Here is a 56,440-nt window from a genome sequence, read left to right as displayed (position 1 = left end):
AAAAGGCAGGTCTTCTTCCAGGGGCTTTGGTATCGAGACCGCGTCGTACGCACGTCCGAGGGCTGGCGCATAAGTGAACTTGTCGAGGAAGGCTATTGGAATCACAATTTGCCGGAGGGGTTCGCGTTCTGACGCCTGTTACGCGCTGTGCTGGATCCGCCCCGGACGCCGTTTTCAGACGTGGCAGCTACTGGCGCAACACCGTGTTCTTGGTGCCTTCTTCGACCTGGTCGATGACCAGCAGCTTGACCGGATCGGCGCCGACATTGGTCGCCTGATGCCACTGCCCGATCATCTCGATGATGAAATCACCTGTTTGATAGGTGTTGCTCTTGCCGGTCTCGACATTGGTGACCTGAAGCGTGCCGGCCTCGACATATGCATAGCGCGGAAACGGATGCTTGTGGACCGGCAAGGTCGCGCCCGGCGCGATCTGATAGGCCGAGACCAGGACCTGTACGTTCTTCTGCGGCAGCGTGATCGGCTGGCCGGACGCGGTCTCGGTGCGAGAGGCAAGCGGGGTCACGACAACCGGCGTGCCGCTGGCATCGAGCGCCTGGGCGTTGTTTGCAAACAGTGCAGCCGCGAGCAGCAGCGTCGATACCAAGATTTTTCGCATGATTCCCCCCGAGCTGCGCCAGCATTGCGCAGCAAGCTTTGAGGCACAAGCTTGTCTGTTCAGGAGCGCCTTATCCCGCTCTTCTGAACATGCCCGGCGTCATGCCATGCATGGCCCGGAATGTACGGGAAAAATGGCTCTGGTCGGCGAAACCCGCCGTAATAGCGGCGTCGGCGAGGCCAAATCCCTGTTCGATCAGCGCGCTCGCCCGGCGCAATCGCCGGTCGCGGATATAGGCCGCCGGCGTCAGGCCAATTACCTTGTTGAAGTCGCGGATGACCTGGAACCGGGTCACGCCAGCCGCGCCGGCAAGCCGCTTGAGGTCGACCTGCGAGCCAAGCTCGCTTTCGACAAGATCGCGGTAGAGGGAAAATCTTCGCTGCGATCCGGAGCTTTCGATCTCTTCGGCCTGTCCGCTCGAGTCGCCATGCCGAACGATCAGCCGTCGCAGCGCCACGAGCAGGGACGTCTCGGCCGTCATTGTGTCCGGGGATGTCGAGCCCTGGTGTGCTGCCATCAATGCTGCGGCGAGACTGCTGTCTTCGATAGTCGCGCGCGAAAATACTGGAGCGCCGTCGCGGCCGAGTTCGCGGGTAAGCGCGGTCATCATCGGCACCGAAGGATAAAACGTCCGGTAGGCCCAGCCTTCATCCGCCCCGCGTTCGCCGTCATGCCACTCCTCGGGATTGACGACGGCAATGGTGCCTGCCGGAGCGAGAACGCTTTTGCGGCCGATGCGAATGCGCTCGCAGCCAGAGGTGATCAGGGCGATCACATAGGTCGGGTGCGTGTGCAAGTCATAGCGGTGCCGGGTGAAGCGCGCCTCGAACAGGCCCAGGTCGGGGAAGCACGGATGGCGCCAGTATTTCCCGGTCTCTGCCGCTTCGTTTGTCCTTGCCATGGTCAATCCGGTTCAAGACGCCTCTCGCCGGGCCTTCTATGGCAGGCAAACCAAGCCGCTTTTTGTCGGCGGAAAGGAGGCATCATGTTGCATAATGACCCCGTCGCCGCGCTGACACCAGAGGTTATAGGCTGGCGGCACCATATCCATGCCAATCCGGAACTCGCATTCAATGAATACGAAACGGCGCGTTTCGTTGCAGAGAAGCTGCGCTCCTTCGGCGTCGACGAGGTGCATGAAGGGATCGGCGGCACCGGCGCTGGAACGTGCGCTATCGGCCTTCGCGCCGAGCTCGACGCGCTTCCGGTGCTGGAGAAAACCGGCCTGTCCTATGCTTCGAGGCAAGAGGGCGTGATGCACGCCTGCGGCCATGACGGCCACGCCGCCATGCTGCTCGGCGCCGCCAAACTGCTCAGTCAATCGCGCGCCTTCGACGGAGCCGTCACTTTCATCTTTCAGCCGGCCGAGGAAAACGAGGGCGGCAGCATGCGCATGATCGAGGACGGCCTGTTCAAGCGCTTTCCGGTCGAAGCGGTCTATGCGGTTCACAACTGGCCGGGCATCAGGCTGGGGACGATCGCCGCCCGCGTCGGGCCGCAAATGGCGGCCGTCGATAATTTCGAACTGACCTTTGAGGGTCTTGGCGCTCATGCCGCCATGCCGCAGCTCGGGGATGACCCGATCCTGGCCGCGGGCGCCTTCGTGCAAGCCGTCCAGCGCATCGTCAGCCGCTCGGTCGACCCTCAGAGCGCGCTTGTCGTCAGCATCACGCAGATTCATGGCGGCAATGTCGGCAATATCGTGCCGGGCAAGGTCTGGCTGCAAGGCACCTGCCGCTTCTTCGAGCACGGCCTTTCCGACCATTGCGAGAGGCTGATCGGCGAGATCGCACAAGGTATTGCCGCCGCGCATTCGCTCAAGGCCAGGCTCGACTACAGGAAGGGCTATCCGCCGCTGATCAATACGGCCGATGCGACGGCCCGCGCCGTCGAGGCCGCCGCCTCCGTCGTCGGCCGGGAGAATGTCTTGACCGAGTTCAGCCCCAGTCTCGGCTGCGAGGATTTCGCTTTCATGATCCGCGCCGCCGGCGGCTGCTATGCGTGGATCGGCGCCGGCGAGGTCGGCCCGGGCGAAGGCCTGCACGGCGACCGCTACGTTTTCAACGACGAGATCGTGCCGACGGTGATGCGCTATTACGTCAACCTCGTCGAGCAGACGCTTCCGCGGGCCGATCCTTCCACAGCAGTTTTTCCGGCGTGATCGGCAACTCCCGGATCCGCTTGCCTGTGGCGTCGAAGACGGCGTTGGCAACAGCAGCGGCAACGCCGGTGGCGCCGAGTTCGCCGATGCCTTTGCCGCCGATCGGGCTGGCATGCTCGTCCACCTCATCGACGAAGTGGATTATGATGTCGCCGGGAATGTCGGCGTTGACCGGAATGGCGACTCCGGAAAGGTTCTTCGACAGGAACCGGCCAAGCACCGGTTCGTGCCTGCTCTGCTCCATTGCCGCCATGCCCCAGCCCCAGATGATGCCGCCCGTCATCTGGCTGCGTGCGGTGCGGGGATTGACGATGCGGCCGGCGCTGTAGCTGCCCACGGCGCGACGAAGCCTGAGCAGGCCGAGCCCCGGATCGACGCCGACCTCCATGAAAATCGCGCCGAAAGTGCGCATCGCGAGGCCTTTGCCATGCTGCGCCGGATCGAACGAGCCGGAGCCGGTGATCTCGCCGATGTCGGTATGGCTCATCACGTCGGCGATCGTCTGACCGCCGGCAGCGCCTCTGCGGCGAATCTTGCCGTCCTGCATCTCGACCTCGTCCGGCAGCAGATTGGCAAGACGGGCAAGCTGCGAACGCGCATCTTCGGCAGCGGCAAGCACCGCCGCGCCCACCCCCATGGTCGATGACGAGCCATAGGTCGGTCCCGCCTCCGGCAGCTGTGTATCGCCCATTTCCATCTCAATCCTCTCCATCGGCAGGCCCAGCACGTCGGCCGCGATCTGCGGAAAGATGGTGAGTGTTCCGGTCCCTATGTCCTGGGTGCCGGTGCGGATGAGCACCGTGCCATCTCGGTGCAACCTGACCTCGGCTGCAGGCGTCGGGTTGCGGAAACAGCCCATGCTGCAGGTCGCCATGCCGTAGCCGATCAGCCAATCGCCGTCGCGTTGCGGCTTGCGCGGGCGCTCGCGCCAGCCGAACAGGCGGGCGCCTTCCTCATAAGCCTCGCGCAGCTTCTTCGACGACCAGGGCTGGCCGGTGGCCGGATCCGTGTCCGCATGGTTGACCAGACGCAGATCGAGCGGATCGATGCCGAGGCGGTGGGCGAGCTCGTCCATCGCGCTTTCGAGCGCCCAGGTGCCCGGACCCTCGACCGGCGCGCGCAGCGGCGTCGGCATGGCGACGTTTGCGCGCTCCACGCGCTGGCTGAGACGCATGGCCGGCGTGGCGTAGAGACCCTTCGAGGCTTCGGTGGCGAACTCGACGAAATCGTCGGTCACGGTGGTCAGGTTGACCACGTCCTGTTGCACGGCGGTCAGCTTGCCCGACCTGTCCGCCGCCAGCACGATCTTCTGTGCCATGCGCGGCTGATAACCGAGGCACGAATAGGCATTGGCTCGGCTTAGCGCCAGCCTGACCGGGCGCTCCATGATGCGCGCGGCGGCGGCGGCCAGCACCTGATGCGGCCAGATCCAGCCCTTGCCGCCGAAGCCGCCGCCGGTATGGCGGGAAATCACGCGGACCTTCTCGGCCGGGACATTCATGCGGGCGGCAACCACCTGGCGGACACCGTAGACGTGCTGCGTGGCGTCGTGCAGCGTCAGCTCTCCGTCATTCCATTCGGCGAGCGTCGCCGAGGGCTCCATGGCGTTGTGATGGCGCGACGGCTGCAAATAGACGGCTTCGACCGTGGCGGCGGCATCAGCAAGCCCGCGGTCGACCTCGCCCTTCGTAAACGTCGGCTCCAGGAACAGGAAGCCGCTCTCCCTCGGCACGACAGCAGCCTTGTCGATGGCGGTCCACTCGGGGGGTGCCGGCAACTCCGGCTCGGCGAACGCGTAGCGCAACGCGACGCGGCGAGCGCCGGCCTCCGCCGCCTCCAGCGTCTCGCCCAGCACAATGGCAAGCGGCTGGCCCTCGTGACGTATTTCGTCGCCCTGCATGGGCATGAAGCTCTGCGCCGCGGGCGGGCCTTCGGCTTGCTGCATCTGCGTATCGGGCCCGGCCCTTGGCGATACGAACCGGCCGAATTTGGGCATGTCCTCATGCGTGAGCACACGCACGACGCCGTTCTCGGCGAGCGCGTCGTCGACCATGATCGACGTCACGCGGCCGGCCGGAACGGGCGCGGTCACGAGTACCGCATAGAGCAGGTCGGGGGCGAAATAGTCGGCCGCATAGCGGGCGCGGCCGGTGACCTTGACGCCGCCGTCAGGGCGGGCAACAGGCTGGCTGATCATCATGACGGCATCCTCGCTGCTCTTTCGATCGCCCGCAAAGCGGCGGTCTTGGCCAGTTCGATCTTGTAGGCGTTCTGCGACAAGGGACGCGCTTCGGCGAAGGATTGCTCGATAGCGGTGCTCAACGCCTCGCGATCGCCGATTTCGGCACCGGCGAGCTGCTGGTCGGCGGCGCTCAGCCGCCACGGCCGCAGCGCGACGGACCCCAGCGCCAGGGCCGCCCGACGGATGGTTTGGCCGTCCATCTCCAGCACAGCGGCGGCAGAGACGATGGCGTACTCGTAGGATTCGCGCTCGCGCACCTTGAGGTAAGCCGATCGCGGCGCCGGCGCCGGCAGCTCGATTGCCGTGATCAGTTCGCCTTGCTGCAACACATTGTCTGCCTCGGGCCGCGTGTCGGGAAGCAGGTGGAATTCCGCTGCCGGAATGCGCCGGCCGCCGCTGCGGTGCGCGGTGACGATGACCGCATCAAGTGCTGCCAGCGCCACCGCCGGGTCGGATGGCTGGGTGGCGACGCAATCCTCGGTCCAGCCGAATATCGCGTGATTGTCGTTGATGCCATGCAATGCCGAGCAGCCGGAGCCGAGCTGACGCTTGTTGCATGGCAACTGCTCTTCGGCACGGAAATAGGCACAGCGCGTCTTCTGCAGAAGATTGCCGCCTATCGTTGCTAGGTTTCTCAGCTGCGGCGATGCGGCGTTGAGGATCGCCTGGCTCAACACCGGATAATCGCGCATCACCAGCGCATGCTGCGCGACATCGTTGAGATGCGTCAGCGCGCCGATCGTCAAGCCGCCGCCGGGCAGTGCCTCGATCTGATCCAGCCCGTCGAGGCGGGAGATATCGATGATCCGCGCCGGCCCGGCAATTCCAAGGCGCAGCCAGTTGAGCAATTCGGTGCCGCCGGCGAGAAAGGCGCTGTCGGGCGCGGCACCGGCTGCGATCGTGTCGCCCAGGCTGTCGGCGCGCGCATAGACGAATGGGGTCATTGGATCGCCCTCCCGGCCGCTGAGCGCACCGCCTCGACGATTTGCGGATAGGCCGAGCAGCGGCACAGATTACCGCTCATCCATTCGCGGATCTCGGCATCGGAGCCGGTATGTCCCTCCTCGATCAGTGCCGCCGCCGACATCACCTGTCCGGGCGTGCAGAATCCGCACTGGAACCCATCATGATCGATGAACGCCTGCTGCACGGGATGAAGCGCATCGCCGTTTGCCAAGCCTTCGATCGTCGTGACCTCGCGTCCCTCGCAGGACACGGCAAGTATCATGCAGGCATTCACACGCCGTTCGTCGAGATGCACGGTGCAGGCGCCGCACTCGCCGAAATTGCATCCCTTTTTCGTTCCGGTCAGATGAAGCCGCTCGCGCAGCAGGTCGAGCAGCGTGACGCGGGGATCGAGATCGGAAAGGCTGTGATCCTCTCCGTTCACCCGCAACCGCAATAGGTGCCGATCGTGGAAGTCCATTGGGGGTTACCTCGAAGCACATGCCGTACTCGTCGCAGGGACTCGTCCAGCAAGCAGCCACCCACCTGTCGAGGCGAAATAGGGCGGTCGATTCCGGTGAAAAGGCGCTGCCGGTCAGGGAAGGCTAAAAAACGCGCATTTGAGATTTGCGGCGGAGCGGAAAGGCCCTGCATAACTGTGGTTCACGGCCGTCCCAACATGAGCCGAATGCAGACGGTCCCCTTTAGGGACGATTACCATGAGCTGAAGTCACCTGGTGAGGTCTAAGACTATCTTTCCGGGAGCGTGGCCGGTGCGATTGCGCTCGATCGCGGATGCCAGATCGTCGAAGCCGATCACTTCTGCAATCGTCGACCGCAGCGGGCCGCCAGCGATCTCTTGAGCGATTGTGGCTAGGCGCGCGGTGTCAGGTTTGACTGACAACCAGATGCCACGACGGCCTGCCGGGGCGCGCGAAACCACATCAGTTGCAGCGATGCTGGCCAGGACGCCGCCAGGCGATAGGACCGACCAAGATTTGTCTAAGACCTGGCCCCCGACAAGATCGACGATAAGGTCAATGTCGCTCGCAAGAAGCTCGAAGTTCTGCTTCTGGTAATCGATTACTTCGTCAGCGCCCAAGGCTTGGACATGGGCCACGCTCTTGGTTGAGGCTGTAGCATAGACGGTCGCTCCAGCCGTCTTGGCGAACTGGACAGCGAAGTTGCCCACCCCACCAGCCGCGCCGTGGATCAACACCCGCCGCCCCCGAAGGTCGAAATCGGCGACCTGAAGGACTTGCCATGCCGTCATCGCTGCCACCGGTACTGCCGCCGCGTCAATGTCTGACAGGACTGCAGGCGTCTTGACGAGTTTTTCGGCATTTATCAGCAAATGGTCAGCATAAGCGCCCAGGCCACCCAGCGCGGCCATGACCCGGTCTCCGACCCTCACGCCTTCGACGTTGGAGCCGGTCCGCAGCACGACCCCCGCCATTTCGATGCCAAGCGTCGCGGGCAAAGATAACTTGAACTTGTCGCGGACGTAGCCTTCACGGATTTTCCAGTCGATTCCGTTTACTCCGGCAGCCTTGACCTGGACGAGCACTTGGTCGGGACCAGGCTCGGGGGCGGATAACCAATCGACCTTCAAGCTCTCTGTGCCGCCATATGCTTGAAGACGTAGGGCCCGGCCGGAGCCAAGCGGTTCAGCCCGGCCCTGGGGCGCTTTGGAAGTCATTGTGTTGGTTCATCAGGCTTCTCCTTCCTGTTGGACGATATAGTTTGAAGCCTCTCAAGAAGAACTTCGAATTATGCAGTCCACCTCGGGTGAGAAATGTTATTAGACTGCTGGCGCTTGGGAATTTACTTGCTTGCGCTTTACGCGCTCAAAGCAGGATAGTCGGTGTAGCCCAGGGCGGTGCCACCATAGAAAGTGGCTTGGACTGCCGCATTCAGCGCCGCATTGGTCTTCAACCGTTCCACAAAGTCCGGATTGGCCAGGACCATCTGGCCGTAGGACTCCTGATCGGCCAGCCCCGAAGCTACGTCGGCGCCGATCTGGTCACGCGGACGACTTGGCCGATTGAGGATCAGCGATTGGTGCCAGAGCTTGCGGATATCGGCCAGCAGCGCCTCGTCGCCCTGGTGCATGATGTGCACGTAAGCGAGCCCGAGCTTGTCGAGTTCGGTGACCAGATAGCGGTAGAGGTCCCGCCCTTCGGCGCCTTCGTCGATCCCCCATATCGTCGTCCCGGGTGACAGGCGGATCGCGGTGCGGTCCGCGCCAATCTCCTCGGCGATCGCCGTGGCGACTTCGATGGCGAAGCGCGCTCGGTTCTCGATCGACCCGCCATATTCGTCCGTGCGCGTGTTGGCGCTGGGCGCGAAGAACTGCTGGACCAGGTAGGCGTTCGCGCCGTGAATCTCTATGCCGTCGGCGCCGGCCTCGACCGCCGAGCGGGCCGCATGGCGGAAATCGGCGACCGTCTGGCGCACCTCTTCGGTCGTAAGCGCGCGCGGCGTGGGAATATCCTGCATCCCGGTCATGGTGAACATACCCGCCGCCGGCGCGATCGCGGAGGGCGCGACCCCCTGGCGGTGATGCAGCGTATTGTCGGGATGCGACATGCGCCCGGCGTGCATCAGCTGGATGAAGATGCGGCCGCCCTTGTCGTGCACGGCGGAAGTGATCTTCCGCCAGCCGGCGACATGGGCGGGCGTGTAGATGCCCGGGGTGGTGAGATAGCCCTGGCCGTCATCCGAGGGCTGGGTGCCTTCGGTGACGATCAGGCCGACGCCGGCGCGCTGGGAATAATATTCGGTGGCCAGTTCGCCCGGCGTACCGTCGAAGCCGGCGCGGCTGCGGGTCATCGGGGCCATGACGAGGCGGTTAGGCAGAGTGTAGCGGCCGACGCGGACAGGGGTGAATAAGGGACTCATTGGGATCTCCATTTGCTGGAGCGCTTGTCCACTATTCCAATGTCGGGATAAATCCGGCAAAAGTGAAAATCAATGTTCCAAATATGGAGCAATAGCGTGAGCCACTTGAACGACATGGCGCTGTTCGTGGAAGTGGCGAGAGCGAGGAGCTTCCGGAAGGCGGCTGAGGCTCTGGGCATGCCCAACTCGACTCTGTCGCGACGTATCAGCGCGCTGGAGAAGGCGATCGGCCTGAGGCTTCTGCATCGAACGACGCGCAAGATCGAGCTCACCGAGGCCGGCCAGCTCTATTACGAACGAAGCAAGCGCATCGTCGACGAGGCACGGCTCGCACACGAGCAGCTCGCCGCGATGCTGGAGCAGCCGAGCGGTGTCCTGCGGGTCTCGCTCCCGGTCGACTTCGCCACGCTTTACCTGACGCCGATCATCGTCGATTTCGCGCGGCACTATCCCGGCATCACCTTCGAGTTCGACCTGACCCCGCGCCGCGTCGATTTGGTGGCCGAGCCGTTCGATGTAGCGATCCGCATCGGCGAGCTGGAAGACTCCAGCCTGATCGCTCGCCTGATCGGGCGCCACGCGCGCCACCTCTATGCGTCTCCTGGCTACATCGAAGCGTCCGACGAGCCGGCGACACCGGCGGATCTGGCGGAGCATGAATGCATCTGCATGCCGAAGATCTGGACCCTGCATCAGGGGATGAACAAGGTCGAAGTCGAGGTTGGAGGCCGCTTCACAGTCAACAGCGTCGGGATGATCCGCGCCCTGGCGGTCAACCACCAGGGCATCGCCCTGCTTGCCGAGAAGATCGTCGCCGAAGATTTGGCCTCGGGCAGGCTCCGGCGTGTCCTGCCCGAATGGCAGGGATCGTCGGTCAGCATTCACGCCGTCACCGAAACTCGCCTCATTCCAGCCAAGACCCAGCGCTTCATCGAATTCCTGTCCGCCAGGCTGGTGGAAACTTGACCCAGATCGTTACGCGGAGAAAAGTCGGACGGCGGCGTGCAAAATCGCGACTTGGCGTAGAAAAGACGTTGGCTCGCCGGAGTCGATGAAGCTGAGAAATACGAATTTGCCATACCCCTACACCAGAATGCACCAGAGTCGCCAAAAATGCGCAAACGTGACCGGACGGCGCAGAAGCCCTACGCCTCGCCGGCGGGCCGACACCGACGCTCAGGGAGCGGGCCATCGCTCTACCGCGAGGGCGGGGCGAGGTGCGCACGGCTGAACTCACGGCCATCGGCATCCCCGATGCTATCTATCCAGGATGTGCGACGAGCGACTGCTCGTGAAGGTGGGTTCGGCATCACAAGGCTTCCCTGTGAGGTGAGATGGCGAGGGCCGGCAAACGGATCGATTCCGACCCTCACCGAAATGCTCGCCATCCCGGCCCGAATCAGCCTTCGCTCGGCACAGGCGTCTTGAGGAGTTGTTGCTCCCACAGGAAGGCGATGCCGCTGCCGCCGAAGTGCTGGATGAGAATCTCGGTCAGCTCTTCGACATGCTCGGTGCGCGCCCAGTCGCGCTGCCACTCGCCAGCGAGCGCCATCACGGTCATCATGTTTGCGCCAGCCGCGATCATCCGCTGGATGGCGATCTGGTGGGACTCGGTCGAAACGCCGCCCGACGCATCGGTGATCACGGACACGTCCCAGCCTTCGCCGAGGGCTTGGATGACAGGCATCGCGACGCAGACTTCGGTCCAAAGGCCTGCGATAATCAGTTGTTTGCGGCCGGTCGCCTTGACCACGTCCACCACCTTCTCGTCCTGCCAGGTGTTCACCCAAGTCCGGTCGATCACTTCCTGCCCCGGGAAGACGTCAGTGATCTGCTTGAAGAGGATGCCGCCACGACCCGCGATCACGCTGGTGAGAATGGTCGGAACATTGAAGGCTTTTGCTAGCTTCGCCAGCGCGGTCGCGTTGTTGACCACAGCTTGCGGATCGTGGCTGTTCAGGTTCGCGAGTTGGTAAGGCTGGTGGTCGATCAGAACGAGTACCGAGTCTTCAGGACGAAGAAGCGAATCAAGGCCGTTGCGAGGGGTCATCAAGACTTCCTTTCTCTGCCGCCATGGACGGCAATCTTTCTCTGCCGCTATGGACGGCAATGGGTTCACGGGAGACATGCGCCAGCGGGCGACGTTGCCTGGACGCAATTTGCCGTTCCTTTTGGTGATGCAGTAGTGCCATAATCAGGCAAGCTGTGTCGCGAAATGAGGAACGCTGAATTGGACATCGAAGATCTACAGACATTCGTCGCAGTGGCCGATGCAGGGGGCGTATCGGCCGCCGCGCGCCGGCTCGGCGTCTCCAAGTCAATCGTCAGTCGGCGGCTCTTTCGGGTTGAAGCGGAACTTGGCGTCCAGCTTCTTGCACGAACGACCCGCGGCGCCGCGCTCACCGAAGCGGGAATCGCGTTCAGAGACCATGCGGCCCGGGCCAGCGCAGAGATCGATACGGCTCGGGAAACGATCCTCCCCACCGGTGAGCTGCGCGGCCGCCTGAGGGTTGCCATGCCGCTTACTTTCGGCGCGACCCACTTCGCCCCCGTGCTCGCGGAAATGGCGCGTCTGCACCCGAAGCTTCACATCCATACTTCCTACAGCGATCGCTTCGTCGATCTCATCGCAGAAGGTTTCGATTGCGCGATCCGGGGCGCCTACCTTCAAGACTCCAACCTGATCGCGAAGCGCGTCGGGCCGATCCATGGAAAGCTTGTCGCAAGCCCGGGTTATATCGAGGTGCACGGGTCACCCGAGACTCTGGACGAACTCGTCACCCATCAGGCCCTCATGCAGGGAACGGAAGCCTGGCAGTTCATAAATGGCAGCAAGATTGTTACGGTCCAGCCGCAGGGCAGGTTCAAGGCCGATAGCGCCACGGCGCTTGCCGGCGCGGCGGCGGCAGGTCTCGGCATCGCCTGGCTCCCCGATTGCATCACACATGAATATGTGGCCTCGGGCGCGCTGGTCCCGATCATGACACGCTATCCGGTACCCCCGGGGGCCGCGTATGTCGTACGCCCGCCGGGTCAGCATCCTACGCGGAAAGTCCGGGTGCTCATCGAAATGCTAACTGAGTATTTCAAACGGAACCCGGAACTTTGGGGTCTCGACAGCTAGGACACGAACGGTGCGAAGCCTCCCCACCGGCAGGAGGCACGGGGTAAATTCTCTAGGCAACGCCGCAGGCGCGACGTCCACGCGGATCATGTTCAACCGAGTAGGCGTTGAGATCTTGCCTGTGCAGATCTGGCGCGAGGCCTCTCCGCTTTGTCCCAGCGACGCCTCGCGCGCGCAGGCTCAAAGCTATGCAATCCGCCGTCCACGAACACCTCGCGCCCGTCTGTAAGCTGCTGTCGTTGAGGCAGCGACGGCAAGTAATAACGGGCGGCAACGTTCGGACGCCGCCGCGGCGAACTGAACGGCGCACTCGGGCGCGAAGCCGCCGGTCATCAGTATTTCCGCGCGGTAGCCGCCGAATAGGCGTGGGCGGGCGAGCCTGCTATTCTACGCCTGATTTCATCGGTCCTCCATGCTCTGACACTCTGGAAGCAGGACTACGAGATCGGCGCGTAGGGAGAAATTGCACGCTGGCGCGCAATATCGCGCTATGGCGTAGAAGAGGCGGTGGCTCCCCGGGCCGGATTCGAACCAGCGACCAACCGGTTAACAGCCGGTTGCTCTACCACTGAGCTACCGGGGAACAGAGGCTCTCATGTGAGTGGGGCAGCCTATAGCAAACCCGTTTCGGCTTTGCAAAGAAGCATTTCGCATTTTTTCGGTGCTTTTTGGCGCAGGGCTTGCTGGCAATGGCCGGCGAGCGCCCTCATATGAGCTATCTCTCGCCTGTCACGGAACAGAAAAGGCCGTTGCGGCTTTCTCCGGCTGACGGTGCTACTGATGCAAACGGATCGACATTTCACATGACGGCAATGAGCGACGAACAGCCACCGGCCCGGAAAATCTCGGTCTTCGGCCGCCAGTTCACCATGCCGCGCTCGCGCGGCCTCAGGATTGCGATCGGCGTTGTGCTGATCATCGGCGGCATTCTCGGCTTCCTGCCGATCCTGGGTTTCTGGATGGTACCGATCGGATTGCTGGTGCTCTCCTATGAATTCGCGTTGGTGCGCCGTCACCGGCGCCGCTTCGTCGTCTGGTGGGAGCGACGGCGGCGGCCGGATTGAGGTTGCCCTGCTGACAGGCCGGAAACAGGCAATTGTTTGAGAGCGGCGTGGCCAGTCTAAGCATCACCGAGGTTGGTCGAAGCAGCTCTCCAGGCGTTCGCAAAGCTCCTTGAGAACGGCGGTAGCCGATGCCAGCCGCGCCCGGTCGCGCGGCGGCAGGCTGTTTGCGCCTTCTATGCTAAGGCGGTCGATGGCATAGCGCACAAGCTCTGCAGACTGCGACAATCCGCGCGATGTGCCCTCCTTCGTAGCTGCTCGACGCATAGCGGAGCCTCCTCTTTGCCCAACGTGGCCGCCGGTTTCGGGTTCCCGTCGCCCAGAATCATGCTTAACGATAAGCTAATATGTTATTGCTAAGATGGGTATTGCGTTGATAAGGCAGGGCATGGAATGTCGAGGATACGTTGGGAATGCATGGTGGCCGCTTGACGGCATTTTCGCCGCAACCTATTGGAGCCGGGTGGAACGCCGGGAGCAATGAGGCCTCGTGGCGGAGTGGTTACGCAGAGGACTGCAAATCCTTGCACCCCGGTTCGATTCCGGGCGAGGCCTCCAATGCCCGAGCTCCCGCGCGTCAGCGCCAGGGGGCTTCAGTTCCGGTCGAAACAGCCGCGGCCTTTGCGCGGCAAGCGGATGGTTGGAACATGAGCGCTGATTTTGCCGAACGCCGGGTGAAGATGGTCGACGGCCAGATCCGCACCACCGACGTGACCAGCGCACCGCTGCTCGAGGCGATGCTTGTCGTGCCGCGCGAGGCCTTTGTCGGCGCCGGCCAGCGTGACCTTGCCTATATCGACGAGGACATCCGCATCGCCGATACGGCCGATGGCCCGCGCTATCTGATGGAGCCGTCGCCATTGGCCAAGCTGATGCAACTGGCCGATATCGGCCCAAGCGATTCGGCACTCGATGTCGGCTGCGGCACCGGCTATGCGGCGGCGATCCTGTCGCGGCTGGCAAGGTCCGTGGTGGCGCTGGAAAGCGATCCGGCGCTGGCCGAGACCGCCACTTCGACGCTTGCGGCGCTGGGTTGCGGCAATGTCACCGTGGTCCACGGGCCGCTGCCGCAAGGCCATGCCGCCAAGGCACCTTACGACGTCATCCTGATCGGCGGCAGCGTCGGGGAGGTGTCGGCGGCGCTGTTCGACCAGCTTGCCGAAGGCGGCCGACTCGTCGCCGTGGAGGGGCAGGGCAATTCGGGCGTAGCCCGGCTTTTTTTTAAGACTGGAGGGGTTGTAACGGGAAGACGCGCATTTAATGCGGCAATTAAGCCACTACCGGGATTCGAACGCATTCCCGCCTTCGAATTCTGAGTGATTTTGCCTTGCAGCGAAGGCGCTGTCATGATCGCTTGCGTTTGAACAATCGTTGCTGATCTGCATAACCGGGCGTTTCTGGGGGCTTTCAGCGGGGGAACGATAAAAAACGCGGCGCCGGCTGATCAGAAGGAGAAGCCAGCGTGGCGCAGTTCCCGTGCAAAACGAATGAGGGAATATAACGTGCCGTCTGTACGCAAGTTGCTTTTTACCGCTGTCCTCGTTTCGGCGACAGCGCTGTCTCCAATGGCCGCCTCGGCCGAAACCATTCTCGGGGCCCTTTCAAAGGCCTACCAAAACAATTCCTCGCTCAATTCTTCACGCGCCGGCGTTCGGGTCACCGACGAGGGCGTTGCCATCGCCAAGTCGGGCTGGCGCCCGACCATCACCGGTTCCGCGAGCATCGATTATACCGCCAGCCACAGCAACCGGTTGCACCGAAACATCTCGTTGACCACCGGCAACTTCGGCGTCGAGATCGACCAGACGCTGTTTGACGGTTTTCAGACCAGGAACAATGTGGCGGCCGCCGAATCGCGGGTCCGCGCTTCGTTCGAAAGCCTGCGCAACGCCGAAGAAAACACTCTTTTCAACGCGGCAAGCGCCTATATGGACGTTATCCGCGACCGCCAGGTCGCCGTGCTGACCGAACAGAATCTGCAATTCCTGACCGAGCAGGCGCGTGCGGCGCGTTCGCGCTTCGAGGTCGGCGAAGGTACGCGCACCGACGTCGCGCAAGCCGACGCCCAGCGTGCCTCCGCGGTGGCGCAGTTGAGCGCCGCCCGCGCGACGGCGCTGGCAAGCGCCGCGACCTATCGCCAGATCGTCGGCGACGAGCCGGGCAGGCTCAGGCCGGCTTCGCCGGTGTCGAAGCTGTTGCCGTCGAGCCTCGATGCGGCGATCGCGATCGCATCGGCCGAGCATCCGGCCATCCTCGCCACCGCGCATCTGGTCGACGCGGCGGGGTTTTCGGTGAAGTCGGCAGAGGGCGCGTTGCTGCCGCAACTATCGGCGTCGGCGGGTGTTTCGAGCGCCTTTCGCGGCACCGCGCCCGGCTCGCTCTCCTCGACACAGGATGGCGTAACCAATTCGGCGAACATCGGCGCGACATTGACGATACCGATCTATTCCGGCGGCCGGACCTCGGCATTGGTTCGCCAATCAAAGGAATCACTTAGCCAGGCCCGTATCGAGGTCGATGTCAGCCGCGACACCGTGCGCCAAGCGGTGACCTCGGCATGGTCGCAATACACCGCCGCGCAGCAAAGCGTCACGGCCAACCGGCAGGTGGTCGCCGCCGCGCAGCTTGCCCTGAACGGCGTTATCGAAGAGCGCAATGTCGGCCAGCGCACCACGCTCGACGTGCTCAACGCGCAGGCGACCCTCATCACCGCCAAGATCAATCTTGTCAGCGCCGAACGTGACGTGGTGGTGGCGAGCTATGCCATCCTCTCGGCGGTTGGCCATTTGTCGGCAGACCGCCTTGCGCTCAACGTGACGAAGTACAGGCCCGAAGAGCATTACAACGCCGTCAAGGACAAGTGGATCGGCCTGCGCACGCCGGACGGCCGCTGATCGCCAAGCCGTGTTTTCAGCCCGCGCTCGAACGACGCGCGGGCTTTCAACTTCCGACCCTAATCTGTTGAAATCCGAGATGTCGCCAGATTGGGGATTCTCGCAAGCCGTTCCGTCGGTTACGCTGTTGCCATGATTCGAATCCGGCATTGCCGGACAGGAAATCTGAGAACGAGTCACAAGGGCGGCGGATGTGACGATGGCGACGGCAAGCAGCGTACAGCGCGAACCTTCCATGGAAGAAATACTGGCTTCCATCAGAAGGATCATCGAGGACAGCGATACCGGCCGCAAGCAGCCGGGCGACGCGGACGAGCTGCGCCAGGATCTGCAACCGGCGCCGGCAGCAGCGGAGGGGGATGCGTTCCGCTCCGAACTGCGCGGCGGACTGGAGATCGCCAAGCCGGCCACGCGCGCCGAGGTGCAGCCAGCGGCCGCGCCGGTCATTGAGCGCCAGGAAACGCCGCTGCGTCCCGGCCCGATACAAGCAGCGGTGACGCTGGCTGAGGTGAACGCCGCTCCCGAACCGCCCGCAAAGCCGGATCGGCCTGCGACAGCCAAGGCTGCCGAGACGACCGACACCATCATCGCCGATTGGCGGCGCGAGATCGCCGCGGTCGGCGACGCGATGGCCAAGCCGGAGCGCGCCGAGCCACTCCGGACGCCGGACGCCGAGCCGAAAGCCGAGGTTTTCGAGAACGAGGCGACTGCTGGACCTGTGCCGGAGCCTTCGGAAATTGGGCCGGAGCTTTCGGAAAGCGGCCCGGAATCTTCGAAAATCGGCCCGGAATCGTCGAAAATCGGATTGGCGCGTCCGGCGGCCAGCGAGGCGCCGCCCGCACGTCCGGCAATCCTTTCGGAGCATACGGGCCGGCAGGTTGCCGCCGCCTTCGGCGAGCTTTCCGACGCGTTTGCCAGCCGCAGCAAGAAGACTTTCGACGAGATGGCCGAGGAGATGCTGCGGCCCATGCTGCAGGACTGGCTGGACAACAACCTTCCGACGCTGGTCGAGCGGCTGGTGCGCGAGGAAATCGAGCGCGTCGCGCGCGGCGCGCAGTAGCAGCTTTCCGGCTTGCGGGCCTAGTTGCGCACAGCCGATGTCCTGAAACGGCCGAATTGCATTAAGCGTCCGCGCGAGGGCGAGTTGCGCGCCACGCATTTCGCCGGAGCAGCCCGCCTGCTATCGTCGATCGATGAACCGCAAACAGACCTACAGCTATCGATTGCGATCTTGGGTGCCCATGCTTACCGACGAGGAGTATCGAGAGATCGTCGGAGACCCTGCGGCGCTTTACTTTCAAACCAAGAGATTCATTTCCAAGAATGGCTTCTGGAAGGAAATGAAACATCCGGCTGCCGATCGCTATCGCGAACGCACCGGGGTCACGCTTGGCCACACGTACTGGCTTCTGCACGTCCGCCGTTCCGACTATGGTCCCGATTGCCCGGCCTGCGGAAAACCATACCGCACGCCAAGGGCGAAATTCTGTGCCGAATGCGGGCATGGGCTTGCCGCCAAGTAAAGAACTCATCAGGGCAGCTAGGTGGAACAAACCCGCCGCCCTTGCGGTTGACTTGGCAACAACCTTCCGATTTACACCGGACCACAAATTCCGGACAGCGCGGACCGTTTTCCCATGCTCGAAAAGACCTACGACGCCAAAGCCGTCGAGCCGAAGATTGCCAGGATCTGGGAAGAGGCCGACGCCTTTCGGGCCGGTGCCGGGGCCGAGGAGGGGGCTGAAGCCTTCACCATCGTCATCCCGCCGCCGAATGTCACCGGCTCGCTGCATATGGGTCATGCGCTCAACAACACGCTGCAGGACATTCTGGTGCGCTTCGAGCGCATGCGCGGCAAGAACGTGCTGTGGCAGCCGGGGATGGACCATGCCGGCATCGCCACGCAGATGGTGGTCGAGCGCCAGCTGATGCAAAATCAGATCCACCGCCGCGACCTGACGCGCGATGAGTTCATCGACAAGGTGTGGGAATGGAAGGCAGAATCCGGCGGCGCCATCCTCAACCAGCTGAAGCGGCTCGGGGCCTCGGCCGACTGGAGCCGGGAGCGCTTCACCATGGACGAGGGCCTGTCCAAGGCCGTGCTCGAAGTGTTCGTGACGCTCTACAAGGAAGGGCTGATCTACAAGGACAAGCGCCTTGTGAACTGGGACCCAAAGCTGTTGACCGCCATCTCGGATCTCGAGGTCGAGCAGCAGGAAGTCAACGGCAACCTCTGGCACTTCCGCTATCCAGTCGAAGGCATGACCTTCGATCCGGAAAATCCGAAGACCTTCATCACCGTTGCGACGACCCGCCCGGAGACGATGCTGGGTGATACGGCTGTCGCCGTCCACCCCGACGACGAACGTTTCCGGCATCTCGTCGGCAAGAACCTCATCCTGCCGATCGTCGGCCGCAGGATTCCGGTGGTGGCGGACGAGTATTCCGATCCCGAAAAAGGCAGTGGTGCGGTCAAGATCACGCCGGCGCATGACTTCAACGACTTCGAGGTCGGCAAGCGCCACCGGCTGCCGGCGGTCAACATCCTCACCGTCAATGCGGCGGTGAGCCTCAAGGACAATGAGGACTTTCTCGCCGGACTGGAAGTGACGCCGGAGCGCCAGGCCGTATGGGACAGCCTCGACGGCCTCGACCGTTTCGACGCGCGCAAGAAGATCGTCGAGTTGATGCAGGCGGGCGGCTTTCTCGAAAAGGTCGAGCCGCATCGCCACACGGTGCCGCACGGCGACCGCGGCGGCGTGCCGATCGAGCCGTTTCTGACCGACCAGTGGTATGTCAATGCGGCGGAACTGGCCAAGCCTGCGATCGCCTCGGTGCGCGAGGGCCGTACCAATTTCGTGCCCAAAAACTGGGAAAAGACCTATTTCGACTGGATGGAAAACATCCAGCCCTGGTGCATTTCGCGCCAGCTCTGGTGGGGTCACCAGATCCCTGCCTGGTACGGGCCGGACGGGCATGTCTTTGTCGAAAAGACCGAGGAAGAGGCGCTCGGTGCCGCCGTCGAATATTATCTGGCGCTGGAAGGGCCGTGGAAGGCCTGGGTCGAGGACAAGCTTGAGAATTTCCAGCCTGGCGAGATCCTGACCCGCGACGAGGACGTGCTCGACACATGGTTCTCGTCGGCGCTGTGGCCGTTCTCGACGCTTGGCTGGCCGGACCAGACGCGGGAGCTGAAGACCTATTACCCGACCGACGTGCTGGTGACCGGTTTCGACATCATCTTCTTCTGGGTCGCCCGCATGATGATGATGGGCCTGCATTTCATGGATCAGGAGCCGTTTCATACCGTCTATGTCCATGCTCTGGTTCGCGACAAGAACGGGCAGAAGATGTCGAAGTCGAAAGGCAACGTCATCGATCCGCTCGAGCTCATCGACGAATACGGCGCCGATGCGCTGCGCTTCACCTTGACTGTGATGGCAGCGCAAGGGCGCGACGTTAAGCTCGATCCGGCCCGCATTGCCGGTTATCGCAATTTCGGCACCAAGCTGTGGAACGCGACGCGCTTCGCCGAGATGAACGAAGTGGCGCGCGACGACGATTTCTGGCTGCAGGACGCCAAGCTGGCGGTCAACCGCTGGATCTTGACGGAGCTGACGCGAGCCGCGCGGGACATAACGGACGGTATCACCTCATACCGTTTCAACGAGGCGGCGGGTGCCGCCTACCGGTTCGTCTGGAACCAGTTCTGCGACTGGTACCTGGAACTGCTGAAGCCGGTGTTCATGGGCACCGACGAGGCCGCCAAGGCCGAGAGCAGGGCATGCGTCGCCTTCGTACTCGACGAGATCTATAAGCTGCTGCATCCGATGATGCCGTTCATGACCGAGGAACTGTGGGCCGAAACCGCCGGCGAGGGCAGGCAACGGCAATCGCTGCTTTGTCATGCGGCATGGCCGTCGCCCGACTTCGAGGACGAGGCGGCCGCCGCCGACATCAACTGGCTGGTCGACCTTGTCTCCGGCATCCGCTCGGTGCGTTCGGAGATGAACGTGCCGCCGGCGGCTATCGCACCGCTCGTGGTGATCGGCGCCAACGACGCGACACACGAAAGGCTCGAGCGTCAGGGCTCGGCTATCAAGCGTCTGGCGCGGGTCGGCGACATCTCGCTCGCCGAGGCGCCACCGAGGGGATCCGCCCAGATCGTGGTCAACGAGGCGACGATCTGCCTGCCGCTCGGCAGCCTGATCGACCTTGCCGCCGAGGCAGCGCGCCTGCACAAGGAGCTTGCGAAGGTGACCGAGGAAATAGCGCGGCTCTACAAGAAGCTGTCCAACGAGAAATTCGTCGCCAACGCGCCGGAAGAGGTGGTGGAGGCCGAGCGTGAAAAACTCGCCGAATATCGCGAGGCGCAAGAGAAGCTTTCGGTGGCATTGGCGCGGGTGCGCGATGCCGGTTGATCGAACAGATTGGGCCGGCTGATCAAACAAATTGGGCCTGTTGGCCGCAATAGATTCGCCGGTCACGAATCTGCCTTCCAGACAGGCCGCCTGCCACGAAAACGGGCATTCCGCAGCGTAAATCTTGAGGCAAACTGAATGTTTTTGCCCCATTGTTGCCGTAATGTAACAATGGCTGACTGGGCACGCAAAATGCCCTGTTTTGTAGTGATTTAGGGGTTTTTCCCGAGTTTTCTCGTCGATCTGTATTGTGGCGGCCATTTTCCCGCCTCGGTAAGAAGGCCGACACCTTGTCGGAAATGCGTTCAGCCAAGGTGTACATGTACGCACGGCGAATTCGTTGTTGCGCCGTTAACCTGAATTGGTTCTAGCTTGATGCAAGGATATTTCGGGGAGGAGATTCATGTGTTATTCGCGTCTGAAAGTGCTGCTGGGCGCGGGGGCTTTTTCGCTGGCTTTGGCTGGGACGGTGCAAGCCGGGGGCTTTGACCGGGGCGGCGTCAACATCGACCAGCTGTTCGACGCGGCGCCATATTCGTTCGACGCAGGCGTCACCTATGTTTCGCCACAGCGCAAACTCAAGAATGTGCAGCGTCTCGATGGCTCGGGTTTGTCGACATCGGCGGTGGACGTTGGTGGCCATTATGCGGTGCCGCATGTCGGCATCAAAGCCAACATCTTTGAGCCCGTAGACTGTCTTGCCACCTATACGAGACCGTATGGTGCGGACGCGAATTTCGGCATGAACAACGCCTATTCGCCGACAGCGGTCAAATACGCCGTCGACACAGACGATTTCGGTCTCACCTGCGCCTATAAGGTGAACGTCGGCAAGGGCGCCATACGATTCATCGGCGGTGTCTCCTACCAGCAGGTAGACGCGTTTCTGTCCCGTCAGACACTGCTCGCCTTCGGCAATACCGGCCTCGGCGTCTTCAAGCTATCCGACGAGGCATGGGGTTGGCGTGCGGGCGCAGCCTATGAGATCCCCGAGATCGCCCTGCGCGCCAGCCTGATGTACTCGTCAAGCTACAAATATGACGGGCTGTCGGGAACCGTCGACACGACCGGCTTCAGGGGCGCCTTTCCGGCGGATCTGATTCCTGGCTCTACCGGCGTGTACCCAGTCTCGGCGTCGGCTGAGATACCTCAGGCTCTGGAATTCAAGCTGCAGAGCGGCATAGCTCCTGGCTGGCTGGCCTTTGGTTCCATCCGCTGGCAGGAGTGGAGCAAGCTAGGCGTCATTGCCATCAATGGCGTGCGCAGTCCGGTAACCGGTTTGCCCTCGCCCGTTTCATTTGACCTGCTTTATCGCGACGGCTGGACGGTCACGGGCGGTATCGGGCACAAGTTCACTGATCAATTGTCGGGCGTGGTTTCGCTGACCTGGGATCGCGGCACCTCGACGACCTCCGGCTATCAGTCGGATACCTGGGCCGTTGCCAGCGGCGTCTCCTATTCGCCGAACGACCAGGTCGAGGTCAGGCTCGGCGGTTCGATCGGTGTGCTGACGAGCGGGTCATCGACTTTCAGCGGTGTCGGCGACGTGGCAAATGCCGTTACCTATACCTACGGCAACGACCTGCTTCTCGCTGGTTCGGCTTCCGTCAAGATCAAGTTCTAACTATTAAATTTTAAACGACAAAACGGCCGGGCACTGCCCGGCCGTCGGTTGGATGCATGGCGTCCGGCATTCGGCTGGCGCAACAATTGTCCCCATGATGTTCGCTTCTGTAATTGTGACGTTTTGGCAACAGTTTCTGAACAACCCTCGCGTCGCCCGGCCGCCCGGGAACATTGCCTATTTCCCGCCATAAACCCGGCGCACCTCGAACCTGTCTCGGGACATGCGCCAAAAGGCTAGGCGAAGAGGCAGGCCGCACCGCCCGCGGCAAGGACGAGTATGGACGCCAGAGCGATCTCCAAGGCCAAGCTGCCGAGCCGCCACGTGACCGTTGGTCCCGAGCGGGCGCCGCATCGCTCCTACCTCTATGCGATGGGGCTGTCGGCGGCCGAGATCGCGCAGCCTCTGGTCGGTGTCGCCAGCTGCTGGAACGAGGCCGCGCCCTGCAACATCTCGCTGATGCGCCAGGCGCAAGTGGTCAAGAAGGGCGTGGCGGCCGCCAACGGCACGCCACGCGAATTCTGCACCATTACCGTCACCGACGGCATCGCCATGGGTCATCAGGGCATGAAGTCGTCGCTGGTGTCGCGCGAGGTCATCGCCGACTCGGTCGAGCTCACCATGCGCGGCCATTGCTACGATGCGCTGGTTGGATTGGCCGGTTGCGACAAGTCGCTGCCCGGCATGATGATGGCCATGGTGCGCCTCAACGTACCGTCGATCTTCATCTATGGCGGCTCGATACTGCCCGGCAGCTACCGTGGCCGGCAGATCACCGTGCAGGACGTGTTCGAGGCGGTCGGCCAGCATTCGGTCGGCACGATCGGCGACGCCGAACTGCTCGAGATCGAACAAGCCGCCTGTCCGTCGGCCGGCTCCTGCGGCGCCCAGTTCACCGCCAATACCATGGCCACCGTCGCTGAGGCGATCGGCCTGGCGCTGCCCTATTCCTGCGGCGCGCCGGCACCCTACGAGATGCGCGACCGCTTCAATTTCGCTTCCGGCGAAAAGATCATGGAGCTGATCGCAAGGAACATCCGCCCGCGCGACATCGTTACTATAGAAGCGTTGGAAAATGCCGCGACCGTGGTCTCGGCCACCGGTGGCTCGACCAACGCGGCGCTGCATCTGCCGGCGATCGCGCACGAGGCCGGGATAAAGTTCGATCTTTTCGACGTGGCCAAGATATTCGAGAAAACACCCTACATCGCCGACCTCAAGCCGGGCGGCAAATACGTCGCCAAGGACATGTTCGAGGCCGGCGGCATTCCGCTCTTGATGAAGACGCTGCTCGACCATGGCTATCTTCATGGCGATTGCCTGACGGTGACCGGCCGCACTTTGGCCGAAAATATGGAACATGTTTCCTGGAATGACAGCCAGGATGTGGTCCGTCCCGCCAATAGGCCGATAACCCAGACCGGCGGGGTCGTGGGCTTGAAGGGTAACCTTGCCCCCGAAGGCGCGATCGTGAAGGTCGCAGGCATGGCGGAACTCAAATTCTCGGGTCCGGCACGCTGCTTCGATTCGGAAGAGGAATGTTTCGAGGCTGTTACGCACCGTAACTATAGCGAAGGCGAGGTTCTCGTCATCCGTTACGAGGGTCCGCGCGGCGGCCCGGGCATGCGCGAAATGCTGTCGACGACGGCGGCTCTCTACGGCCAGGGCATGGGCGGCAAGGTGGCGCTCATCACCGACGGGCGTTTTTCGGGCGCAACGCGCGGTTTCTGCATCGGCCATGTCGGGCCGGAAGCGGCAGTGGGCGGCCCGATCGGGCTGCTTAGGGATGGCGACTTGATCTCGATCGATGCGGTGAACGGCACGATCGAGGTTGCATTGTCCAAAGCCGAACTGGCGGCGAGGGCAAAAGCATGGAAGGCGCGCACGACCGACTATCAGTCGGGCGCGATCTGGAAATACGCACAGACGGTCGGACCTGCCCGCGACGGCGCGGTCACCCATCCCGGCGGTGCCAAAGAAACACACTGCTATGCGGACATCTGAGTTGTTGAGGTCGTCTGTCCTTTCGGCACTGGTTGCGCTCGCCACGTTTGGCGCGACCTTGGGCGCCGTCGGCCAGGCCATGGCCTTCGACGACAAGGTGTTCGACGACAAGACCGGCGTGAAGCCGCAGTCGAGCCCGTGGGCGGTGTTCCAGTTCGGCTTTTCCGCCTACAAGAACGGCCATAAGGAGCAGGCCGCGGAAGCCTATAAATATGCCGCCGAGAACGGCCAGATCGGCGCCACCTGGAAGCTTGCGCGCATGTATGCCGAAGGCGATGGCGTGGCGCGAGACGACTACGCGGCGTTCAAGTTCTTCAGCGAGATCGTCGACCAGGATGTCGAGCCCGGTTCGCCCGAGGAAAGCTATGTTTCGGACGCGCTGGTGGCGCTTGGCGACTATCTGAGGAAGGGCATTCCCGGCAGCCCCGTCGAGGAGAACGAGGTGGCGGCCCAGGAATATTACATGCGTGCCGCCGCCAACTACCGCAATCCGAACGCCCAGTTCGAGATGGGCCAGATGTTCCTCAAGGGTGAGGGCGGCGTCAAGGCCAGCGTCAAGCAGGCCGGACGCTGGTTCCAGCTGGCGGCCGAAAAGGGCCATGCGGGCGCGCAGGCGACGCTCGGCAACCTGCTTTTCCAAAGCGGCAAGATCGTGCGGGGGCTGGCGATGATGACCGCGGCGCTCGAACGGGCCTCACCTGCCGACCAGCCATGGATCCGCGGCATGCAGGAAGAAGCGTTTGCAGCCGCCGGCGAAGCCGATCGCCGCACCGCGATATCGCTGGCCGACGACATCCTCACCAAGGGTGGCGGCGACCAGTAGGCCGGCAGAAATTCCGTTTTGAAATCAATTCTCGGTCGGTTCCGCCGGCATGCCGCTGGGCGCCGGTGTTGAGATCGGCGTGCCCTGCAGATGTGGGGCCAGCGTGTTCTCCGGGCAGCCATCCCGCTGCTTTGTCCAGGACGTGTTGTTGAGGACCATCTCGCAACGGGCGAGGTAGCTTTGGCCGGCAAGCGTCAGGCAGGCGACCCGGCCGATCTGGAATGATTTGCCGTTAGCCAGGCACTCTGCATCGGCAAAAGCCGGCGTCGCCACCGCCATCGCAAGCGCGCAGCCGATCGGGCAGAGTGCAAATCGAGTAGTCATGGGAACCCCAGCCACCATGATGATTTCTCATCAAGCGCGCGATTTGTGGCGATAAGAGGTCAACTTATCAATGTGCCGCCGGACAGCAGCTCCGGTCAGGCCGGCTGCAGCGCCAGATCGATCGCCACCGGCACGTGGTCGGAGGGTTTTTCCCAGGCGCGCACCTGTTTTTCGATCGAAGCCGAGGAAAACCAGTTGGCGGCTTCGGGCGACAGAAGCAGGTGGTCGATGCGGATGCCGTTGTTCTTCTGCCAGGCGCCGGCCTGATAGTCCCAGAACGTAAAAATGTCCGGGGCGTCGGTGACGGCACGCACGGCTTCGGTGAAGCCGAGATTCTTCAGCCGCCGGAACGCTTGCCGCGTCGCGGGCTGGAACAGTGCATCGCTTAGCCAGTTTTCCGGATACTTCGCGTCGATCGGCTCGGGAATGACATTGTAGTCGCCGGCCAGGACCAGTGGCTCTTCCAGAGCAAGCCGCTGCTCGGCCCAGCGCTCAAGTCGCGCCATCCAGGAAAGCTTGTAGGAGAACTTCTTCTCGTCGTCGATCGGGTTGCCGTTCGGCAGATAGATCGAGGCAACGCGCAAGGCGCCCTTGTCGGTCGAGAACACGCCCTCGATGAAACGCGCCTGCTCGTCGGCATCGTCGCCCGGCAAGCCGCGATTGACCTCGTCGAAACGCAGCTTCGACAGGATGGCGACGCCGTTGAAGCCTTTTTGGCCGTAAGTCTCGACATTGTAGCCGAGCGCCTCGATCTCGGCGCGGGGAAACTGCTCGTCGACCGTCTTGATCTCCTGCAGGCAGGCGATGTCGGGCGCGCTTTCCGTCAGCCAATGGGTCAAATTGCCGATGCGGGCGCGAACGCCGTTGATGTTCCAGGTGACGATTTTCATGGCGGCCTCGATAGGCTGGTGGTCCGGAGACTAGCGATCCGGTGGATGACGTTCGACAAGGCCGATCGTATTGCCTGCCGGGTCCTTTAGGAAGGCCATCCATTCGCTTTCCCCCGCCTGGCCGAACAGGCCTTCGGTGTCGCGATGGACGAGCGCCGGCGGCGCGGTGAAGGGAACACCGGCGGCCCTTGCCGAAGCGTGGAACTCGTCGAGGCCCGATATGTCGAGATAGACGGTGCCGGCAGGCAGGCCGTCGGTGAAAAGCAGGCGCACGTCACCGGCCATGATAAAGGCGATGCCCGGCGGATCGAAACGCACATGCAGGTTCATGCCGAGCACCTCGCGCCAGAACGCCAGCGTCGCATCGAGGTCGCGCCCGGCGGAAAGCGCGACCTGACGGACCGCGCCGATGTCGGGCATTTCTAGATCGAGAAGCTAGTGCCGCAGCCGCAGGAGGCGACCGCATTGGGGTTTCTGATCTGGAACGACTGGCCCATCAGATCGTCGACGAAATCGATCACCGAGCCGCCCATATAGACCAGCGACAGGTCGTCGATCAGCACGGTGGCGCCGTCCTTCTCGATGGCGACGTCGTCGTCATTGCGCCTGTCGACCAGGTCGAACTTGTAGGAGAAGCCGGAACAGCCGCCGCCCTCGACCGAAACGCGCAGCGCCGTCTTGCCGGCTTCGCTCGCCATAATCTTGGCGATCCGCCTGGCGGCGGCGTCGGTCATCTCGACTTTCATGGCGGTCTTGGCATCAGCGCCCATGGGCGTCACCTTGCTTTCGGTTTTGTATGATAGGTATGAAGCGCGACGGGGCAAGTCAACTGCGGCATACGCTATGACCAACGAGTTGGGCGACATCGGATTCGGCTATCGGCCGCGCGCGGCCTATGCCAGCGAGCCGGCGAAGTCGCGCGGGCGGCTGTTCGACGAGGTGGAAAGCCCGACGCGCACGCCGTTTCAGCGCGACCGCGACCGCATCATCCATTCGACGGCGTTCCGCCGGCTGAAGCACAAGACGCAAGTGTTCGTCGCACACGAAGGCGACCATTACCGCACGAGGCTGACGCATTCGATCGAGGTCGCGCAAATCGCACGCGCTCTGGCGCGGGCGCTGCGCGGCGACGAGGACCTGGCCGAGGCGGTGGCCCTGGTGCACGACTTCGGCCACACGCCCTTTGGCCATACCGGCGAGGACGCGCTGAATGAAAAGATGGCCGCCTGGGGCGGCTTCGACCACAATGCGCAGTCACTGCGTGTGGTGACGCGGCTGGAGCGGCGCTATGCCGAGTTCGACGGGCTGAACCTCACCTGGGAAACGCTGGAGGGGCTGGTCAAGCACAATGGCCCGCTGACCGATGCCAAGGGGAAAGGGCTGAAGGGGCCGGTGCCGCAGGCTATCCGCGACTATTCCGAACTGCACGACCTCGAGCTCGATCGCTTCGCTGGTATCGAGGCGCAGTGTGCGGCGATTGCCGACGACATCGCCTACAACACCCACGACATCGATGACGGCTTGAGGGCAGGGCTGTTGAGGCTGGATATGCTGGAGGGCGTCTCGCTGCCGGGGTCGATCCTCAAGGGCGTGCGTCAGCGCTATCCGGCGCTCGATGACGTACGCACCGGCCACGAGCTGATGCGCCGGCAGATCACCATCATGGTCGAGGACGTGATCGTCTCGACGACAGCCAATCTGGCGCGCATCAAGCCCGGCAGCGCCGAAGCGGTAAGGGCGGCCGGCGAGCCGATGGTGAGCTTCTCCGCCGAGACGGCCGTATTGGAAAAGGAGCTGAAGGCCTTTCTCTACAAGCACCTCTACCGGCACGCGGAGGTCATGCGGGTGCGCGCCGATGCCGACCAGATCGTCAGGGACCTGTTCGACGTCTATTTCGCCGATCCGCGCGCCATGCCGGATGGCTGGCGCGAAGGGCTCGACCGGGCAGAGGACCGCGTCAAGGCGCGCAGTGTTGCCGATTTCCTGGCCGGCATGACGGACACTTATGCACTCAAGGAACACAGGCGTTTGTTTGACCATACGCCGGATTTGAGCTAGGGCGGGCGCGATTTTGCCGGCCAACGAGCCGGATCCCTGCAAAACCGTCAGAGCCACAGCAATGAACATCTTCGCCGATTTCAACGCGCGAATCATAAAGGCCGTCGAAGCGCTTGATTTGAAAGACAAGGATGGCGTGTCGCCGGACCTGTCGCGCATCGCCGTCGAGCCGCCGCGCGATGCCAGCCATGGCGATCTCGCGACCAACGCAGCCATGGTGTTGGCCAAGCCGACCGGCCAGAACCCGCGTGCGCTGGCCGAAAGGCTGGCCGAGGCGCTGCGCGCCGACGAGGATATCGCGGCCGCCGAGATCGCCGGCCCGGGCTTCGTCAATCTCAGGCTCAAGGACGGCTTCTGGCAGGCGCATCTGACGGCGCTGCTCGGCGAAGGCCGCAATTACGGCCGCTCGACTATCGGCGGCGGCAAGAAAACCAATGTCGAATATGTCTCGGCCAACCCGACCGGCCCGATGCATGTCGGCCATTGCCGGGGTGCTGTGGTCGGCGACGCGCTGGCCAATCTGATGGCCTTCGCCGGTTACGACGTGACCAAGGAATACGTCATCAACGATGCCGGTTCCCAGATCGACGTGCTCGGACGCTCAGTCATGCTGCGCTACCGCGAAGCGCTCGGCGATGAGATCGGCGACATTCCGGCCGGGCTTTATCCAGGCGACTATCTGATCCCCGTTGGTCAGGCGCTGGCCAGCGAATTCGGCCGCTCCCTGCTGCAGATGCCGGACGAGGAGGCGCTTGCCATCGTCAAGGACAGGACGATCGATGCGATGATGGCGATGATCCGTGAGGATCTGGCGCTGCTCAACGTGCATCACGACGTCTTCTTCTCCGAGCGGACGCTGCATGCGAACAACGCCCGCAAGATACGCTCGGCGATCAGCGACCTGACGCTGAAGGGCCACATCTACAAGGGCAAGCTGCCGCCGCCCAAGGGCGAGAAGCCGGACGACTGGGAGGACCGCGAGCAGACGCTGTTCCGTTCGACCGCGGTCGGCGATGACATGGACCGGGCGCTGGTCAAGTCGGACGGCACCTTCACCTATTTCGCCGCCGATGTCGCCTACCTCAAGGACAAGGTCGATCGCGGCTTCGTCGATCTGATCTATGTGCTTGGCGCCGATCATGGCGGCTACGTGAAGCGGCTGGAAGCGCTTGCCCGGGCGATTGCCGGCGACGAGGTCAAGCTTACCGTGCTGCTTTGCCAGCTGGTGAGGCTGTTTCGCGCCGGCGAGCCGGTACGTATGTCGAAGCGGTCGGGCGAGTTCGTGACCTTGCGCGAAGTGGTGGAGGAGGTCGGCCGCGACCCGATCCGCTTCATGATGCTCTACCGCAAGAACGACGCGCCGCTCGACTTCGACTTCGCCAAGGTAACCGAGCAGTCGAAGGACAATCCGGTGTTCTACGTGCAGTATGCCTCGGCGCGCTGCCATTCGGTATTCCGGCAGGCGAGCGAGCAATTGGGCGAGGCCATGTTCGACCGCAACCAGCTGGCCGCCGAAGTGGCTTTGCTGACCGATGAGGGGGAGATCGGCCTGATCAGGAAGCTCGCCGAATATCCTCGGCTGATCGAAGCCGCGGCGCTCGCGCTCGAGCCCCACCGGCTGGCATTTTACCTCTACGAACTCGCTTCCAGCTTCCACGGACACTGGAACCGGGGCACCGATAGTCCCGACTTACGTTTTGTTAAGGTTAACGACCGACAATTGACGCATGCCAGACTAGGGCTGGTGCAGGCTGTTTCGGACGTTTTGACGTCCGGCCTGACGCTGATCGGAGCCAATGCGCCCACCGAAATGCGTTAGGTTTGAGTAAAAAACCTGTCACCTTTTGCCCACATTGCGCTGGTAAGGGCCAACCCTACGCGACGTCCATGGCGTCCGAATGAGTGCGAGTTCGGGAACAATAATGGCAGACAGAACCCAGCTGAGAGCAGCCGACCACAACGACATCGCCAACGATGATCCGTTCGCGGAACTGACCAGGATCATGGGGTTCGACCCGCGCCAGCCGGTCAAACCGCAAACGCCGGCACAGCCGAAAACCGCTGCCGCCGAACCGTCGGTGGACGAGGGCGATTTCGAGATCGATCTCGAGAAGGAGTTGATGGGCGAATTCGGCGCCGACGCCAATGACAATGCTTCCCCTGCCAAGCTTCGCGAGCCGACACCCGAACCGGGCGCCGCCGACGAAATGGAGGACGCGCTTGCTGCCTCGTTCGAACAGGATTTCGCGTTCGAGGACAATGCGGCGGATGATGCTGCTCCTGTTGCGGCCGCTCCTGTTGCCGCCGACGAAATTGCCTCCGCCCCCGAAAGGGCGTTTGCTCCCGCTGTCGAGCCGGAGCTCGACGACGAGTTCGATAACGCCGTCGCCGGCTCGCTCGAAGACGTGTCGCCGTTCGAGGGCGACCTTTCGAGTGACGACGAACTTGCCGCCTCGCTCGACCAGGATTTTCGGCACGACGACGATGTGACGGCCAAGATCGCGGTGACCGGCGAGGATGAACCCAGGGCCGCAGCCGAGGCGATCGAGCCGGTCGACGAGCCCGCCTTCGACGATGAGTTCGACAACGCCGTGGCAAGTTCGCTCGAAGACGAGCTGATGCTCGAAGAGCATGAGCCGATGGAGCAGACCGTCGCCGTTGAAACCGCCGCGCAAGCGGCCGCGCCCGCCTTCGACGATGAGTTCGACAACGCCGTGGCAAGTTCGCTCGAAGACGAGCCGATGCTCGAAGAGCATGAGCCGATGGAGCAGACCGTCGCCGTTGAAACCGCCGCGCAAGCGGCCGCGCCTGCGTTCGATGACGAGTTCGACGATGCCGTGGCAAGTTCGCTCGAAGACGAGCTGATGTTCGACGAGCATGAGCCGGCGGAAAACGTCGCCGCCCCGGCATCGCCGGTTGAGGCGGTTTCGGCCGATGAGGATCTTGCCGGCCATTTCGATGATGCCATGGCCGATGTCGACATGGACTTCGACGTTCGCCCGAACGAGCCTGCCGAAATCGAAGAACCAGAATTTATCGAAGAGCAGTCGATCGAAGAGCCAGAGGCCGCCCGGCTTTCCGGCACGGCCGCTGAAGCGGCGTTCGACGACGATTTCGATCTGAGCTTCGACGATGCGCCTGCCGAGGAAGCCGAAGAGCCCGTGGCGCAGGTTGCGGCCGAACCAGCGGCGCCGGCCGCTGTCGTCCCGACGGCCCCAGTGGCTGAGGAACGCAGCCTGGAAGACGAACTGAACGCGCTGCTCGGTGCGATGAGCACACGGCCGGCACAAGTGGTCAACGAACCTCAGACAAGCCCGCAGACTGCCCAGAAGCCCGTGATGGCTGTTCAGCAGCCTATCGCGCCGGTAATTCAGAAGCCAGCAGTGGCCGCTGAACAGCCAATGGCGGCGGTCAAAGACGTCGCCAACGAGCCGGTGCATGCTGTCGACGAGCTGGATTGGGAACTCGACGAGCACGAGCCCGCTGAGCCGCAGCAGTCCAGTGCCGCCAATGACGCCGATCTTGGCAGTGTCCTCCTCGATGAGCTTGAAGGCGAGGATTTCGGTGTTGAAGTCGCTGCCGGCCCCGCGGATGATCTCGACAGCGATGCGCTCGATGCCGACTTCGCCAGGAATATCGGCCTGGATCATGACTCGGCCGACAAGAGTGCGGCAGCTGCTGCCGAAGAAGACCCGCTCGATGCGCTGAACTGGCTGACGACACGCGCCACACCGCCCGAGCCGGCCCGCTCGTGGAGCCGCGTGACACCGGTCGCACAGCCTCAGCCCGCTTTTGCAAGCCAGCCGGTAGCTTCAGCGCGTCCGGCACCACCGCCGCAGCCGGCCGCAACGCCGTCCTATCGGGCCGCACCGGTCGAAGAGAGGCCATCCTATGAAGATCGGCCCGCCTACACGGAAGCTGCACCAACCTCGCATCAACAGCCTTCCGCCTATGACGAGATGCCCGATGTCGAGACGGTCGACGTGCCCGAGCGCGTCGTGGCGCTGGCGGACGATCTCGACATTCCGGAGCTCAACTTCGACGATGACGAGCCGGTGGCGCCCGCCTACGACGATCTCGATGCCGATTTTGCCAGCCTTCTCACCGAAATGAATGCAACTGACATAGCGCCTGCCCCGGTGCGCAGTGCTGGCTATGACGATGAATACGATGCCGGCTTCGTGTCTGGCTATAAGCAAGATCGTAGCGAGACGCGCGCCTATGGCGCCAAGCCTGCGGAAGCCCCCGTCAGCGCGGCGGCTGCTTCCTATGCCGATGCAGCGGACGGATTCGATCTGGGCCCATCGCCTGGCGGCCAGCCGGTTTCGCAAGCCGACGATTTCACCTTCGATGAGCTCGACTACGATCCCGAACTGGACGAGGAGATGTCGGTTCCGGGCCTTGCCGAACGCGGAGCCGAAAGGCAGCCGCGCAGGCGCGGGCTGCTGATAGGAGCGGTGGTCGGCGCCGTGGCGATCGCCGGCGGCCTTGGCGCCTTTGCGTTGACCCTCGGCGGCAAGGGCGGCGGCGATGCGCCGGTTATCGTCAAGGCCGACAACAGGCCGATCAAGATCAAGCCGGAAAATCCAGGCGGCACCGTAGTGCCGAACCAGGACAACAAGGTCTATGACGCTGTGGTCAAGGGCGCCAAGCCCGCCGAGCCGGTTCAGCAGAAGCTGGTCACCAACACCGAAGAGCCCGTGGACCTGAAGGCCAACGAACCGGAGAGCCGCGTCGTCGATCTTTCGCCCAATGACCCCGATGCCGCAGACGATATCGACGCGCCCGGCGCCGTGGCGTCCGACACCGACGGGTCTGGCACCAATGCGCCCGGCACTAACGCGCCTGACTCCAGCGCGCTTGGCGCCAGTGCGGCTGGCGCTACCGAAACCGCCGCCGCACCGGCGCCCAAGTCCGAGGATCGCATCGCGCAGGTTCTGCAGGAGGCCGAGAAGGGTGCAACCCCCGAGATCGTCGCCGTTGCGCCGCGCAAGGTACGGACCATGGTCGTGAAACCTGACGGCTCGCTGGTGGCGCGCGAGGATCCGGCGCCCGCCGCCCCGCAGATGGCTGCTGCCGAGCCGGCCGATCCGGCGCCGCAGCACGTGGCTCCGTCGGCCCAGGCCGACGCCGCGGCGCAGACCGGCACCGTGCCCCTGATCGACCAAATGACAAGTGATCCGAAGATTGGCAACCAGCCGAGTGGCGACCAGGCGAGCGGCGATCAGGCCGAAACCTCCAAGCTGCAGCCGGCGCCCAAGCCCGACACAAAGGCTGAAGCCAAGGCCCAGGCGTCAGCCAGCAAGCAGTCCTCCAGCACCCCGGCCACGGTTCCGGTGGCGCCGCAGCGTCCGTCCGACCAACCCGTCGATGTGGTTGGCGAGGTCAAGCCCGATCAGGTCGCTTCCATCGATCCGGCCGCGGCCAGGGCTGGTTCGTGGTCGATACAGATCGCTTCGCAGCCGACAGTCGAAAGCGCCCAGGCGACTTACCAGGATCTGCAGCGCCGCTATGGCAGCGTGCTTTCCGGCCGCACACCCAACATCGTCAAGGCCGAGATCGCCGGCAAGGGCACCTTCTACCGCGTCCGCGTTCCGGCGCAGTCTCGCAACGAGGCGATCAAACTGTGCACCAGCTACAAGGCTGCCGGCGGCAATTGCTTCGTGTCCCACTAGGCACCAAAACCTCTCGAAAAGCCGGCGTCCGCGCCGGCTTTTTTGCGTGAACGGAAACCTCTGAAGGCAATTGCGGGCGATTCCCTTTGTCGGCGCGAAGCTCTAAACTGTTCCGCATGACCGAATCAAAATCCATGATCCTCGGCTGCGCCGGGAAATCACTGACCCGCGACGAGATCCGTTTCTATCGCAACGAATGCCCGTGGGGCTTCATCCTGTTTGCGCGCAATATTGGCGAGACCGAGCAGATCCGCGATCTGGTCGCCGCGATGCGCGACTGCGTCGGGCGTGCGGATGCGCCGGTGTTCATCGACCAGGAGGGCGGCCGGGTGCAGCGCCTGCGGCCGCCGCTGGCGCCGAACTATCCGGCTGCCGGTGCACTCGGCGCCTTGTGGCGCGACGACCATGACGCCGGCACCCGTGCCGCATGGCTGATGGCGCGGCTGCATGCCTTCGACCTGCTGCGCTACGGCATCACGGCGGATTGCCTGCCGGTGCTCGATGTGCCGATCGAGGGCGCCAGCGACGTCATCGGCGCGCGCGCCTATGGCAAGGAGCCGCGCGCCGTCATCGAATTGGGTCGCGCCGCGGCGGAAGGCCTGATGGCGGGCGGCGTGCTGCCGGTGATGAAGCATATTCCCGGTCATGGAAGGGCCTTCGCCGATACGCATTTCGAACTGCCGACCGTCGACGCCTCGATCGGCGACTTGCAGCGGCATGATTTTGCCCCGTTCAGGGAGCTCAACCATTTGCCGATGGCGATGACGGCGCATGTCGTCTATAGCGCGATCGACCCGAAGAACCCGGCCACCACGTCCGGCAAGGTCATCGAAGAGATCATCCGCGACGAAATCGGCTTCGACGGCCTGTTGATGAGCGACGACACCTCGATGAAGGCACTTTCTGGGGATTTCCCGTCAAAGGCGGCGGCGATCCTTGCGGCGGGCTGCGATCTGGTCCTTCACTGCAACGGCGTGTTCGAGGAGATGGCCGGCATTGCATCGCGCACGACCGGGCTTGAAGGCAAGTCGTTTGAGCGCGCGGAGCGGGCGCTGACCTATATCAGGAACCGCGACGTGGCGGACGAGACCGAGATTCGGGCCGAATTTGCCAGTTATTTCGACGCGGTGGCCTAGCATCAAAGGAAGCGAAGTGGCGGAAACATTGGACCTGAAGGCCGGCAAGGCCGCACCGATGGACCGCTTGTGGGCCGAGAACGACGATTCCCGGCTGACCGGCGATCCGGCGTTGGTCGTCGATGTGGCCGGCTTCGAAGGTCCTCTCGATCTTCTGCTGCATCTTGCCCGCAATCAGAAGGTCGACCTGTCGCGCATCTCGATCCTGGCGCTGGCCGAACAGTATCTGGCGTTCGTCGAGAAGGTGAGGGCGCTGAGGCTGGAGCTTGCCGCCGACTACCTGGTGATGGCGGCATGGCTGGCCTTCCTCAAGTCGAAGCTCCTGATCCCCAAGCAGCCCGGCGACGAAGGCGAAAGCGGCGAGGAACTGGCGGCGGTGCTGCAGTTCCGGCTGAAGCGGCTGGAGGCGATGCGCGACGCGGCGGCACGGCTGGTCAACCGCAACCGGCTTGGACGAGACGTGTTTGCACGCGGCATGCCGGAGATGGTCATCGTCGAGAAGCGCAATGCCTATTCGGCCTCGCTCTACGACCTGTTGACCGCCTATGCCCAGCAGCGCCAGAAGCAGGCGATCACCAATGTGACGATCGCCAGGCGCGGCGTGTGGTCGCTCAAGGATGCGCGCGACGTGCTGACCAGGCTGATCGGGTCGCTGCGCGACTGGACGGCGCTCGACAGTTTCCTGGTCGAATATCTGGCCGGCCCGGAAGAGCGGCGCACCGCGGTTGCCAGCTCGTTTGCGGCGACGCTGGAACTGGTGCGCGAAGGCAAGATGGAGATGCGGCAGGACCAGGTGTTCGCGCCGCTTTATCTGCGCGGCCGCGCCCAGGCCATCAAGATAGTCGAGGTAGCACCATGAGCGAACGCGCCAACGCTTCGGTCATTCCGTTCAAGGTCGACGACGACGCCGAACAAGGCGCGGTCGCCGAAAACCCGGCACAAAATCAGGGGCAGAATTTGTCGCGGAATCCTGGCGAGCGGCTGCATATGGCGGAGGCCGTACGGATGGCCGAGGCGATCGTATTCGCCAGCGCCGAGCCGGTCAGCGAAAAACAGCTCACTTCGCGACTGCCCGACGGCATCAACATTGCCGCGGCAATGGCCGAACTGCAGCAGATCTATGCGCGGCGCGGCGTCAATCTGGTGCGCGTCGGCGATGCCTGGGCGTTTCGCACCGCCGGCGACCTCGCCTTCCTGATGAGCCGTGACACGGTGCAGCAGCGCAAACTGTCCCGCGCTGCCCTCGAAGTGCTGGCGATCATCGCCTACCACCAGCCGGTAACGCGCGCCGAGATCGAGGACATCCGCGGCGTCGAGACGTCAAAGGGAACGCTCGACACGCTGATGGAGACCGAATGGGTGAGGATGCGCGGCCGGCGCCGCACGCCCGGCCGTCCCGTCACCTACGGCACGACCGACATTTTCCTCGACCATTTCGCACTGGAGGAGATCCGCGATCTCCCCGGCATGGAGGAATTGAAGGGTGCCGGGCTGCTGTCCGGCCGCATGCCGTCGAATTTCTCGGTGCCGCTGCCGCCGGCCGACCCCGATGCGCTCACCGACGACGAGGATCCGCTGACCGACATCGACCTCGAGGAACTCGGCCTTTTGACCCCGCGCGTCACGGAAGATTGACCCGAGCGCCATCTTAAAGCCATAGGCAGGGCGGAACTGCGCCGATTGGTAGCGGGCTGCTGTGCCGAAAGTGCGTGACATCTGCCACTCATTCATGAACTCTGTCGCAGTTCTGTTTGAATCCGAACCCGAAAGCGCATAGATCAGCGTCTGGGAAACCGTTCGAGAGAGATTTGCTATGGGTTCATTTTCGATTTGGCACTGGATGATCGTTCTGGTGATCGTGCTGCTGGTCTTCGGCCGCGGCAAGATCCCTGAGTTGATGGGCGACATGGCCAAGGGCATCAAGAGCTTCAAGAAGGGCATGGCCGACGACGACACTGCTGAGGACAAGCGTACCGTCGAACACCGTTCCGACGAAACCGTTTCGGTACCGAAGGAAAAGGCCAGCAAAGGCTGAGCCCCAACACTTTAGTCGGAACGTATAGCCATGTTCGAAGTCGGCTGGACCGAGATGCTGGTGATCGCGATCGTCATGATCGTGGTCGTCGGGCCCAAGGATTTGCCCAACATGCTGCGCACCTTCGGCCGCACAACGGCGAAGCTGCGCGCCATGGCCTCCGATTTCCAGCGGCAGTTCAACGACGCACTGAAGGAAGCCGAGCTCGACGACGTCAAGAAGTCGGTCGATTCGCTGAGAAGCCTCAATCCGGCGGCCGAGATCAGGAAACAGCTCAATCCATTCGAGCAGGCGGCCGCTGACGTCCGTTCCGGCGTCGATGCCGTGATGAAACCCAAGCCGGTCGTCGATCCCGCCACTTCGACAGAACAGGCAGCCGAGCCGCTGAAGAACGGCGCAACGACGATGCCGGGCGTCAGTCCGCCGGAGCCGACGCCGGCCACGCCGATCTTTCCGGCGATGACGGACGAGTCCGTCGTGGCACCGGCAGTGCAGGCGCAAACGACTGCAGCGGCCGTGCCGCAAAAAGCATCGGCGGCAAAGAAGAAGCCGGCGTCTGGGAAAGCAGCGGCTGCCGTGCCGGCCAAGCCGGCAAAGACCGCTGCGCCAAAGGCCGCCACGAAAGCTGAGCCGAAAGCTCAATCGGCAGCAACGAAGAAGCCGGCCGCCAGGAAAACGGCGGGAGCCGCAAAGTGAGCACTTCGGATAAGGAAAAGGACGAAATCGAGAAATCGTCGGCTCCGCTGATGGAGCATCTGATCGAGTTGCGCCGGCGGCTGATGTGGTCGATCGGCGGTTTCTTCGTCGCTTTTCTTGTGTGCTTCTTCTTCGCCAAGAAGCTGTTCAACCTGCTGGTCATTCCGTTCAGATGGGCTACGCAATGGGCCGGGCTCGACCCGCACAAGGTCGAGCTGATCTATACGGCACCGCAGGAATTCTTCTTTACCCAGGTCAAGCTCGCCATGTTTGGCGGCATGGTCATCGCCTTTCCGCTGATCGCCACGCAGATCTACAAATTCATCGCGCCCGGCCTCTACAAGAACGAGCGCAATGCCTTCCTGCCGTTCCTGATCGCCTCGCCGATCCTGTTCCTGATGGGCGCGTCGCTGGTCTATTTCTTCTTCACGCCGATGGTGATGTGGTTCTTCCTCGCCATGCAGCAGACCGGCACCAACGACCAGGTGCAGATTTCGCTGCTGCCGAAAGTGTCCGAATATCTCAGCCTGATCATGACGCTGATCTTCTCCTTCGGCCTGGTGTTCCAGTTGCCGGTGGTGACCAGCCTGATGACGCGGGTCGGTATGCTGTCGTCCCAGGGCCTGGCCGAGAAGCGCAAATGGGCGATCGTCATCGCCTTTGTGGTGGCGGCGGTGCTGACGCCACCCGACCCAATGAGCCAGATCGGCCTCGCCATTCCGACGATCCTTCTCTACGAGGTCTCGATCTGGTCGGCCCGGCTGATCGAGCGCAGCAAGGAGCGCGACCGTGTGGCCCGCGAAAAGCAGGACGCCACGGAAGAGGTGGCCGAAAAGCCGGCGGACGCGTCTTCGACGTAGCGATTGAGGCGGGCAGCTTTCGAAATCCGCGGGACAGCGCTCCCTCTGTCTTGCGCTCGACCTCTCAAGACCTGGGTGCCCCCCCCCCGCGCGGGGGGGTAGCGGGGGCCGCGACGCGCCCGGAGAGGGGTCTTTCGTAGGGCGCGGTTTCCCCTCTCCGTCTCGGCTTCGCCGAGCCACCTCTCCCCACTTCGTGGGGCGAGGAACCCAAGCTGGAATTAGGCCACGATTCTTCGCTGAAGGAGCAACTTTGTTCTTGCTTTGTGCCGGCAGCTATGCTATTAATTTGGGTATGGTGCCAATTGGCTCCAAAAACCCGCCTCCCGAGGCGGGTTTTTGTTTCCAGGGTTCTTTCGATCGAACGTTGCGCGTGCTGCCTACCTGAGGTCGGCGCGAAGGAACTCTGCCTTGACGTCTTGTATCGATGCGGTTTACGCCCTCTGGTCTTTGTTTTGGGCATTTGCTTGCCCCGAAACCGCCGTGCCGAGGACGAACAGACCATGCTTGACATCAAATGGATTCGCGACAACCCGAAGGCCCTTGTCGAAGCGCTCCAGAAGCGCTCGTGGTCGGCCGGGGAGGCGCAGTCCACGGTCGACGACCTGATCGCCGCGGATGAGGCGCGGCGCGAGCATCTGACCGAGCTGCAGATCAGGCAGGAACGCCGCAATGCCGCGTCGAAGGAGATCGGCAATGCCATGCGTTCGGGCGATGCCGCCCTTGCCGAAAGGCTGAAGGCAGAGGTCGGCGAGATCAAGGCCTTCATCCAGAATGGCGAGGCGCACGAGCGCGAGGTCGACAAGGCGCTGAACGATGCGCTGGCGGTTCTGCCCAATGTGCCGTTCGACGACGTACCGGTTGGCAAGGACGAGCACGACAATGTCGTCAAGCGCGTCGTCGGCAAGGCGCCGACCCGCCCGAACTGGGTGAAGGAGCATTTCGAGATCGGCGAAGCGCTCGGCATGATGGATTTCGAGCGTGCCGCAAGGCTTTCGGGTTCGCGCTTCACGGTGCTCAAGAACCAGCTGGCGCGGATGGAGCGCGCGCTCGGCCAGTTCATGCTCGACCTGCACACGACCGAGCACGGCTACGAGGAGATCGTCCCGCCGCTGATGGTGCGCGACGAGGCAATGTTCGGCACCGGACAATTGCCGAAATTTGAGGACGATTTGTTTGCTACAGCAAGAAATCTGACTTCGATTGAAAAGGTTGTACGAGCGCTTGCTTCAGCACAAGACGCGGGCTCACCAGATGTCGACGGTCGCTCTGCGCGACAACGAATTGTGGATGCTCTGGTGGGGCAGCCGGAAGAGACGTTCGTCTCGGCATCTATACAACGCCTTTGGCTCATCCCAACGGCCGAAGTGCCGCTGACAAATCTCGTGCGCGAGGAAATCACGCCGCACGAAAAACTGCCGCTGCGCTATACCGCGCTGACGCCGTGCTTCCGTTCGGAAGCGGGCTCGGCCGGCCGCGACACGCGCGGCATGCTGCGTCAGCACCAGTTCTACAAGGTCGAGCTGGTGTCGATCACCGACCAGGAATCGTCGCTTGCCGAGCACGAGCGGATGACCGAATGCGCCGAGGAGGTGCTGAAGCGGCTCGGCCTGCCGTTCCGCACCGTGACGCTGTGCACCGGCGACATGGGCTTTGGCGCGCGCAAGACCTACGACATCGAGGTCTGGCTGCCCGGCCAGAATGCCTATCGCGAGATCTCGTCGTGCTCGGTATGCGGCGATTTCCAGGCGCGGCGCATGGACGCCCGCTACAAGGACAAGGACGGCAAGGGCAATCGCTTCGTCCACACGCTGAACGGCTCCGGCACTGCCGTCGGCCGCGCTCTTATCGCAGTCATCGAAAATTACCAGAATGAGGATGGCAGCGTAACCATTCCTGAAGCGCTTCGGCCTTACATGGGCGGCCTCGCAAAGATCGAATCATCGAAGTGACAAGATTGTCGGCCCCGCGTTCCTTCGCGCCCCCCTCTGTCCTGCCGGACATCTCCCCCTCAAGGGGGGAGATTGGACATCGCAGCGACCTTCGCCAATTGCCAGTGGTGCAGGGAAAGCGCCGAGGGGGCGGCCAGCCGATCTCCCCCCAAGTGGGGGAGATGTCCGGCAGGACAGAGGGGGGCGCCGTACAGAACTGCCGTCAATCTGAACATCCAAAGGCGGTCTCATGCGTATCCTCCTGACCAACGACGACGGCATCCATGCCGAGGGTCTTGCATCGCTCGAACGCATCGCCCGCACGCTGTCGGACGACGTCTGGGTGGTGGCGCCGGAACAGGACCAGTCCGGCTATGCGCATTCGCTGTCGATCTCGGAGCCGCTGCGCCTCAGGAAAATCGGCGAAAAGCACTTTGCCGTGCGCGGCACGCCGACCGACTGCGTCATCATGGGCGTGAAGAAGATCCTGCCTGAAGCACCCGACCTGATCCTGTCCGGCGTCAACTCCGGCGCCAACATTGCCGACGACGTCACCTATTCTGGCACCGTCGCCGGTGCCATGGAAGGCGCGCTGCTCGGCGTGCGCTCGATCGCCATCAGCCAGGCCTATTCCTATGTCGGCGAGGATCGCGTCGTTCCCTACGAGACCACCGAAGCGCTGGCGCCGGCGCTGCTCGAAAAACTTGTCGCCATGCCGTTGCCGGACGGCGTGCTGCTCAACGTCAACTTTCCGAATTGCCCACCCGAAGAGATCGCCGGCACGGTCGTTACCTCGCAGGGCAAGCTCGTCCACAGCCTGTGGGTCGACGAGCGCCGCGACGGCCGCGGCCTGCCTTACTATTGGCTGCGCTTCGGCCGCGAGCCGGTCGAGGGCAAGCAAGGCACCGACCTCCATGCCTTGCGCAATCGGTTGGTGTCGGTGACGCCGCTGCAGCTCGATCTCACCGCGCATGAAATCCGCGATCAACTGGCCAAGGCGCTCGCATGAACTTGAACCACGCTCCAGCGGTCGACGACCGCGAAGGTTTTGCCGCCTTCCTGCTTCGCCTGCGCGGCAGGGGCACGGTGCCGAAGGCGCTGATCGCCGCCTTTGAGGCGACGCCGCGGCGCGGTTTTCTGTCGGCCCACTTCCATTCGATCGCCTGGTCGGACCGCATGCTGCCGATCGAATGCGGCGAGGCCATCGAAGGCGCCGACCTGCAGGCGGCGGTGATCGCTGCACTTGCCATCGAGCCGGGCAATCGCGTGCTCGAGATCGGCACCGGGTCCGGCTACACGGCGGCGGTGATGTCGCGGCTTGCCGCTCGGATCGTCACCATCGACCGTTACAAGACGCTGGCCGAACAGGCCCGGCAGCGCCTCGAGGCACTCGCCATCGGCAATGTCATCGTGCGCCAGGCGGACGGTTCGAACGGGCTGGCCAATGAAGCGCCGTTTGACCGCATCGTCGCCTGGGCGGCGTTCGACAGCCTGCCGCGCTTCCTGCTCGACCAATTGTCGAGCGGCGGCATCGTCATCGCGCCGATCGGACCCGACGAAGGCGAGCAGGTGCTGGCCAAGCTGACCAAGGTCGGCAGCCGCTTCGAACGCGAGGATATCGGCCTGGTGCGCCTGCAGCCGATCCTGCACGGCGTCGCCGCGGTCATCTGACTTAAAAATTTTAAGAAAATTTGCGTCGGACTCTAGAGGTTTAACCGACCGGTAACATTAACGCGCTTTAATCACGCTCAGTTGTACCGGGTCTGTGCGGGTTAGTGCGATGCAATTCAGTGTTTTGAAGGCAAACGGACGCAATCTGGCGCGTGGCTGCGCCGTCCTCATGATCGCAGGCGCTGCGACGGGGTGTAGTTCCCAAGTGGCGCGGTTCAACAGCGTCGACGACGTGTTCACCGCCTCGACCAACAACCAGCGCGCCATCATCGACAAGCAGGATGCTGCCCAGCCTTATCCGGGCGATGTTGCGGCCGCCCCGATCGACGGCAGCCACACCCAGTCGGTCAGCCGCTCAAGCCTCGAACCGGTTACGGCACAGCAACTGCCGCCGCCGGCTCCCGCCCTGGCCCCTCCCGCCCGCCCGGTGCGTACCGCTGCCGCGCCGGCCCTGGCGCCTGCCGCTCCTCATGTCGACAGGACGGCAACCGGCACCGTTGCTCCGGCGGCAAGGCCGTTCAAGAACGCCGAGCCCGACGCGCCGCGCATGGCGACGGCCGCCGGCGCACCGCATGCAACCGAGATCATCGTCAAGGATGGCGAGACCATTTCCGGCCTGTCGCGGCGCTACGGCGTGCCGGCGGATGCCATCATGAAAGTCAACGGGCTGAGCGCAACCAAAGGGCTGAAGACCGGCCAGAAGCTCGTCATCCCGGCCTATGCTTACTCGAGCAACGGAGCCGCGCCGAAAGTCGCCGACGCCAAGCCCGCGAACGGCACCAGGCACGACCAGCCGGCCGACGCGCCGGAGAAGGTGGCCGTGCTGCCGCAGCAGCCGAAGCTCAGGGAAGGCAAGTCTGCCGCGCAGGTGGATGCCTCGGCCGCCGCAAGCCAGCCGAAGGATGGAAAGACTGCGCTCAAAACAGCCTCGTCGATGGCCAAGCCGGCCGGTGCCGGCGGCACTTACACGGTACAGCAAGGCGATACGCTGTCCGCCATCGCCAGAAAGACCGGCGTCGGCGTCGTTGCGCTGAAACAGGCGAACGGCATGCAGGACGGGCTGCTCAAGATCGGCCAGACCCTGAAAGTGCCGGCCGGCGGAACCGCTGTTGTCGCCGGCGCGAAGCCGGCAAAGGTCGATCCGGTGACGACGGCCACCACTCAGCCACCGGCCAAGACAACGCCGACGCAGACGCTCGCCTCCTACACGCCGCCAAAGAAGGATGCGAAAGTCATCCAGCAGGCCGAGGACGACGATGCGGTGGCGCCTGATGCAACCGGCATCGGCAAGATGCGCTGGCCGGTGCGCGGCCGCGTGATTTCAAGCTTCGGCGGCGGCAAGGACGGCGTCGACATCGCCGTGCCTGAGGGGACGCCGGTCAAGGCAGCCGAAAATGGCGTCGTCATCTATGCCGGCGACGGCCTCAAGGAATTCGGCAACACGGTGCTGGTGCGTCACGAAAACGGTCTGGTCACCGTCTACGGCCATGCCAGCTCGATCGAGGTGCAGCGCGGCCAAAAGGTCAAGCGCGGGCAGGAAATCGCCCTGTCCGGCATGAGCGGCACCACCGACTCGCCGAAACTGCATTTCGAAGTTCGCAAGAACTCGGCGCCGGTCGATCCGTCAGGCTATCTCGAATAGAGAAAAAGCGACTTGCGGGCCGCCTGACCTTCAGCCCGCCGAAGAAGTCCGCTCCGCAAGGTGCGGGCTTCTTCTGTTGCTTTTCTGGACCATGATCTAGTCCGAAACCGGGCTCCTTTTTTGCTACGCTGACCTTCGGTTCGGGATCATGGTCTAGTCCTTGAGCGACTTGCCGAGCCGGCCTGCCAGATCCTGGGTGAATTGCCAAGCGACGCGGCCCGAACGGCTGCCGCGCGTCGTCGCCCATTCCAGCGCCTCGGCGCGCAGCGTCTCGGGATCGATGGCGAGATCGTGATGGCGGACATAACCATCGATCATGTCGAGATATTCGTCCTGCGAGCATTTGTGGAAGCCAAGCCACAGACCGAAGCGGTCCGACAGCGAAACCTTTTCCTCGACCGCTTCCGACGGGTTGATCGCGGTCGAGCGCTCATTGTCGATCATGTCGCGCGGCAACAGATGTCGCCGGTTCGAGGTGGCATAGAAGATGACATTGGCCGGGCGGCCCTCGACGCCGCCTTCAAGTGCTGCCTTCAGCGATTTGTAGGACGTGTCGTCATGGTCGAATGACAGGTCGTCGCAAAACAGGATGAAGCGGAAGGGTGCTGCCTTCAACAAGCCCATCAGCTTCGGCAGCGTGTCGATGTCTTCGCGATGGATCTCGATCAGCTTGAGCGGCAGGTCGAGCTTCGCCGAAGCGTTGACCGAGGCGTGCACTGCCTTGACCAGCGACGATTTGCCCATGCCGCGCGCGCCCCACAACAGCACGTTGTTGGCGGCGTAGCCTGAGGCGAAGCGCTCGGTGTTATCGACCAATATGTCGCGGACTCGGTCGACGCCGCGGATCAGGCCGATGTCGACGCGGTTGACCTTGCGCACAGGTTCCAGATAGCCAGGATCGGCCTGCCAGACGAAGCAATCGGCCTCGCCTAGGTCGGTTTGAGGCACCGGCGGCGAGGCGAGGCGGGCGACCGCCTCGATCAGGCGGTCGAGCTTCTGGTTCAGGATAGCGATGGTGCTGTCGGTCATCTCTTGTCTTTTTTGTTCGCGTTCAGAGCGGTGCGGCAGGGCAACCTACCTGATTTCAGCGGTTTCGAAACTCGTCCCAAGCATTTGTTCGGGCATGATCTTTTGCGAAAACCGAGCGTCGCTTTTCGGGATCACCCTCTAACACGGCTCGCCAGGCCGGAAAAGCAGCCGATTTGCCCGGCCGCGCAGTTGCATTGGCAACTTTACCGACTATATTCCGGCCAAATTTGGCGGGGCCGCCTTGCGGCTGTTTTTCAAAGTTCAGGAGTACCTCGATGTTCGTGACACCGGCATACGCCCAAGGCATCGGCGGGGACTCGTCCGCAATGTTTATCCAGATCGTGCCGTTTGCTCTGATTTTTGTGATCATGTATTTTCTGATCATCCGGCCGCAGCGCACGCAGCTGAAGAAGCGCGGCGAGATGCTGGCGGCGGTTCGCCGCGGCGATACCGTCGTCACCGGCGGCGGCTTGGTCGGTAAGGTGACCAAGGTGATTGACGACAACGAGCTCGAGATCGACCTTGGCGGCGGCACCAAGGTGACGGCGCTGCGCTCGACGATTGCCGATGTGCGCGTCAAGGGCGAGCCGGTGGCGAACCAGAACGCCAAGAAATAACCGAATTGTCGGCGGAACGATCCGCCAGTACGCCCTGACGGACGACGCCATATGCTTTATTTTTCGCGCTTCAAGATGATCCTGATCTGGCTGGCCGTGGCCGCCACAGTGGTCCTCGCTGCGCCCAACCTTTTTTCCGCCAGCACGCTGGCCAAGCTTCCCGACTGGGTGCCGAAGCGGCAGATGACGCTCGGCCTCGACCTGCAGGGCGGCTCGCATATCCTGCTCAGGATGGATCCGAACGATCTGATCAAGGATCGGCTGGAGACGACGCGCGACGAAATCAGGACGCTGCTGCGCGATGCCAAGATCGGCTATACCGGTCTTTCCGGAACGGGCCGCACGGTGCAGGTCCGCATCACCGATCCCGCGCAGATCGATGCTGCCAAGACAGCCTTGAAACCATTGACCAATCCGGTGGCCGCCGGCCTGTTCAGCGGCGGCTCCATCCAGGAGATGACGCTGGATGATTCCGAGCCCGGCCTGCTCAAATTTGCGGTTACCGATGCGGGGATCAAATATCGCACCTCGACGGCGCTGACGCAGGCGATCCAGGTTGTCGAGCGTCGCGTCAACGAACTCGGCACCACCGAGCCGATCGTGCAGCGGCAAGGCGACGACCGCATCCTGGTGCAGGTGCCCGGTCTGCAGGACCCGCAACGGCTGAAGGAAATTCTTGGCCAGACCGCCAAGCTGACCTTCCAAATGGTTGACCAATCGATGCCGGTGCAGGATGCGCTGAACGGCCGTCCGCCGCCGGGATCCTCGGTGCTGTATTCGCAGGACGATCCGCCGGTTCCGTATCTGATCGAGAACCGCGTCATCGTTTCGGGTGAAAACCTCGTCGATGCCCAGGCGACGTTCAACTCTCAGACCAACGAGCCGGTTGTTTCGTTCCGCTTCGATTCGAAAGGGGCGCAGCGGTTCGGCCAGGCGACATCGCAGAACGTCGGCAAGCTGTTTGCCATCATCCTCGACAATCAGGTGATTTCGGCACCACAGATCCGTGAGCCGATCCCCGGCGGCACCGGGCAGATATCGGGGAATTTCACCGCTGAGAGCGCCAACGACCTCGCCGTGCTGCTGCGTGCCGGCGCATTGCCGGCGACGCTGACTGTGATCGAAGAGCGCACGGTGGGGCCGGGACTTGGCCAGGATTCCATCCATGCCGGCAAGGTCGCCGGCATCATCGGGTCGATCCTGGTTGTGGCGTTCATGTTCGTTGCCTACGGCTTCCTCGGGTTCCTCGCCAACATCGCGCTGGCGGTGCATGTGGCGATGATCGTCGGCCTGCTGTCGTTGCTTGGAGCGACGCTGACCTTGCCGGGTATCGCCGGTATCGTGCTGACCATCGGCATGGCGGTCGATTCGAACGTTCTCATCTATGAACGCATCCGCGAGGAGCGACGTGCCGGCCGCTCGGTCATTCAGGCGATCGATACCGGCTTCAGCAAGGCGCTGGCGACCATCGTCGATTCCAACGTCACTTCGCTGATTGCCACCGTGGTGCTGTTCTACCTCGGCACCGGGCCGGTGAAGGGTTTTGCCGTCACCTATGCCATCGGCATCCTGACCACGGTCTTCACCGCCTTCACCTTCACCCGCCTGCTGGTGTCGATCTGGCTTCGCCGGGCCCGTCCGAAGGAGTTGCCACGCGCGCCGGTGACCTTCATTCCGCCGGGAACGAAAATTCCGTTCATGGGCATCCGCCGCTGGACGTTCACGCTGTCGAGCGTGCTTTCGGTGCTGTCGGTCATCGGCTTCATGACCATCGACATCAATTACGGCATCGATTTCAAGGGCGGCTCGCTGATCGAGGTGCAGTCCAAGGCCGGCAATGCCGATCTGGCCGACATCCGCGGCAGGCTAACGGAACTCAATATCGGCGAGGTGCAGGTTCAACAATTCGGCGAGCCGAACGACGTTCTGATCCGCGTCGGTACCCAGGAGGGCGGCGAGAATGCCGAGCAGACCGTCATCGACAAGGTGCGCGGCGAGCTGCAGGACCAGTATGATTTCCGCCGCGTCGAAGTGGTCGGGCCGACGGTCTCGGGCGAGCTTGCCAAGCAAGGCACCATTGCCATGCTGGTCGCGCTGCTCGGCATCCTGATCTATGTCTGGTTCCGCTTCGAATGGCAGTTCGCGGTCGGCGCCATCGTTGCGACCGTTCACGACGTGGTCATGACGATCGGCTTCTTCGTCCTCACCGGCCTCGAATTCAACCAATCGTCGCTGGCGGCGATCCTTACCATCATCGGTTATTCGCTCAACGATACGATCGTCGTCTATGACCGCGTTCGCGAGGATCTGCGAAAATACAAGCGAATGCCGCTGCCGCAATTGCTGAACAACGCCATCAACGAGACGCTGTCGAGGACGACGCTGACCTCGGTGACGACGATCCTGGCGCTGCTGGCCCTGGTGCTGTTCGGCGGCGAGGTGATCCGCTCGTTCACCATGGCCATGCTGTTCGGCGTCGTGTTCGGCACCTATTCGTCGATCTTTATCGCCGCGCCACTGCTTATCCTGTTCAAGCTGCGGCCGCAGGCCACAGCGTCCGATGAGGAAAAGCCGGTGGGCGGCGGCAAAGCCATAGCCACCTGACGGCTTGCCTCAAAAGTGGCCAAGGGCATCGTCATCCGCGAGGCGCATTTCCCCGGCCGCGCACCGATCGAGGCTTACGGCAATGGCGGTTTCCGCTTTGCCGACATGTCGCATCGCGGCTCGCTGCTGTGCCTGCCTTCTGGCATCTATGGCTGGGAGCCGGCCGATCCGCTGGCGCTGACGGCGGCGGATTTCGCCAAGCTGTTCAACGAGGCCGACAAGGTCGAGATCCTGCTGGTCGGCAGCGGCAAGGATCTGAGGCCGTTGCCCGCCGCGCTGCGTACGGCACTGAAAGAAGCGGGCATTTCCGCCGATCCGATGTCGACCGGGGCGGCTGTGCGGACCTACAATGTGCTGCTGGCGGAAAACCGCGCCGTGGCCGCAGCACTCATCGCCGTCGACTGACGTGGCCGAAAACACCAAAGTCGCCATGGAGACGGTGCGCGCCGCCGATCATGACCGCTATCTGACCGCGCTCTACGCGCCCGAAGACAAGCGGGACGCGCTGTTTTCACTCTATGCCTTCAACGCCGAAATTGCCGGCATACGCGATCGCATCCGCGAAGCGCTGCCGGGCGAGGTGCGGCTGCAATGGTGGCGCGATGTCATCGCCGGCGAAGAGGATGGGGCTGAGGTCGGCCATCCCGTGGCGGACGCGCTAAGGGCGACTATTTCCACTCACCGCCTGCCCAAGGCTGCTTTCGACAATATGCTCGAAGCGCGCATCTTCGATCTCTATGACGACCCGATGCCGTCGCGCACCGACCTCGAAGGCTATTGCGGCGAGACTGCCGCCGCGCTCATCCAGCTTGCGGCGATCGTGCTCGATCCGGTCCAAGCACCACGCTTTGCCGAACTTGCCGGCAGGGCAGGTTGTGCGCAGGCGATGACCGGTCTCCTGCTTCTGCTGCCGCTGCATCGCAAGCGGGGACAGTGCTTTGTCCCGGCCGATATTTTGGCGGCGGCGGGATCGTCGCCGCAAGAGTTCGTTACAGGTGACGGCGGGCCGGGCGCGGAACGCGCCGTTGCCGCGATGATCGCGCTGGCACGGGAACATCTTTCCGCTTTCGAGCAGGGGGCGTCCGTTTTGCCGGTTTCATTGCGCCCGGCCTTTCTGCCGCTGGCTCTTTCGGGCGCCTATCTCGACAAGATGGAGCGCGCCCGCCACTCACCGCTTGATAGCGCGGTGCGGCTCTCTGTCCTGCGCCGGCATTGGCTTTTGTTCCGGCGAGCGACGCGAGGCTGGCCGGCCGCATAGAGGCTGCCGCGTAGCCAACCTGATCGTTATTCCGCCGCTTCCGCCCGAAAAGGCAGCCCCAGCCATTCGCGGCAGTCGGCGAGCGCGCGCGATGTCACCGCGTGCCGCTTGGCGACCGTCTTGTCCTTGCCACGCAGCCGCTTGCCCTCGATCTTTGGCGCGTCCACGGGCGGGAACAGGCCGAAATTGACATTCATCGGCTGGAAGGAGCGCTTCCCCGGCTCGTCGTCGGAGACAATATGGCCACCAGTGATGTGGTTGAGCAGCGCGCCGAAAGCGCTGGTCAAGGGCGGCAGCGACGGCGCGTGGCCAAGCCTTTCGGCGGCGGCAAAGCGCCCGGCAAGCAGGCCGATGGCGGCACTCTCGACATAGCCTTCGCAGCCAGTGATCTGGCCGGCAAAACGCAAGCCGGGTCGCGATTTCAACTGCAGCGACGCATCGAGCAGCGTCGGCGAATTGATATAGGTGTTGCGGTGCAGGCCGCCGAGGCGGGCGAACTCGGCGTGTTCCAGCCCGGGAATGGTGCGGAATATGCGCACCTGCTCGGCATGCTTCAGCTTGGTCTGGAAGCCGACCATGTTGTAGAGCGTGCCCAGCGCATTGTCCTGGCGGAGCTGGACGACGGCATACGCCTTTACAGACGGATTATGCGCATTGGTCAGTCCCATCGGCTTCATCGGCCCGTAGCGCAATGTCTCGACGCCGCGCTCGGCCATCACCTCGATCGGCAGGCAGCCGTCGAAATAGGGCGTGCCTTCCCATTGCTTGAATTCGGTTTTCTGGCCGTCGACCACCGCCTGCACGAAGGCAAGGTACTGCTCCTTGTCCATCGGGCAGTTGATGTAATCCTTGCCGGTGCCGCCGGGGCCGACCTTGTCGTAGCGCGACTGGAACCAGCAGATGTCCATGTCGATCGTGTCGAAATGGACGATCGGGGCGATAGCATCGAAGAAGGCGAGCGCGTCGGCGCCGGTTGCGTCCGCAATCGACTGGGCGAGCGACGGCGCCGTTAGCGGGCCGGTGGCAACGATCGCCTGGTCCCAGTCCGCCGGCGGCAGGCCGGGCACTTCCTCACGCTGGATGGTGATGAGCGGGTGGGCTTCGAGCTTTCTGGTCACCGCTTCGGAAAATCCGTCGCGGTCGACGGCCAGCGCACCGCCGGCCGGCACCTGATGCGCGTCGCCGGCGCTCATGATCAGCGAACCAGCCAGCCGCATTTCGGCGTGCAGCAGGCCGACGGCATTGGTTTGCGCATCGTCGGAACGGAAGGAGTTGGAACAGACGAGCTCGGCCAGCCCGTCGGTCTTATGCGCGTCGGTACCGCGGACGGGGCGCATTTCATGCAGGACAACGGGAACGCCGGCTTCGGCCGCCTGCCAGGCGGCTTCGGAGCCGGCGAGACCGCCGCCGATAACGTGAATGGGGTTCTTGTCCATGAGCGCCGAAATAGTCGCTTGGCGCAAGGATTGCAATTGCCAGGGATCGCACCGCAAGTGGGCTGCTGCGGAATATTGCCCAAAACAACAACACCCGCCGGGGGAGGAGGTCCGGCGGGTGTCGTTTTGTTGGTCGATCCTCGGGAGGAGGTGAAGATCGACCGTATTCGTCATCGCCGGGGAGGAGGTCGGCTTTGACGAAATTCCTTTCGCCATTTGAAAGGGTGCGAAACCCTTTTTGAAACAGCGCCCGCCGGGGGAGGAGGTCCGGCGGGCGCCGTTTTTGTGGTCAACCCTCGGGAGGAGGTGAAGGCTGACCGTATCCGTCAGGGTCGGGGAGGAGGTCGACCCTGGCGAAATTCTTGTGGTTAGATCGCCCTGCGAGCGACCATCTTGATCTCGTCGCGGACGATGCCGAGATCGTTGAGCTGGCGATTCGACAGGCGACCCAGCTCGGTAACCGTCTCGCGGTAGACGCGCCAGTTACGATAGTTGCGGATCAGGTTCATTGTCGTTCTCTTTTCAAAACTGGTTCGGACCATTTGCGGCCCGAAGGATTAGACCGCCTTGCGGGCGACGTAGTGAATGTCGCTGCGGCTGATGCCGAGGTCGGTCAGTTCACGGGTGCTCAGGCGGTTCAGCTCGGACACGGTGTCCCTATAGCGGCGCCAGTTGCGATAGTTGCGGATCAGGTTCATGGTAGTCTCGTTTCGTCTTTCTTTCGGATCATTCCGTCTTTGTGTGCACCGTGAAAATAGGTGGGGTCATATCGATTTAAAAGCGCTATTGGTGCATGGCAGCAATGCAAATTGTGCAATGCAGCATTAACGCGCTTCCGGTTTTCCGCCCAGATCGGAAAACGCCGTTAGGTCAAACGCTTGGCCGGACGAGCTAAAAGAACCAAGCAAAGGGGGAGGGGCATGGCGAGCTATTCGTCACGGGTCAGGTCGGATATCGCGCGATGGCAGCAGGCTGGCCTGATCGACGCGCCGACAGCCGAGGCTCTAACGCGCGACGTCGAGGCAAACGAACGCAAATCGCTGAGTTTCGGCTCGATCCTGGCGATGATGGCGGCGCTGCTGTTCGGCGCAGCTATCCTGATCTTTATCGCCGCCAACTGGGAAGTCATCCCGCGGCTGGTGCGGGTCGCGGCACTTTTTGCCGTTATCCTTGCCGGCTATGTCGGCGGCGCGGTGCTGAAGATGCGCGACCATGCGGCGATCGGCGAAGCACTGTGGATCGTCGCGGCGGCAGCGTTCGGCGGATCGATCGCGCTGATCGGCCAGATGTATCATTTGTCGGGCGACGAGGCCTCGGCCTTGATCACCTGGGGCGCCGGCACGGCGCTGGCGGCGGTGGCGCTGCGCTCAAACCCGCTGACCGTCGCTGCCGTCGGCATCGCCGATGCCTGGCTGTTCCTGAGAGGGTTCGACTACTTCCGGCGCACGGAATTTCCGCATCTCTTCGTGGTCATGGCGCTAATTCTGTTCGCCGTTTCGTTCTGGACGCGCAGCCAGGCGGCGCGCCACCTGATCATCCTGTCGGTGCTTTTCTACCTCGTGCTGTTGGCCATGGAATACGACACGCTGCAAGTCGCCATCCCGCTCGTTGCCGCATCGGTGCTGCTTTTTACCGCTGCGATCTTTGCTGCCGGGCCGGTCGAGAGGGTTTTGCAACTCGGCGGCAGGTTGCCCTTGCACGCGCTGATCGGCTTTCTCACCGGCCTGGCGATGATCCAATTCGAACTGGCGGATGAAAGCAGCTACAATAGCGGCTTCGCCATTGCCTCGGCTGTTGCGCTGGCCGGCATCGTCGCGGCGATCGTGCTGGGCGGCCGCGAGAGCCGGGGACTGCGCTGGGTTGCCTATACGGGCTTCGCCTTCGAACTCGCCATCATCTACGTGGTGATGCTGCAATCAATGCTCGACACCGCAGGCTTCTTCCTTGCGGCGGCGGTGCTTCTCGCCGTTCTTGCTTTCATTATCATCCGCATAGAAAAGCGCATGAACGCCTCGAACATGACAGGAGCGGCGGCATGATGACCGGCAAAAGACTGATCATCTCGGCGCTGGTCCTGGCGCTCGTCCAGATCGGCTTTCTGAGCTGGATCATCGCCGGACGCGCGGCGATCCTGCGCGATGGCAAGCAGGTCCTGCTCAAGGTCGAGCCGATCGATCCGCGCGATCTCTTGCGCGGTGACTACATTCTGCTCGGCTACGATATTTCGCGCATACCGGTGAAACTGATCGGCAACATTCCGGCCGGCAAGCTTTCCAGCGAGGAAACGTCGATCGTGGTCAGGCTGAAGCAGGGCGCCGATGGCTATTGGGGGCCGACCGCGGCTTGGTTCGGGCAAGCGCCGGTGCCCGCAGCATCCGATGAAGCCGATATCGTCGGACATGTCTTCGAGGGCTGGAATATCAGCCAGGGAGCAACGACGATCGCGCCGGATTACGGCATCGAGCGCTTCTATCTGCCGGAAGGCGAGGGGATGGCGATCCAGAACGACATGCGGGTGCGGCCGTTCGGCATCCGGGTGGCGATTGCGGCCAACGGCACCGCGCAGATCAAAGCGCTGGTGGATGGCGACAAGACACTGTTCGAGGAGCCGCTTTACTAGATCGCACTACGGCCTTGGCAATGATCCTCCTTCGCCAAGGCTTCGGAGGAGCTTCGAGTGGCCTGCCACCCGAAGCTCGAATAGCGAAGGGTGGTGCGGATGAAGGGACTCATGGGAGCTCTGAAGGCGTTATTTTGCAAAGGTTGCGCCGCTGTCGCTTGTACCGGCATGTACGTTTTTTTGTACCAACTTAGCCGCCCCAGGAGGGGGGATATGGCTGCCTGTCTTTACATAAATGCCGAAACAGATTTTTCGCGAAAATCTTTGCGAACCCTCAAGCGAGCGCAGGCTAAGACGGCGGTTGGATTTGCCCGGACTGGAATCCGCTTGACCGGACGCCACCTTCGCGGGACGTTCAGCCCAGATTCGGGGGAACTTAGATGGCAAAGCAGACTAAACCAAGGAAACCGGGAAAGACCTTTGAAGAGCGGTTTGTAGAGTGCCTAACACGGATGTCGGGGGGAGGGAAAATCTCCGTCAGAAACGGGACCTTGCGCGATGAACTTGGATGGCAAGACTGGCGATATGCTCAAACCAAGGATAGATTGAGGGATCAGGGGTTAATCAAAGCAGAGCGTGGTGGGCCAGGCGGTGTTGTAAGTCTCGTTCATGACACCCGAGCTAAGCCGAGGGCGCTTCAAGCGTTCATATCGTATTCACATACGGATGACGGGCTGAAAGCAGATTTGCTCAAGCACCTCATGCCTCTCAGTCGTCTGGGTATCGTTGAAGCTTGGCACGACGGGCGAATTAAGAGCGGGGAAAAATGGGCGGAGGCGATTAGAAGTCATTTGGATTCCGCAGATATCATCGTCCTATTGGTGAGTGTCGATTTCATCAACTCGGATTACTGCAATGAGATCGAGCTAAAACGCGCTATGGAAAGAGACGCCAGCGGTTCGGCGGTGGTGGTTCCAGTCATCGCCAGAAACTGTCTCTGGCATGACGAGATATTCGGGTCCCTTAAGGCCACGCCAAAAGACGGGAAGTCGATTACGAGCATCGAGAATCTTGATGATGCGCTTACTGAAGTAGCAAAGGCAATCAAGGACAAGGCTCTCGCGATGCTTGCTGCAAGAGATCAAGTTCCAGCTTAAAAGGATGTGCAATCTATACAACCTCACCACGTCCCAAGAGCGTATCCTTGCGCGACATCCTGGGCAACCTTGAGCCGTTTTATATGTACCCCAATGGAACCGGCTCGGTGGTCCGCAACTCAAGGACAAGGCGGAGAGACGAGCACAAACCGGAAATATTGGTTCCCCTTGGTCCCGAAGGTGGAAGCGGTCAACTATCCCTGCTGTAGGCCATCAAAGCTGGACGGCGACGACGAAACGATGAAAACACTCCTCCACTAGATAGCAGCCCGTGAGCTCCAAGCCTAAACGGCTGCGCTCACGATGGGTGCCGCGACTCTAGTTATCCTCAAAGAACGCTAACCTTATTTACTGAGAGCTGCTCAGAATCACTTGCGTTCCGCGCGAGGGCGCTTTACGTCTAAACAACTTGGGATGGTGGGGAGGCTTAAATGTCAAAGCGCAGTTTTCTGTCGCCGGTTGCTCTATCGGCTTCGATAATCTTGGGCACACCGGTGCAAGCGGCGGTTTCATTAGATTCTGCGGAAGCACTCACGAATACCACCGAAACCGGCGTATCACCTCGCAATGATGGCTTCGGAGTGGTCCTGGATCGATCGAGCGGTACCGAAGTGAGAATGGCATACCATTCTAGCCATTCCAGCCACTCTTCGCACGCCAGCCACGCTTCTCACTGTTCCGGCTACAGCTATTGCTAAGTGGATGCTTGCCGAAACCGTGGCGACGGTGAAGTCCGCAGAAATCCGTTTCGATCTGAAGGTCTTCACGTTGGATTGCGTGAAGCGTGCCGCCTATAGAGTGACCGGCGATTCTTCAGTCACCATTGCCATCGAGGCTGGCTTGGCAAAGTGCGTGCTTCACTTCAGCAAGCCGATCTCGGGAGAGCAGGCTGAGCGCGCGATTGAAGCGCTTCGACTTGAAGTTCTAGACCAGGACCTGCGTGGGGTGGTGGCCAAGGAAACGGCCTCCGTTAGAAACGCGGTGCTTGCCTTGGCATTTTCTAAATCCGGCCTTCAATCAGTTGACTAAGTTCGCCCTACCTGCCGAGTTTCGAGAGCCCATCGAGGCCAAGTATCAACTGGCTTTCTTTCGCTTTTCTCCGCTGGACGGTGAGCGGTACGTGCTCAGCAATCAGGCGGGAGAATATCTGGTTCTGCCACGAGCGGTGTTGGCCTCGTTCGTCCGACACGAGCTGTCGAGCACCGATCCTTACTACTCGCGCCTTCGGCACCGACACTTTCTCTTTGATGCCTCATCGAACCTCGGCAGGGCTCTGCTGGCCAACAAAGTTCGAACCAAAGCAAAGCGGCTAGAGAATTTCACCTCTCTTCATATCATGGTGGTCTCTCTTCGCTGCGAGCATTCCTGTCCTTACTGTCAGGTTTCGAGGCAGAGCGAAGACCGCTCTGCATTCGACATGACTGAGGAGACCGCCGAGAAGGCCCTGGCGTTGGTTTTTCGCTCGCCAAGTCCTTCCATCAAGATTGAGTTTCAGGGTGACCTTGCCCCTCTGATCTAATCCGGTTTGAAGTTCGTTCTGGCCCATCGAGAGGACCAGGACATGAAACGTAGCCGCTTCTCTGAAGAGCAGATCATCGGAATTTTGAAGGAACATGAGGCCGGGGTATCGGTTGCCGATCTGTGCCGTAAGCACGGGGTCAGCGACGCCTCGATTTACAACTGGAAGGCCCGCTTCGGCGGGATGGATGTCTCCGAGGCTCGGCGACTGAAGGCTCTGGAGGACGAGAACACGCGGCTGAAGCGGCTTCTGGCCGACGCCATGCTCGACAATGCCGCATTGAAGGATCTTGTGGGAAAGAAATGGTGACGCCCGCGGCCAAGCGGAAAGCTGTCGCTCGCCTGAAGGAAGGCTTCGGGATGAGCGAACGGCGGGCGTGTAAAGCCATCGGCTGTTGCCGCATGACGGTTCGCTACGAGACCAGCAGGCCGGACGACCGCGAGCTTCGCGAGCGGATGAAGGCGATCGCGCAGGAGCGTCGCCGGTTCGGCTACCGGCGTCTTCTCGTGATGCTGAGGCGGGAGGG

At 62.7% G+C, this 56,440-nt stretch carries 52 protein-coding genes, 2 tRNA genes and 1 pseudogene (1 of these 55 cut by a window edge); 37 read left to right on the top strand and 18 right to left on the bottom strand.

The features are described 5' to 3' along the window. On the top strand, positions 1 to 132 hold the end of the coding sequence (locus NKI97_RS18490; protein WP_352835744.1) for a nuclear transport factor 2 family protein. It extends 315 nt beyond the left edge of the window; 132 of the gene's 447 nt are visible here — the last part of the coding sequence; its start codon lies beyond the left edge, outside the window; the stop codon is at positions 130 to 132. Positions 133 to 187: 55 nt separating this feature from the next. Here the strand turns inward: NKI97_RS18490 and NKI97_RS18485 are convergent, their stop codons facing one another. Together NKI97_RS18485 and NKI97_RS18480 are read right to left on the bottom strand one after the other, a co-directional pair. Beyond that, positions 188 to 619 (bottom strand): cupin domain-containing protein, encoded by a 432-nt coding sequence (locus NKI97_RS18485; protein ID WP_352451930.1) that lies wholly within the window; start codon positions 617 to 619, stop codon positions 188 to 190. Positions 620 to 689: 70 nt separating this feature from the next. Next, positions 690 to 1,520: an AraC family transcriptional regulator gene (locus tag NKI97_RS18480; protein ID WP_352451929.1), complete on the bottom strand. Its 831-nt coding sequence runs from the start codon at positions 1,518 to 1,520 to the stop codon at positions 690 to 692. 84 nt (positions 1,521 to 1,604) lie between these two features. Here NKI97_RS18480 and NKI97_RS18475 point away from each other — a divergent pair, with 84 nt between their 5' ends. Continuing rightward, a complete protein-coding gene (locus NKI97_RS18475; protein WP_352835741.1) occupies positions 1,605 to 2,780 on the top strand; it encodes an amidohydrolase in 1,176 nt (391 codons plus the stop codon). Here NKI97_RS18475 and NKI97_RS18470 read toward each other — a convergent pair. The 5 genes from NKI97_RS18470 to NKI97_RS18450 form a co-directional block, all read right to left on the bottom strand. Continuing rightward, positions 2,719 to 4,980 (bottom strand): xanthine dehydrogenase family protein molybdopterin-binding subunit, encoded by a 2,262-nt coding sequence (locus tag NKI97_RS18470; RefSeq protein ID WP_352835738.1) that lies wholly within the window; start codon positions 4,978 to 4,980, stop codon positions 2,719 to 2,721. The genes NKI97_RS18475 and NKI97_RS18470 overlap by 62 nt on opposite strands. Next, positions 4,977 to 5,966, bottom strand: a complete 990-nt coding sequence (locus NKI97_RS18465) for an FAD binding domain-containing protein (protein WP_352451925.1) — start codon at positions 5,964 to 5,966, stop codon at positions 4,977 to 4,979. The genes NKI97_RS18470 and NKI97_RS18465 overlap by 4 nt, the downstream gene beginning before the upstream one ends. After that, positions 5,963 to 6,448, bottom strand: coding sequence for a (2Fe-2S)-binding protein (locus NKI97_RS18460; protein WP_352451924.1), 486 nt, complete (start codon positions 6,446 to 6,448; stop codon positions 5,963 to 5,965). Before NKI97_RS18460 ends, NKI97_RS18465 begins: the two co-directional genes overlap by 4 nt. Positions 6,449 to 6,697: 249 nt before the next feature. After that, positions 6,698 to 7,579 carry an NADP-dependent oxidoreductase gene (locus tag NKI97_RS18455; protein ID WP_352835735.1) on the bottom strand — a complete coding sequence of 294 codons (882 nt, stop codon included), beginning with the start codon at positions 7,577 to 7,579 and terminating at the stop codon, positions 6,698 to 6,700. A 227-nt stretch (positions 7,580 to 7,806) separates the two neighbouring features. Beyond that, complete coding sequence (locus NKI97_RS18450; RefSeq protein WP_352744697.1) at positions 7,807 to 8,880, bottom strand: alkene reductase; 1,074 nt, start codon at positions 8,878 to 8,880, stop codon at positions 7,807 to 7,809. Between the two features lie 84 nt (positions 8,881 to 8,964). Here NKI97_RS18450 and NKI97_RS18445 point away from each other — a divergent pair, with 84 nt between their 5' ends. Then, positions 8,965 to 9,834, top strand: coding sequence for a LysR family transcriptional regulator (locus NKI97_RS18445; RefSeq protein ID WP_352744694.1), 870 nt, complete (start codon positions 8,965 to 8,967; stop codon positions 9,832 to 9,834). A 433-nt stretch (positions 9,835 to 10,267) separates the two neighbouring features. Here NKI97_RS18445 and NKI97_RS18440 read toward each other — a convergent pair whose 3' ends face one another. Beyond that, a complete protein-coding gene (locus NKI97_RS18440; protein ID WP_352451920.1) occupies positions 10,268 to 10,918 on the bottom strand; it encodes a hydrolase in 651 nt (216 codons plus the stop codon). Between the two features lie 180 nt (positions 10,919 to 11,098). Here NKI97_RS18440 and NKI97_RS18435 point away from each other — a divergent pair, with 180 nt between their 5' ends. After that, on the top strand, positions 11,099 to 11,992 hold the full coding sequence (locus tag NKI97_RS18435) for a LysR family transcriptional regulator (RefSeq protein WP_352835731.1): 894 nt from the start codon (positions 11,099 to 11,101) through the stop codon (positions 11,990 to 11,992). A 508-nt stretch (positions 11,993 to 12,500) separates the two neighbouring features. Here the strand turns inward: NKI97_RS18435 and NKI97_RS18430 are convergent. Further along, a tRNA-Asn gene (locus tag NKI97_RS18430) sits at positions 12,501 to 12,575 on the bottom strand. 220 nt (positions 12,576 to 12,795) lie between these two features. Between NKI97_RS18430 and NKI97_RS18425 the strand changes: the two genes are divergently transcribed. The 10 genes from NKI97_RS18425 (at position 12,796) to NKI97_RS18380 (ending at position 24,819) form a co-directional block, all read left to right on the top strand. Further along, a complete protein-coding gene (locus tag NKI97_RS18425) occupies positions 12,796 to 13,056 on the top strand; it encodes a hypothetical protein (protein WP_023676401.1) in 261 nt (86 codons plus the stop codon). A gap of 481 nt (positions 13,057 to 13,537) precedes the next feature. Continuing rightward, positions 13,538 to 13,611: transfer RNA gene (locus NKI97_RS18420), tRNA-Cys, on the top strand. A gap of 89 nt (positions 13,612 to 13,700) precedes the next feature. Further along, positions 13,701 to 14,369, top strand: a complete 669-nt coding sequence (locus NKI97_RS18415) for a protein-L-isoaspartate O-methyltransferase family protein (RefSeq protein ID WP_352451401.1) — start codon at positions 13,701 to 13,703, stop codon at positions 14,367 to 14,369. 186 nt (positions 14,370 to 14,555) lie between these two features. After that, the gene (locus NKI97_RS18410) at positions 14,556 to 15,947 is read left to right on the top strand and encodes a TolC family outer membrane protein (RefSeq protein WP_352644702.1); all 1,392 of its coding nucleotides are present in this window, start codon (positions 14,556 to 14,558) and stop codon (positions 15,945 to 15,947) included. Positions 15,948 to 16,146: 199 nt separating this feature from the next. Continuing rightward, entirely contained in the window at positions 16,147 to 17,007 is an 861-nt protein-coding gene (locus tag NKI97_RS18405) for a DUF2497 domain-containing protein (RefSeq protein WP_352451399.1), read from the top strand. 133 nt (positions 17,008 to 17,140) lie between these two features. After that, positions 17,141 to 17,470 (top strand): zinc ribbon domain-containing protein, encoded by a 330-nt coding sequence (locus NKI97_RS18400; protein WP_352451398.1) that lies wholly within the window; start codon positions 17,141 to 17,143, stop codon positions 17,468 to 17,470. 114 nt (positions 17,471 to 17,584) lie between these two features. Further along, a complete protein-coding gene (locus NKI97_RS18395; RefSeq protein WP_352835728.1) occupies positions 17,585 to 20,368 on the top strand; it encodes a valine--tRNA ligase in 2,784 nt (927 codons plus the stop codon). Between the two features lie 403 nt (positions 20,369 to 20,771). Beyond that, the gene (locus tag NKI97_RS18390; RefSeq protein ID WP_352835725.1) at positions 20,772 to 21,992 is read left to right on the top strand and encodes an OmpP1/FadL family transporter; all 1,221 of its coding nucleotides are present in this window, start codon (positions 20,772 to 20,774) and stop codon (positions 21,990 to 21,992) included. A 279-nt stretch (positions 21,993 to 22,271) separates the two neighbouring features. Then, entirely contained in the window at positions 22,272 to 23,996 is a 1,725-nt protein-coding gene (gene ilvD / locus NKI97_RS18385; protein WP_352539733.1) for a dihydroxy-acid dehydratase, read from the top strand. Continuing rightward, positions 23,983 to 24,819 (top strand): tetratricopeptide repeat protein, encoded by an 837-nt coding sequence (locus NKI97_RS18380; RefSeq protein ID WP_023678939.1) that lies wholly within the window; start codon positions 23,983 to 23,985, stop codon positions 24,817 to 24,819. The genes ilvD and NKI97_RS18380 overlap by 14 nt, the downstream gene beginning before the upstream one ends. Positions 24,820 to 24,843: 24 nt before the next feature. On the opposite strand, the gene NKI97_RS18375 is transcribed toward NKI97_RS18380, so the two are convergent. The 4 genes from NKI97_RS18375 to erpA all read right to left on the bottom strand — a co-directional run bounded on the left by NKI97_RS18375 (position 24,844) and on the right by erpA (position 26,803). Beyond that, positions 24,844 to 25,161, bottom strand: a complete 318-nt coding sequence (locus NKI97_RS18375; RefSeq protein ID WP_352454507.1) for a hypothetical protein — start codon at positions 25,159 to 25,161, stop codon at positions 24,844 to 24,846. Between the two features lie 77 nt (positions 25,162 to 25,238). Then, the gene (gene xth, locus NKI97_RS18370) at positions 25,239 to 26,033 is read right to left on the bottom strand and encodes an exodeoxyribonuclease III (RefSeq protein ID WP_352744669.1); all 795 of its coding nucleotides are present in this window, start codon (positions 26,031 to 26,033) and stop codon (positions 25,239 to 25,241) included. A 30-nt stretch (positions 26,034 to 26,063) separates the two neighbouring features. After that, positions 26,064 to 26,453: a VOC family protein gene (locus NKI97_RS18365; protein WP_352835722.1), complete on the bottom strand. Its 390-nt coding sequence runs from the start codon at positions 26,451 to 26,453 to the stop codon at positions 26,064 to 26,066. A gap of 2 nt (positions 26,454 to 26,455) precedes the next feature. Beyond that, positions 26,456 to 26,803: an iron-sulfur cluster insertion protein ErpA gene (gene erpA / locus NKI97_RS18360; RefSeq protein WP_352835719.1), complete on the bottom strand. Its 348-nt coding sequence runs from the start codon at positions 26,801 to 26,803 to the stop codon at positions 26,456 to 26,458. 73 nt (positions 26,804 to 26,876) lie between these two features. On the opposite strand from erpA, the gene NKI97_RS18355 reads away from it, so the two are divergent. From NKI97_RS18355 to NKI97_RS18290, 13 genes are all read left to right on the top strand, one after another. Further along, the gene (locus NKI97_RS18355) at positions 26,877 to 28,091 is read left to right on the top strand and encodes a deoxyguanosinetriphosphate triphosphohydrolase (protein WP_352835716.1); all 1,215 of its coding nucleotides are present in this window, start codon (positions 26,877 to 26,879) and stop codon (positions 28,089 to 28,091) included. A 61-nt stretch (positions 28,092 to 28,152) separates the two neighbouring features. Beyond that, positions 28,153 to 29,910, top strand: a complete 1,758-nt coding sequence (gene argS, locus NKI97_RS18350) for an arginine--tRNA ligase (RefSeq protein ID WP_352451392.1) — start codon at positions 28,153 to 28,155, stop codon at positions 29,908 to 29,910. A 103-nt stretch (positions 29,911 to 30,013) separates the two neighbouring features. Continuing rightward, on the top strand, positions 30,014 to 33,766 hold the full coding sequence (locus NKI97_RS18345) for an SPOR domain-containing protein (RefSeq protein WP_352835713.1): 3,753 nt from the start codon (positions 30,014 to 30,016) through the stop codon (positions 33,764 to 33,766). Between the two features lie 116 nt (positions 33,767 to 33,882). Next, positions 33,883 to 34,902, top strand: coding sequence for a beta-N-acetylhexosaminidase (gene nagZ, locus NKI97_RS18340; protein WP_352451390.1), 1,020 nt, complete (start codon positions 33,883 to 33,885; stop codon positions 34,900 to 34,902). A 58-nt stretch (positions 34,903 to 34,960) separates the two neighbouring features. Continuing rightward, on the top strand, positions 34,961 to 35,761 hold the full coding sequence (locus NKI97_RS18335; protein WP_352451416.1) for a segregation and condensation protein A: 801 nt from the start codon (positions 34,961 to 34,963) through the stop codon (positions 35,759 to 35,761). Further along, the gene (gene scpB / locus NKI97_RS18330; RefSeq protein WP_352451389.1) at positions 35,758 to 36,537 is read left to right on the top strand and encodes an SMC-Scp complex subunit ScpB; all 780 of its coding nucleotides are present in this window, start codon (positions 35,758 to 35,760) and stop codon (positions 36,535 to 36,537) included. The genes NKI97_RS18335 and scpB overlap by 4 nt, the downstream gene beginning before the upstream one ends. A 178-nt stretch (positions 36,538 to 36,715) precedes the next feature. Further along, complete coding sequence (locus NKI97_RS18325; RefSeq protein ID WP_352451388.1) at positions 36,716 to 36,937, top strand: twin-arginine translocase TatA/TatE family subunit; 222 nt, start codon at positions 36,716 to 36,718, stop codon at positions 36,935 to 36,937. Positions 36,938 to 36,967: 30 nt separating this feature from the next. Next, the gene (gene tatB, locus NKI97_RS18320) at positions 36,968 to 37,633 is read left to right on the top strand and encodes a Sec-independent protein translocase protein TatB (protein WP_352835710.1); all 666 of its coding nucleotides are present in this window, start codon (positions 36,968 to 36,970) and stop codon (positions 37,631 to 37,633) included. Further along, positions 37,630 to 38,493, top strand: a complete 864-nt coding sequence (gene tatC, locus NKI97_RS18315) for a twin-arginine translocase subunit TatC (protein ID WP_352451386.1) — start codon at positions 37,630 to 37,632, stop codon at positions 38,491 to 38,493. The genes tatB and tatC overlap by 4 nt, the downstream gene beginning before the upstream one ends. 500 nt (positions 38,494 to 38,993) lie before the next feature. After that, positions 38,994 to 40,442 carry a serine--tRNA ligase gene (serS, locus tag NKI97_RS35505; RefSeq protein ID WP_502907112.1) on the top strand — a complete coding sequence of 483 codons (1,449 nt, stop codon included), beginning with the start codon at positions 38,994 to 38,996 and terminating at the stop codon, positions 40,440 to 40,442. A gap of 229 nt (positions 40,443 to 40,671) precedes the next feature. Continuing rightward, positions 40,672 to 41,430 carry a 5'/3'-nucleotidase SurE gene (gene surE, locus NKI97_RS18300; RefSeq protein ID WP_352451385.1) on the top strand — a complete coding sequence of 253 codons (759 nt, stop codon included), beginning with the start codon at positions 40,672 to 40,674 and terminating at the stop codon, positions 41,428 to 41,430. After that, entirely contained in the window at positions 41,427 to 42,092 is a 666-nt protein-coding gene (locus tag NKI97_RS18295; protein WP_352451384.1) for a protein-L-isoaspartate(D-aspartate) O-methyltransferase, read from the top strand. Before surE ends, NKI97_RS18295 begins: the two co-directional genes overlap by 4 nt. A gap of 109 nt (positions 42,093 to 42,201) precedes the next feature. Further along, positions 42,202 to 43,734, top strand: coding sequence for a peptidoglycan DD-metalloendopeptidase family protein (locus NKI97_RS18290; protein WP_352835705.1), 1,533 nt, complete (start codon positions 42,202 to 42,204; stop codon positions 43,732 to 43,734). A 153-nt stretch (positions 43,735 to 43,887) separates the two neighbouring features. Here NKI97_RS18290 and NKI97_RS18285 read toward each other — a convergent pair whose 3' ends face one another. After that, a complete protein-coding gene (locus NKI97_RS18285; protein WP_352526035.1) occupies positions 43,888 to 44,763 on the bottom strand; it encodes an ATP-binding protein in 876 nt (291 codons plus the stop codon). 55 nt (positions 44,764 to 44,818) lie between these two features. Then, on the bottom strand, positions 44,819 to 45,133 hold the full coding sequence (locus tag NKI97_RS18280; protein ID WP_352744843.1) for a hypothetical protein: 315 nt from the start codon (positions 45,131 to 45,133) through the stop codon (positions 44,819 to 44,821). Between NKI97_RS18280 and yajC the strand changes: the two genes are divergently transcribed. From yajC to NKI97_RS18260, 4 genes are read left to right on the top strand one after another with little or no spacing between them, the layout of a single operon-like run. Beyond that, entirely contained in the window at positions 45,039 to 45,380 is a 342-nt protein-coding gene (yajC, locus tag NKI97_RS18275; protein ID WP_352451381.1) for a preprotein translocase subunit YajC, read from the top strand. The genes NKI97_RS18280 and yajC overlap by 95 nt on opposite strands. Positions 45,381 to 45,431: 51 nt before the next feature. After that, a complete protein-coding gene (gene secDF / locus NKI97_RS18270) occupies positions 45,432 to 47,984 on the top strand; it encodes a protein translocase subunit SecDF (RefSeq protein ID WP_352835702.1) in 2,553 nt (850 codons plus the stop codon). Between the two features lie 15 nt (positions 47,985 to 47,999). Beyond that, positions 48,000 to 48,389 (top strand): Mth938-like domain-containing protein, encoded by a 390-nt coding sequence (locus NKI97_RS18265; RefSeq protein ID WP_023678919.1) that lies wholly within the window; start codon positions 48,000 to 48,002, stop codon positions 48,387 to 48,389. Between the two features lie 25 nt (positions 48,390 to 48,414). After that, entirely contained in the window at positions 48,415 to 49,242 is an 828-nt protein-coding gene (locus NKI97_RS18260; protein WP_502907113.1) for a phytoene/squalene synthase family protein, read from the top strand. A 26-nt stretch (positions 49,243 to 49,268) separates the two neighbouring features. Here the strand turns inward: NKI97_RS18260 and trmFO are convergent, their stop codons facing one another. The 3 genes from trmFO to NKI97_RS18245 form a co-directional block, all read right to left on the bottom strand. After that, positions 49,269 to 50,678, bottom strand: a complete 1,410-nt coding sequence (gene trmFO, locus NKI97_RS18255) for a methylenetetrahydrofolate--tRNA-(uracil(54)-C(5))-methyltransferase (FADH(2)-oxidizing) TrmFO (protein ID WP_352744637.1) — start codon at positions 50,676 to 50,678, stop codon at positions 49,269 to 49,271. 368 nt (positions 50,679 to 51,046) lie between these two features. After that, entirely contained in the window at positions 51,047 to 51,187 is a 141-nt protein-coding gene (locus NKI97_RS18250; RefSeq protein ID WP_023678914.1) for a DUF1127 domain-containing protein, read from the bottom strand. A 48-nt stretch (positions 51,188 to 51,235) separates the two neighbouring features. Continuing rightward, the gene (locus NKI97_RS18245) at positions 51,236 to 51,376 is read right to left on the bottom strand and encodes a DUF1127 domain-containing protein (protein ID WP_023678913.1); all 141 of its coding nucleotides are present in this window, start codon (positions 51,374 to 51,376) and stop codon (positions 51,236 to 51,238) included. A 222-nt stretch (positions 51,377 to 51,598) separates the two neighbouring features. On the opposite strand from NKI97_RS18245, the gene NKI97_RS18240 reads away from it, so the two are divergent. The 6 genes and pseudogenes from NKI97_RS18240 to NKI97_RS18215 all read left to right on the top strand — a co-directional run. Continuing rightward, a complete protein-coding gene (locus NKI97_RS18240; RefSeq protein ID WP_352744634.1) occupies positions 51,599 to 52,717 on the top strand; it encodes a DUF2157 domain-containing protein in 1,119 nt (372 codons plus the stop codon). Continuing rightward, complete coding sequence (locus NKI97_RS18235; RefSeq protein WP_352744632.1) at positions 52,714 to 53,298, top strand: GDYXXLXY domain-containing protein; 585 nt, start codon at positions 52,714 to 52,716, stop codon at positions 53,296 to 53,298. The genes NKI97_RS18240 and NKI97_RS18235 overlap by 4 nt, the downstream gene beginning before the upstream one ends. Positions 53,299 to 53,678: 380 nt before the next feature. Then, positions 53,679 to 54,395 (top strand): toll/interleukin-1 receptor domain-containing protein, encoded by a 717-nt coding sequence (locus tag NKI97_RS18230; protein ID WP_352835695.1) that lies wholly within the window; start codon positions 53,679 to 53,681, stop codon positions 54,393 to 54,395. A 702-nt stretch (positions 54,396 to 55,097) separates the two neighbouring features. Then, positions 55,098 to 55,424: an HxsD-related protein gene (locus tag NKI97_RS18225; protein ID WP_352835692.1), complete on the top strand. Its 327-nt coding sequence runs from the start codon at positions 55,098 to 55,100 to the stop codon at positions 55,422 to 55,424. Continuing rightward, complete coding sequence (locus NKI97_RS18220) at positions 55,381 to 55,914, top strand: hypothetical protein (protein ID WP_352835689.1); 534 nt, start codon at positions 55,381 to 55,383, stop codon at positions 55,912 to 55,914. Before NKI97_RS18225 ends, NKI97_RS18220 begins: the two co-directional genes overlap by 44 nt. A 42-nt stretch (positions 55,915 to 55,956) precedes the next feature. Continuing rightward, positions 55,957 to 56,440, top strand: a pseudogene (locus tag NKI97_RS18215) (transposase); the annotation flags it as partial.

It is taken from the genome of Mesorhizobium sp. M0296 (assembly GCF_040321675.1).
GTDB lineage: Bacteria > Pseudomonadota > Alphaproteobacteria > Rhizobiales > Rhizobiaceae > Mesorhizobium.
Note: the sequence above shows the minus strand (reverse complement) of the source record. Positions and strands in the feature narration are given on the sequence as shown.

Bases quoted from the DNA above. Each gene is read 5' to 3' on its own strand.
- yajC (WP_352451381.1), top strand. From the start codon at position 45,039: ATGTTCGTGACACCGGCATACGCCCAAGGCATCGGCGGGGACTCGTCC.
- NKI97_RS18405 (WP_352451399.1), top strand. From the start codon at position 16,147: ATGGCGACGGCAAGCAGCGTACAGCGCGAACCTTCCATGGAAGAAATA.
- NKI97_RS18290 (WP_352835705.1), top strand. From the start codon at position 42,202: ATGCAATTCAGTGTTTTGAAGGCAAACGGACGCAATCTGGCGCGTGGC.
- NKI97_RS18480 (WP_352451929.1), bottom strand. From the start codon at position 1,520: ATGGCAAGGACAAACGAAGCGGCAGAGACCGGGAAATACTGGCGCCAT.
- secDF (WP_352835702.1), top strand. From the start codon at position 45,432: ATGCTTTATTTTTCGCGCTTCAAGATGATCCTGATCTGGCTGGCCGTG.
- erpA (WP_352835719.1), bottom strand. From the start codon at position 26,803: ATGGGCGCTGATGCCAAGACCGCCATGAAAGTCGAGATGACCGACGCC.
- NKI97_RS18440 (WP_352451920.1), bottom strand. From the start codon at position 10,918: ATGACCCCTCGCAACGGCCTTGATTCGCTTCTTCGTCCTGAAGACTCG.
- surE (WP_352451385.1), top strand. From the start codon at position 40,672: ATGCGTATCCTCCTGACCAACGACGACGGCATCCATGCCGAGGGTCTT.
- NKI97_RS18355 (WP_352835716.1), top strand. From the start codon at position 26,877: ATGACCAACGAGTTGGGCGACATCGGATTCGGCTATCGGCCGCGCGCG.
- trmFO (WP_352744637.1), bottom strand. From the start codon at position 50,678: ATGGACAAGAACCCCATTCACGTTATCGGCGGCGGTCTCGCCGGCTCC.
- NKI97_RS18260 (WP_502907113.1), top strand. From the start codon at position 48,415: ATGGAGACGGTGCGCGCCGCCGATCATGACCGCTATCTGACCGCGCTC.
- NKI97_RS18285 (WP_352526035.1), bottom strand. From the start codon at position 44,763: ATGACCGACAGCACCATCGCTATCCTGAACCAGAAGCTCGACCGCCTG.
- NKI97_RS18395 (WP_352835728.1), top strand. From the start codon at position 17,585: ATGCTCGAAAAGACCTACGACGCCAAAGCCGTCGAGCCGAAGATTGCC.
- NKI97_RS18280 (WP_352744843.1), bottom strand. From the start codon at position 45,133: ATGATCACAAAAATCAGAGCAAACGGCACGATCTGGATAAACATTGCG.
- serS (WP_502907112.1), top strand. From the start codon at position 38,994: ATGCTTGACATCAAATGGATTCGCGACAACCCGAAGGCCCTTGTCGAA.
- NKI97_RS18240 (WP_352744634.1), top strand. From the start codon at position 51,599: ATGGCGAGCTATTCGTCACGGGTCAGGTCGGATATCGCGCGATGGCAG.
- NKI97_RS18235 (WP_352744632.1), top strand. From the start codon at position 52,714: ATGATGACCGGCAAAAGACTGATCATCTCGGCGCTGGTCCTGGCGCTC.
- NKI97_RS18230 (WP_352835695.1), top strand. From the start codon at position 53,679: ATGGCAAAGCAGACTAAACCAAGGAAACCGGGAAAGACCTTTGAAGAG.
- NKI97_RS18225 (WP_352835692.1), top strand. From the start codon at position 55,098: ATGCTTGCCGAAACCGTGGCGACGGTGAAGTCCGCAGAAATCCGTTTC.
- nagZ (WP_352451390.1), top strand. From the start codon at position 33,883: ATGACCGAATCAAAATCCATGATCCTCGGCTGCGCCGGGAAATCACTG.
- NKI97_RS18450 (WP_352744697.1), bottom strand. From the start codon at position 8,880: ATGGAGATCCCAATGAGTCCCTTATTCACCCCTGTCCGCGTCGGCCGC.
- NKI97_RS18295 (WP_352451384.1), top strand. From the start codon at position 41,427: ATGAACTTGAACCACGCTCCAGCGGTCGACGACCGCGAAGGTTTTGCC.
- tatB (WP_352835710.1), top strand. From the start codon at position 36,968: ATGTTCGAAGTCGGCTGGACCGAGATGCTGGTGATCGCGATCGTCATG.
- NKI97_RS18325 (WP_352451388.1), top strand. From the start codon at position 36,716: ATGGGTTCATTTTCGATTTGGCACTGGATGATCGTTCTGGTGATCGTG.
- argS (WP_352451392.1), top strand. From the start codon at position 28,153: ATGAACATCTTCGCCGATTTCAACGCGCGAATCATAAAGGCCGTCGAA.
- xth (WP_352744669.1), bottom strand. From the start codon at position 26,033: ATGAAAATCGTCACCTGGAACATCAACGGCGTTCGCGCCCGCATCGGC.
- NKI97_RS18345 (WP_352835713.1), top strand. From the start codon at position 30,014: ATGGCAGACAGAACCCAGCTGAGAGCAGCCGACCACAACGACATCGCC.
- NKI97_RS18465 (WP_352451925.1), bottom strand. From the start codon at position 5,966: ATGACCCCATTCGTCTATGCGCGCGCCGACAGCCTGGGCGACACGATC.
- NKI97_RS18335 (WP_352451416.1), top strand. From the start codon at position 34,961: ATGGACCGCTTGTGGGCCGAGAACGACGATTCCCGGCTGACCGGCGAT.
- NKI97_RS18475 (WP_352835741.1), top strand. From the start codon at position 1,605: ATGTTGCATAATGACCCCGTCGCCGCGCTGACACCAGAGGTTATAGGC.
- NKI97_RS18380 (WP_023678939.1), top strand. From the start codon at position 23,983: ATGCGGACATCTGAGTTGTTGAGGTCGTCTGTCCTTTCGGCACTGGTT.
- NKI97_RS18400 (WP_352451398.1), top strand. From the start codon at position 17,141: ATGAACCGCAAACAGACCTACAGCTATCGATTGCGATCTTGGGTGCCC.
- NKI97_RS18460 (WP_352451924.1), bottom strand. From the start codon at position 6,448: ATGGACTTCCACGATCGGCACCTATTGCGGTTGCGGGTGAACGGAGAG.
- NKI97_RS18470 (WP_352835738.1), bottom strand. From the start codon at position 4,980: ATGATGATCAGCCAGCCTGTTGCCCGCCCTGACGGCGGCGTCAAGGTC.
- NKI97_RS18415 (WP_352451401.1), top strand. From the start codon at position 13,701: ATGAGCGCTGATTTTGCCGAACGCCGGGTGAAGATGGTCGACGGCCAG.
- NKI97_RS18375 (WP_352454507.1), bottom strand. From the start codon at position 25,161: ATGGTGGCTGGGGTTCCCATGACTACTCGATTTGCACTCTGCCCGATC.
- NKI97_RS18365 (WP_352835722.1), bottom strand. From the start codon at position 26,453: ATGCCCGACATCGGCGCGGTCCGTCAGGTCGCGCTTTCCGCCGGGCGC.
- NKI97_RS18390 (WP_352835725.1), top strand. From the start codon at position 20,772: ATGTGTTATTCGCGTCTGAAAGTGCTGCTGGGCGCGGGGGCTTTTTCG.
- NKI97_RS18425 (WP_023676401.1), top strand. From the start codon at position 12,796: ATGACGGCAATGAGCGACGAACAGCCACCGGCCCGGAAAATCTCGGTC.
- scpB (WP_352451389.1), top strand. From the start codon at position 35,758: ATGAGCGAACGCGCCAACGCTTCGGTCATTCCGTTCAAGGTCGACGAC.
- NKI97_RS18485 (WP_352451930.1), bottom strand. From the start codon at position 619: ATGCGAAAAATCTTGGTATCGACGCTGCTGCTCGCGGCTGCACTGTTT.
- NKI97_RS18250 (WP_023678914.1), bottom strand. From the start codon at position 51,187: ATGAACCTGATCCGCAACTATCGTAACTGGCGCGTCTACCGCGAGACG.
- NKI97_RS18245 (WP_023678913.1), bottom strand. From the start codon at position 51,376: ATGAACCTGATCCGCAACTATCGCAACTGGCGCCGCTATAGGGACACC.
- ilvD (WP_352539733.1), top strand. From the start codon at position 22,272: ATGGACGCCAGAGCGATCTCCAAGGCCAAGCTGCCGAGCCGCCACGTG.